We start from the raw sequence: 54,914 nt of genomic DNA on the forward strand, positions 1-54,914 counted from the left end.
CTTGCCGAGATCGCTGCCCTTGCCGCCGCACTTGCCGGATCGCGCGAGCGCCATCAGGAAACCATCCTGCTCGGCGAGGCCTTCCTGGCGGCGGCACGCGCCTGGCCGGATGGCGTGTTCGAGAGGCTGCCCGACAAGGTGGCCTATCCCGTCGCGGTCGGGGCGGTGACCGGCGCGCATGGCATAGGGCCTGAGAAGGCGCTCGCCGCCTTTCTGCATGCCTATGCCTCGCAGGCGGTTTCCTCAGGCATCCGCCTCGGCGTCACCGGTCAGCGAGACGGTGTTGCCGTGCTTGCCGGTCTCGAAGAGCAGATCACCGAGATCGCCCTGCGGGCGGCGGCCTCGACGCTCGACGATCTCGGCTCGGCGGCGGTGCAGGCCGATATTGCCGGCCTGCGCCATGAGACACAGGCGACGCGGCTGTTCCGTTCGTAACGGCATAAATTATCCGAGCATCTGCGTCATTTGACGGTGGCGCCCATCCGCGGCGCCGCTATCATCGGGTTCGATTGGAGTAAGACATATGAAATCAAGAAACGGACCCCTGCGCGTCGGCATCGGCGGACCGGTCGGCTCGGGCAAGACGGCGCTGACCGAAAAGCTCTGCAAGGCGATGCGCGACGACTATTCCGTCGCCGTCGTCACCAACGACATCTACACGACCGAGGATGCCGAGGCGCTGGTGCGCATGCAGGCACTGCCTTCGGACCGGATCGTCGGCGTCGAGACCGGCGGCTGCCCGCATACCGCCATTCGCGAGGATGCGACGATCAATCTTCAGGCGATTGCCGGCCTCAACCAGCGGATCCCCGATCTCGACGTCGTCTTCATCGAATCCGGCGGTGACAATCTGGCGGCGACCTTCTCGCCCGATCTTGCCGATATCACCATCTATGTCATCTCCGTCTGCCAGGGCGAGGAAATCCCGCGCAAGGGCGGGCCCGGCATCACCCGGTCGGACCTTCTCGTCATCAATAAGAAGGATCTGGCGCCCTATGTCGGCGCCGATCTCGAGGTGATGGACCGGGATGCGACGCGCATGCGCGCAAGCCGCCCCTTCGTCTTCTCCGACATGAAGCGCGGCGACGGCGTCAGCTCGATCGTCAGCTTCCTCAGGGAGCAGGGTGGGCTCTGACGATCCGACCTGCCGCCGCGGACCGACGCCGCGCATGGCGGCGAGAACGGCAAAATGAAACGGGCCGGGAGATCGCTCCCGGCCCGTTTCATTTTCGGGGCTTTGCTTATTCCGCCGCAAACGGCGGCAGGCGCAGCACGTTGGTGTCGTTGCCTTTGGTGTTCTTGCGCTTGCTTTCCGGCGTTTCGATTGCGGTCAGACGCTCCTCCAGCGAGTCGATGTCTTCGCGGTTTTCGCGGGTGACACGGGTGAGATCCTCGCGCGACAGCGGCAGCTCCTCCTCGTCTTTCCGGCCGACCAGGCGACCGAACATCCAGCCGAGCAGGCGGGACAGATCGTCCATGATCAGGAAGAAGGACGGCACGACGACGAGCGAGAGCACCGTCGAGACGATGATGCCGCCGATCACCGCGATCGCCATCGGCGCGCGGAACGAGCCGCCTTCGCCGACGCCGAGCGCGGACGGCAGCATGCCTGCCGACATGGCGATCGAAGTCATGATGATCGGCCGGGCACGCTTTCGGCCGGCTTCGACCATGGCCTCGACGCGGGCCATGCCCTGATGGCGCATCTCGATCGCGAAATCGACGAGCAGGATGGCGTTCTTGGTGACGACACCCATCAGCATCAGGATGCCGATCATCACAGGCATCGACAGCGGATTGCTGGTGATGATCAGCGCCGCCGCGACGCCGCCGATGGCGAGCGGCAGCGAGAGCAGGATGGTGAAGGGCTGAATCACGTCCTTGAAGAGCAGGATCAGCACCGTCAGCACCAGCAGCAGGCCCATCAGCATGGCGTTGACGAAGCTCTGCTGCATCTCGGACTGCACCTTGGTGTCGCCGCTTTCGGCAAGATGCACCGTGGCCGGGATATTGGCCGCCTTGACGATCTCGCGGAAGCGGGCCGAAGCCGTGTCGAGGGCTACGCCCTGCGGCAGATCGGAGCCGATCGCCACGACGCGGTAGCGGTTGTTGCGCTTGATCGAGCTTACGCCTTCCGAGTAGTCGATATTGGCGACGCTTGCGAGCGGAACGGTGCCGCCGCTGGCGGTCTGGATCTTCAATGCGCGGATGGCAGAGAGATCGCGGCGCATGTCGACTGCCGCCTGGACCCGGATCGGGATCTGGCGATCGTCGAGCGAGATCTTGGCAAGGGCCGCATCGACATCGCCGATGGTGGCGACACGGATCGTCTCGGAGATCTGCTGCGGCGTGATGCCGAGGCGTGCGGCCTCATCCTTGCGTGGATAGACCTGCAGTTCCGGACGGGGCAGGGCGCCGTCGGCGCTGACATTGGCAAGCAGCGGATCGGCGCGGAGCTTGGATTCCAGGATGCCGACGGCGTCGTTCAGGTCCTTCTCGTTCTTGGAGAGGAAGTTGAAGGAGAGGTCGCGTTCGCCGCGGTCGTTGAGCTTCAGGATATGGACGTCGGGAATGTCGCGTAGCTTGGCGAAGACTTCCTTTTCGATATCCCATTGCGGACGTTCACGGCCGTGGACTTCCACCTTTGGCAGCATCGGGCCGATGAGGGGGATGCGGCCGAGCCCGTCATTGACCATCTTCTTGATCAGCGATTGGTCGAGCTTGTGGAGGGCGAGCGTAATGGTTGCGCGGCGCAGTTCGAGATCGCCCTTCGGCGATGCGCCGCCGAGGACGAAGACGCTTTCGACGCCGTTGATATCCTTGACCCTTTCATAGATCGCATCGGTCGTCTTCTCAGTATCGTCAAGGCGTGCATTGGGCGGCAGCTCAACGGAGAGCACGATGCGCGAGGCATCTTCCGGCGGCAGGAAGCTGCCGGGCACGAACATGAACAGCGAGATGACCGAACCTACCGTGAAGACGAAGGCGACGATCAGGGTCGTATAACGCCAATACCACTTGCGGGTCGTGCCTGTGACGAGGCGCGTATAGCCCTTCATCAGCAGGCCGTCATTGTCGTGATGATCGTCGACGCCGTCTTCCGCACGCATCAGATAGGCGGCCATCATCGGGGTGATGAGGCGTGCGACCATCAGCGAGAAGAAGACGGAGAAGGCGACGGTCAGGCCGAACTGGATGAAATACTGGCCCGGAATGCCCGGCATGAAGGAAACCGGCACGAAGACGGCGATGATGGTGAAGGTGGTGGCGATGACGGCAAGGCCGATTTCATCCGCCGCCTCGATCGCTGCCCGATAGGGCGTCTTGCCCATCTTGATATGGCGGGCGATGTTCTCGATTTCGACGATCGCGTCGTCGACCAGGATGCCGGTCGCGAGCGTCAAGGCGAGGAAGCTGACGAGGTTCAGCGAGAAGCCCATCATGTCCATGACCCAGAAGGTCGGGATCGCCGACAGCGGCAGGGCGATGGCCGAGATCAGCGTCGCGCGCCAGTTCCGCAGGAACAGAAGGACGACGATGACGGCGAGCAGCGCGCCTTCGAGCAGTGTATGGATAGCGGCTTCGTAGTTGCCATAGGTGAAATAGACCGAATCGTCGATCAGTTCGATCTTTACGTTCGGGTTTTCGCTGCGAACCTTGTCGAGGCTCTGCGCCACGGTTTCGGCGACGCTGACTTCGCTGGCACCCTTCGAGCGGAAGACGCCGAAGGTGACGACAGGCGTATCGTTGAAGCGCGAGAAGGATTTCGGCTCTTCATAAGTGTCCTTGATGACACCGAGATCGGACAGCTTGACGAAGCGGCCGTTCGGCAGCGCAATCGTGGTGTCTGCGAGCTCGGCGACATTGCGTGCATCGCCCAGAACACGGATCGCCTGTTCGCTGCCGGCCACCTGGCCGCGGCCGGAGCCGAGGTCGATGTTGGTGCCGCGCAGCTGCTGGTTGACGCTGGCCGCGGTGATGCCATAGGCATCGAGCTTGCCGGGGGTGAGTTCGATGCGCACCTCGCGCTCGGCGCCGCCGTACCGGTCGACGCGGCCGATGCCGGCCTGTCCCTGCAGCGATCGCTTGACGGTATCGTCGACGAACCAGGAAAGTTCTTCCAGCGACATGTCGGGCGAGGACACGGCGAAGGTCTGGATCGCCTGGCCCTCGACATCGACCTTGGTGACAATAGGCGTTTCAGCCGTCGCCGGCAGATCGCTGCGGATGCGGTCGATCGCATCCTTGACGTCCTGCACGGCCTGTTCCGTCGGCACTTCCATGCGGAACATGACGTTGGTCTGCGAGCTGCCGTCGGTCACCGTCGACTGGATTTCGTCGATGCCGGTAATCGAGGCGATCGCGTCCTCGATCTCTTTCGTCACCTGCATTTCGAGTTCGGCGGGCGAAGCGCCGCTCTGCGTCACGCTGATCGAAACGAGGGGAACGTCGATGTTCGGGAAGCGCGTGATCGGCAGCTTGTTGAAGGACTGCATGCCGATGAATATCAACAGGCAGAAGGCCAGCAGCGGCGCGATCGGGTTTCGAATGGACCAGGCTGAAAAATTCATCGGATGGTCTCTTTAGTTGGAAGCCGGGGGCTGTTCACGCACCGGCGTGATGTGGTCGCCGTCACGGACATAAGCGCCCGCCTTGGCCACGACCTCGTCGCCGCTCTTCAATCCATCGACGATTTCGACATAGGCGCCGTCCTGGATGCCGGTCTCGACCTTGGCGAATTTCACTACGCCATCCTCCACCTTGCGGGCCGACGAGCCTTCGTTGCCTGTCAGTACGGCGGTCAGGGGAAGCGATACGCCCTCCGTCTCGCGAACGATGATCTCGGCGCTGCCATACATGCCGGAACGCGCCTTGCTGTCGTCGTCGATGGAGATATGGACGAGGCCGAGGCGGGTGGTGGGATCGACGGTCGGCGACACCAGGCGCACGGCGCCGGACAGCTTCTCGCGGCTGCCGGACAGCGAAATCGTCGCCTTCTGGCCGGCCACGACCCTGACGATGTCGCTTTCGGCGACCTCGGCGACAAGCTCGACATCGCCGTCGCGGATGAGGGTGAACAGCGGATCGCCGTTGCCGGCGGCAATGGCGCCGACCTTGGCGTTCTTCGCCGAGACCGTGCCGGCCACCGGCGTCTTTACATCGGTGCGCGCCAGCTTCAGATCCGCATCGGCGATCTGGCTGTCGAAGACCTTGAGATCGGCTTCGGCGACCTCGATCGCCTGTTCGGCGGAGACGACGCGGGCATTGGCGGCGGCGGCCGTTGCATCGGCCTGCTCGACCTGGGCGGTGGAAACCGTGCCCTTCTTGACCATTTCCTGGGCGCGGGCCTGCTGCTGCCTTGCCTGTTCGGCATTGGCCTGCGCCTCGATGAGCTGGGCGCGCAACTGGGCGAGGCTTGCCTCGCCCTTGGCTTTCGTCGCCATCATCTGGCTCTTCTCCAGCACCAGCGCGTCATCGTTGAGCGTCGCCAAGGTGCTTTCCGCCTCAACCTTGTCGCCGATATCGGCCTTCAGCGTGCGGATCGACAGACCTTCCACCTGCGGCTGAATATAAACTTCCTCGACAGGCTTGATCGTTCCCGTGCCGATGACCCGGTCGACGAGTGTCCGATTCACAGCCTTTGTGACGACGATCGCCGGCAGGTTCTGCTGCGGTTTTTCGACCGGCTTTTCCTGCGAAAATGCGGTGGATGCAGCGAGAGCCGCTGCAAAAAGGGTAACGGCGCCTAGAATTCCAATCGGCTTGCGTGCCATGCGTCTTCGTCCAATCTTGTAACAAGCTTAGCCGAACTCGCGCGTCTGCCACTCAGCTCGCGATTAGGCCACTGCCTTCCTGCATTCTCAGGGGTATCCGCACATCATTGCCGTCTTCGTCCCTCGCCGGCAAATCGGCTCTTAGTTGGTATCGATTTGCTCGATATGCAAGCCCGGCGGAAAACAATTCCCCATGAACCGATAATAATTACCATCGAAACCTGAATCAATCACCGGAGGGTTATGCGAACATGACGATGATTGATCCTGCTTCTTCCCCATGACGTTTGACACCCAATAAGTGCGACAGCTGCAAGGCGTTTTTTTCATCGGCGCGGAAAAAAGAAACGCGCGGGGAGATCTCCCGCGCGTTTCGCTTCGCATTGTTTGCCGCGATTATTTGGACGCGGCGTCGGTGATGTCGTGCGTCCAGGCGCCGGAGGGCTCCTTGCTGATGATCTTCTGGTCGAGAAGCGCCTTTGCCGTGCGGGCATAGAGCGCTTCGTCCAGCTTGCCGGAGCCGTCGCCGACGAGCTTGGCGACTTCGCCCATCATGCGCTTCTGGTGGTTCTCGTCCTGGCCGCCATTGTCCATGACGATCTCGGCGGCTTCGTCGGGGTTTTCGGTCGCGTACTTCCAGCCCTTCATCGAGGCGCGGACGAATTTGACCATCTTCTCCTTGAAGGCCGGGTCCTTCAGCTTGTCTTCCATCGCGTAAAGGCCGTCTTCCAAGAGGTCGTTGCCCATCTCGGTATAGTTGAAGACCGTCAGCTCCTCCGGCTTGAAGCCGGCATCGATCGCCTGCCAGTATTCATTATAGGTCATGACGGAGATGCAGTCGGCCTGCTTCTGGACGAGCGGCTGCACGTCGAAGCTCTGCTTCAGCACGGTGACGCCGTTCGCGCCGCCTTCGGTGGAGAGGCCGAGCTTGTTCATCCAGGCGAAGAAGGGATATTCGTTGCCGAAGAACCAGACGCCGAGCGTATGGCCCTTGAAGTCGGCTTCGGTCTTGACCGGGCCATCCTTGCGGCAAATCATTTCCAGGCCCGATTTCTGGTAGGGCTGGGCGATGTTGACGAGCGGAACGCCCTTTTCGCGGGCAACCAGGGCGCCGCCCATCCAATCGACGATGACATCGGCGCCGCCGCCGGCGATCACCTGCTCGGGGGCGATATCGGGGCCGCCCGGCTTGATATCGACGTCGAGACCTTCTTCCTTATAGAAGCCCTTGTCCTTGGCGACGTAATAACCGCCGAACTGGCTCTGCGTGACCCATTTCAGCTGCAGCACCACCTTGTCGGCGGCCATCGCCTGGGCAGCAGCCAGCGTCATCGCGCTTGCCATCATTGCAACCATCAACTTTTTCATTTTCTTGTCCTTACCCTCTGAAGTTATGCCCGAACCCCATTTGCGAGGCCCGCGCGCGTCTAGCCACCACGGATAGACGGATGCCAGAATGTCACCGCCCGTTCGGTCAGGGCGATGATGCCATAAAAGATCGATCCGGCCAGCGCCGCGATGGCGATTTCCGCCCAAACCATGTCGACATTCATGCGGCCGATCTCGGTGGAGATGCGGAAGCCCATGCCGACGATCGGCGTCCCGAAGAATTCGGCAACGATGGCACCAATCAGCGCCAGCGTCGAGTTGATCTTCAGTGCGTTGAAAATGAAGGGCATGGCGGCCGGTAGCTTGAGCTTGAGCAGCGTCTGCCAGTCGCTCGAGGCATAGGTGCGCATCAGATCGCGCTCCATGCTGCCGGAGGCGGCAAGGCCGGCGACGGTATTCACCAGCATCGGGAAGAAGGTCATGATGATGACGACGGCGGCTTTCGACGGCCAGTCGAAGCCGAACCACATAACCATCACGGGTGCCACGCCGATGATCGGCAGGGCCGACACCATGTTGCCGATCGGCAGCAGGCCGCGGCGCAGGAAGGTGATGCGGTCGGCCAGTACGGCGACGACAAAGCCGCTGAGGCAGCCGACGATGTAACCGATCAGCACCGCCTTGAAGATCGTCTGCCTGACGTCGGCACCGAGGATCGGCAGGGAGGCCACGATACGGGCGCCGATGGCGCTCGGCGGCGGCAGGATGATGAAGGGAATGCCGGCGCCGCGCGTCGCGGCTTCCCAGAGGATGAGGATCCAGGCGCCGAAGATCGCCGGGATCAGCAGCTGGAGCGCCGATTTGCCGAAAGCAGTGACTGGCTGCAGTTTCGACAGTTCGGTGACGCATCGCCAGGCAAGCAGCCAGCAGGAAAACAGCAGCAGGAAATAAGCCCGCGTTGCCATGCCCTCATTGCCGGAGAGAGCGGAAAGCAGCATCCAGGCGGCGCCATGCGCGCCGATGAACAGTACGGTGGCGCGATAGGCCGGAGGCTGCGGTGCAAAGGACAGCAGGGCCGCCGCAACGACGATGGTGAAGACAAGGCTTGCCGTGCCGTCGGTGAAGGGCTGCGCCGCGCCTTCGGCCAAAAGCGGCAGGGTGACAAGCGCTGCCATGCAGAAGAGGAGGGCGGTCACGCCCTGCCAGGAGAAGGTCAGGTGTCTCATGCTGGCCTCCCGCCCATGGCGCGATCGACGATCTTCGCCGCAAGGCCGACGATCGCAACCAGGATGCCCGCCAGCAGCGAGCCGGCGACGAGAGCCGCCCAGATATCGATGGTCTGGCTGTAATAGGAGCCGGCAAGCAGCTTCGAGCCGATCCCGGCAACCGCACCGGTCGGCAGCTCGCCGACGATGGCGCCGACGAGGCTGGCGGCGATCGCCACTTTCATCGAGGTGAAGAGGAAGGGGATCGAGGCCGGAACCCGCAACTTCCAGAAGGTCTGCGTCGGGCTGGCATAATAGGTGCGCATCAGGTCGAGATGCATGAGTTCGGGTGACCGCAAGCCCTTCACCATGCCGACGGCGACGGGGAAGAAGGAGAGGTAGGTGGAGATCAGCGCCTTAGAGACGAGGCGGGAAGCGTCGGAATCGAGGTTCAGGAGATGCGCAAGCGCATTGTCGCCGGTCAGTACATTGTAGGAGATGATGACGATCATCGGCGCGATGGCCAGGATCGGTATGGTCTGGCTCGCCACCAGCCAAGGCATCAGCGAGCGGTCCATGGCGCGGTTATGCACGATCAGCACCGCAAGAAGAATGCCGAGCAGCATGCCGAAGCCGAAGCCGAGCAGGGTGGAGGAGAGGGTTACCCAGCTGTGATAGACGAGGCTGCGATTGCTCGAAAGGCTGCGCAGCACGGTGTTCTCATAGACGTTCTGCGCCACCTGATGCGGCGCCGGCAGGATCGGTTTCGGCTGCGCCAGCGTCTTGCCGATGAATTCGAGCGTCGTCGGTGTGGCGCCGGCGCGGCTGTCCATGTCACGCTGGAACGGTGCGTTCATCAGCACGGCGGCGACATACCAGATGGCGATAAGGGCGAGCAGGATGGTGGTGACGGGGATGATCTTGTTTTTGAGGGTGTCGGATTTCACAGCGACTGCCCCCATTTGAGGTCGAATGCGCAGCCACCCCCCTCTGCCCTGCCGGGCATCTCCCCCACAGGGGGGGAGATCGACATGCGGAAACGGCCTCCCCAAACAACGAAAGGCCCCTGATCCAGCGTGGAATCAGTGAGGACCGACATGCTATCCTCTTGCCGATCTCCCCCCTTGTGGGGGAGATGCCCGGCAGGGCAGAGGGGGGTAAGCCTCGAACTCAACCGCCTAAACCTCATGGCTATGCCCCGTCCTCAGCCCTTCGCGAACGCGATGGGCGATCTCCAGAAACTCGGGGGTGTCGCGGATATCGAGCGGGCGTTCGGCTGGCAGCGTCGAGTCGATCACATCGGTGACGCGGCCCGGGCGCGGCGACATCACCACGATCTTGGTCGAGAGATAGACTGCTTCGGGGATGGAATGGGTGACGAAGCAGATCGTCTTGTTGGTGCGGGCCCAGAGTTTCAGCAGTTCTTCGTTCAAATGATCGCGGACGATTTCATCGAGTGCGCCGAAGGGTTCGTCCATCAGCAGCAGGTCGGCGTCGAAGGCGAGCGCGCGGGCGATCGAGGCGCGCTGCTGCATGCCGCCGGAGAGCTGCCAGGGGAATTTCTTCTCGAAGCCGGACAGGCTGACGAGATCGAGCGCTTCGGCGATGCGCCGCGCCCGGTCGGCGCTGGAATAGCCCATGATCTCCAGCGGCAGGGCGATGTTGTTTTCGATGGTGCGCCAGGGATAGAGCGCCGGCGCCTGAAAGACATAGCCATAGGCGCGGGCCTTGCGGGCTTCCTCCGGCGTCATGCCGTTGATCGAGATTTCGCCGGAGGTGCTCTTTTCAAGATCGGCGATGACGCGCAGGAAAGTCGTCTTGCCGCAGCCCGATGGGCCGATGAAGGAGACGAAATCGCCCTTGCGGACATCGAGATTGACATCGCTCAGCGCATTCACCGGGCCGTCATTCGCCTGGTAGGTGAGACAGAGATCCTTGGCGGATACGACGGAGGGTGCTTGCATCAATGCGACCGTTCTTGTTTTCGCCGCGGGGAGGCGGTTTGCGTGTTACCATCGCCGCAGGCCCTGCCGGCGGCACATTTCATGGAGGAAGAGAATGGACGCGACATCACAACCCACCTGCCACATCGTTCGGCCCAACCATGCCTATGACGGCAAGCAGGGGCTCAGCTATTTCGAAGGGATAGCGGCCGAGACGGTCGGCGCCAAGGGCATCTGCATGCATCTCCTGACGATCCCGCCCGGCGTGCGCGCCAAGGCGCATCTGCATGAGGCGCATGAAACGGCGATCTACATGCTCTCCGGCGAGGCCCATACCTGGTACGGCGACCGGCTCGAACACCACATCGTCGTCCATGCCGGCGAACTTTTCTATATCCCGGCCGGCGTGCCGCACCTGCCGGCAAACCTCAGCAGCACGCCGTGCACGGCGGTTATCGCCCGCACCGACCCGAACGAGCAGGAAAGCGTCGTGCTGCTGCCGGAGCTGGATGCGCTGGTGCCGGCCTGAGGTCATAGGCATGGAGAGGCCGTTCCCCGGTTGATGGCGGTATCGTCGCGCACCATCATCACACGCCGGTCGCCGGAATGCCGCTGCGCGTCACCTTACGCGGGGCGGTGATCTCCTTCCACTGGGACAGCGCCTTGCTGACGGCCGTCACCGGTTCGCGCCGGACGAACTCGCCGTGGCCCTCCTGGGTCTTGATGGTGCTCTCCTCGATCGCGACGACGCCGCGCGTCAGCGTGTAGCGCGGCAGGCCGGTCACTTCCTTGCCTTCGAAGACGTTGTAGTCGATCGCCGACTGCTGAGCCTTGGAAGAGATGATCTTGGACCGCTTCGGATCCCAGACGACGATATCGGCATCGGCGCCGACGAGGATAGCGCCCTTCTTCGGATAGATGTTGAGGATCTTGGCGATATTGGTCGAGGTGACGGCGACGAATTCGTTCATCGTCAGCCGGCCGGTGTTGACGCCGTGGGTCCAGAGCATCGGCATGCGGTCTTCAAGGCCGCCGGTGCCGTTCGGGATCTTGGTGAAGTCGCCGACGCCGAAGCGCTTCTGTGCCGTCGTGAAGGCGCAATGGTCGGTGGCGACGACCTGCAGCGAGCCGGAGGCAAGCCCCGCCCAGAGTGAGTCCTGATGCTGCTTGTTGCGGAAGGGCGGCGACATGACGCGGCGGGCGGCGTGATCCCAGTCGGGATTGGAGTATTCGCTCTCGTCGAGCGTCAGGTGCTGGATCAGCGGTTCGCCGTAGACACGCATGCCCTTGGCGCGGGCGCGGCGGATCGCTTCATGCGCCTGCTCGCAGGAGGTATGAACGATATAAACAGGGCAACCGGCCATGTCGGCGATCATGATGGCGCGGTTTGTGGCTTCGCCCTCCACCTCGGCGGGGCGGGAATAGGCATGTGCCTCGGGGCCGTTATTGCCTTCGGCCAGCAGCTTTGCCGACATCGAGGCGACGACATCGCCGTTTTCGGCGTGCACCAGCGGCAGGGCGCCGAGTTCGGCGCAGCGCTGGAACGAGGCGAACATCTCGTCATCGTCGACCATCAGTGCGCCCTTATAGGCCATGAAGTGCTTGAAGGTGTTGATGCCCTTGTCGCGAACGATGGTCTCCATCTCCTTGAAGACCTGCTCGCTCCACCAGGTGACCGCCATGTGGAAGGAATAATCGCAATTGGCCCGCGTCGATTTGTTGTCCCACATGGTCAGCGCCTCGAGCAGCGACTGGCCCGGGGCGGGAAGGGCGAAATCGACCACCATGGTCGTGCCGCCGGAAAGGGCCGCGCGCGTGCCGCTCTCGAAGTCGTCGGAGGAATAGGTGCCCATGAAGGGCATTTCGAGATGGGTGTGCGGATCGATGCCGCCGGGCATGATGTAACAGCCGGTGGCGTCGAGCGTCTCGTCGCCCGAGAGGTTCGGGCCGATCTCGACGATCTTGCCGCCGTCGATCTTGACGTCAGCCTTATAGGTGAGGTCGGCCGTGACGATGGTGCCGTTCTTGATGACTGTGGTCATGATCGTTCCCTATTCTTTATCGTTGTTCGGCAGGCGAATAAAAGCTCGGCAATTCGGAGCTGAATTCGAGGCGGCCCTGCAATGCTGCCAGGATCGTTTCCAGCACCGAGCGCCGCTCGCGCGAGATTAGACATCACACCACGATCTCCGCCGTCTCGACGACCGCATGAAACAGCACGTCGGCGCCCGCCGTCGCCCATTCCTTGGAAATCTCTTCCGCCTCGTTATGCGAGAGCCCGCCGACGCAGGGGCACATGACCATGGTGGCGGGCGCGACCTTGGCGGCCCAGCAGGCGTCGTGGCCGGCGCCGGAGATGAGGTTCATGTGGGTGTAGCCGAGCCGTTCGGCGGCGGAGCGGACCGCGGTGACCAGCTTCTCGTCGAAGGTAACAGGCGCGAAATGGCCGATCGCCTCGATGGAACAGCCGACGCCCAGCGCGTCGCAGATGCCAGGGGCTTCCGCCTCGATCTTTGCCCGCATGCGGTCGAGCTTGGCCTTGTCGGGCGAACGGATGTCGACGGTGAAAACCACCTTGCCGGGCAGCACGTTGCGGGAGTTTGGGGAAAAGAAGACCTGGCCGACGCCGCCGACGGCGCCCGGCTGTTCGCCCATCGCCACGCCCTGAACCATTTCCAGGATGCGCGACATGGCAAGACCGGCATTGACGCGCATGTTCATCGGCGTCGAGCCGGTATGGGCTTCCTTGCCGGTCAGCGTGAATTCCAGCCACCACAGGCCCTGACAGTGGGTGACGACGCCGATCTGCTTGTCCTCGGCTTCGAGGATCGGGCCCTGTTCGATGTGATATTCGAAATAGGCATGCATCTTGCGGGCGCCGACCTCTTCATCGCCGACCCACCCGATGCGCTTCAGCTCGTCGCCGAACAGATTGCCCTCGGGATCGCGGCGATTATAGGCAAAGTCGAGGCTGTGCACGCCGGCGAAGACGCCTGAGGCCAGCATGGCCGGAGCAAACCGTGCGCCTTCCTCGTTCGTCCAGTTGGTGACGACAACAGGATGTTTGGTCTTGATGCCGAGATCGTTCATGGTGCGCACGACTTCGAGCGCCGCAAGCACACCGAGAACACCATCATATTTGCCGCCGGTCGGCTGGGTGTCGAGGTGTGAGCCGACATAGACCGGCAGGGCATCGGGATCGGTGCCGGGGCGGGTGGCGAACATCGTGCCCATTTGATCGATGCCCATCGTCAAGCCCGCTTCGTCGCACCATGTCTTGAAAAGGCTTCGGCCCTCGGCATCGGTATCCGTCAGCGTTTGGCGATTGTTGCCGCCCGCAATGCCAGGGCCGATCTTCGCCATATCCATGAGACTGTCCCAGAGACGGTCGCCATTGACGCGCATGTTCTCGCCTGGTGCTGCCACCATTTTTCAAGCCCTCACCTGTTTGCGGCAGTCATGCAAAGGGCATGCCCGCCTGTTCCCGTGGTCTATTCCTGCGCCTCTTATTGGTTTTGTCGAGCGCTGGAAAATCGCCAGTTGCCTTTGTTTTTCATCTGGCGGATAATTTGACCGATTGGTAAACATTACAACTTCCACCGCCGGGCTCAAGACGAAAATCACGAAAATTGCCAATAAAAATACGGGCAGTTGCTCAAGAAAGCGGCAGGGACATCTTCCTGCCAAAACTTGAGCGAAGAAGTTGAATTTCAAGGGGAAACGACAGCCTGTGACCATACCGAGAGCAGCGAAAACTCTGAGGCGGACGCGAATCCAGGAGGAGAAGGAAGAGCAGATTCTAGAGGCGGCGCTCGACGTGTTTTCGGCAAGCGGCTTCCGCGGCTCGACCATCGACCAGATCGCCGAAGTGGCCGGCATGTCGAAACCCAACCTGCTTTATTATTTCCGCACGAAGGAAGCCATGCACCGGGCGCTGATCGACCGGGTGCTCTACACCTGGCTGGAGCCGCTGCGCGCCTTCGACGCCGAGGGTAATCCGGAAGAGGAAATCCGCAGCTACATCAGACGCAAGCTGGAAATGGCGCGCGATTTTCCGCGCGAGAGCCGGCTTTTCGCCAATGAGGTGCTGCAGGGCGCGCCGCATATCGAGGACGAGCTCAAGGGGCCGCTGAAGGAACTGGTCGACGAGAAGGCGGAGGTCATCCGCGCCTGGGCGAAATCAGGCAAGATCGCCAAATGCGATCCCTATCACCTGATTTTCTCCATCTGGTCGACGACGCAGCATTACGCGGATTTCGACGTGCAGGTGCGTGCGGTTCTCGGACAGGAGCATTCCGGCGACGGGCGCTTCGAGGATGCGGCGCGGTTTCTGGAACAGCTCTTTATCGGCGGGCTACGGCCGGATCGCTCGGAGAGCTGACGGTTATCGCTTTCTGGCAAGTGGCAGACGGGCGAGGGTGTCGGTCACACCTTCCATCGTATAGGGTTTCTGCAGCACGGGCGCGTCCGAGTGGCTGTTCGCCTGGGCGATGCCCTCGCCATAGCCCGTGGCAAAAACGAAAGGCACGCCTTCGGCCGCCAGCCGGTCGGCAATCCCGAAACTCGTCTCATCGCCGAGATTGACATCGAGAAGGGCCAGATCGAAGGACTGGCCGGCCAGGATCTGCATCGCCTCGGCGACACTTGGCGCCGTTGCCACGTCGGCGCCCATCCGGCGCAGGATGTCCTCCCCATCCATGGCGATGATCAGGTTGTTTTCCACCAGCAGCACCTTCAGCCCGGAGAGCGGCTGATGATCGCCGGCAATCGTCCGGCGTTCGGCCGTTCCGACCGGCGCTGAATTTGAGCGCTCGCCCGTTGGACCAACGACAAACCGCGCCGGAATACAAAAATCCGCTTCGAGACCGTCCTTGACGTAGCGGACATCCGCCTGGCCGCCGAGGTCATAGGGGATCGAGCGCCGGATGATCGTCGAACCGAAGCCCTGGCGTGTGGGTTCGATGACGGGCGGACCATTCTTTTCGCGCCAGCCAATCTGCAGATTGGCTTCGTCGTCGCGATGCCAGCCGAGTTCGACCGTGCCGCCGGTGCCGGAAAGGCTGCCATATTTGGCGCTGTTGGTCATCAGCTCATGGAAAACAAGGGCGGCGGTGGAGAAGGCTTGCGGCTCCAGCAGCACGTCCTCGCCGTTCATCCGAATACGCTCCGCGTTTTTGCCGAGATAGGCGGCGGTCTCGGCCATCAGCAATTGCCGCAGCGAGGCCGGCGCCCAGTGGTCGCGGGTGATCTGGTCATGAGCGCGGGCGAGCGACTGGACACGGCCCTCGATCTGGCGGATGTAGTCGCCGACGCTGACTGACGTCGTCTGCGATTGCCGAATGATGCCGGTGATGAGGCTCAGAATATTGCGGACGCGATGGTTCAGCTCGGCGATCAGCAGTTCCTGGCGCTCGTTTGCCGTCTGCCGCGCCATGCTGGCCTCGTCGGTGAGACGCAACACCACTTCGATCAGCGTGACGCGGATGGTCTCGGCGACACGGCGCTCGGCCTCGGTGAAGGGCAGGGAGCGGCCGCGCACCAGTTCGGACCAGGCCTCGAAACTCTTGCGCGGCGTCAGCCGCGGACCGTTGGGGCCGTATTCAACCGGCTTGTGCGGATCGCCGCCCCAGCGGACCGTGCGCACCAGCTCCTGACGGAAAAGCACGACATAATCGCGCGGCGAGCGCGAGATCGGGATGGCGAGCATGCCGGCCACCGCATCGTCGAGCTCGAGATCGGGATAGGTCTCCGCCAACCTGTCGACGGCATAGATGCGGCCGGCGGCATTGCGGTTGAGATGGCGGACGAGGGCTGCGAAGCCTCTCTCATCCGGCCCGATGCCGGCAAGCGCCAGCCGGCCGTTGATCCAGACGCCGATGCCGTCGGCAGGAATGGCGTCGGCGAGCGCCTCGATCAGCCAGGCCGGATCGTCGAGCAGGCTGGCATTGTCGGCGACGGAGGTAAGAAGCCGGTCGGCGATGCGGCGCGCCTTGGTCTCGTAGTCGAGCGCCAGCCGCCGTTCGCGGCTTTCAAGGCGCGAGGCAAACATCTGGCCGAACAGTTCGGCGGTGGAGCGGCTTTCGGCCGAGGGCAGGCGCGCGCCGTAATGGTGGCAGGCAAACAGACCCCAGAGCTTGCCGTCGACGACGATCGATATGGAGAGCGACGCGCCGACGCCCATGTTTTTCAAATATTCGATATGGATCGGCGAGACCGAACGCAAAACCGACATGGAGAGATCGAGCGGCTGTCCGTGCTCATCGCGTTGAGGCAGGATCGGGACCGGGACGGCGTCGACATCGGCAATGATGCGGAACAAGTTGCGCAGATAGAGCGCCCGCGCCTGCACCGGAATGTCGGACGCCGGATAGTGCAGCCCGAGGAACGAGCCGATGCCGGCCCGGGCGGCCTCCGCCACGACTTCGCCGGAGCCGCCGTCGTCGAAGCGATAGACCATGACCCGATCGAAGCCGGTCAGGGCGCGTGCCTGCCTTGCCCCATCGCGAAAGAAAGCCTCCATCGTTTCCGTGTGGTCGAGGCGGGACATCATGCTGCGCATGGAGAGGGAGGGGGCGTTGCGCCTGTCTTCCTGGCAGCGCTCGCCTTCGACGATGACTCCACCGTCATTCATGTGCACGGCAAGATCGAACTTGTTCTGATCCGAGGTCAGAGCAATGCCGAAAATGCGCTCGACGACGTCGGAACCGCGCAGCGTGGTCAGCTTGTTGCGGATTGTGTGGAGCGACTCTGGCGTGATCAGCGAGGTGACAGGGCGGCCGAGCGCGTCTGCCTGCGCAATGCCGAGGAACTCCGCCAGATTTGCCGAGGCGCGCGTGACAATCCAGTCCGAGGATATCGCCAGCAGAAAACCGAAGGGCTGAACCGCGCCGAGCTGATGGATCGGCTCGCGGTCGCAGTTGGTGAGGTCGACGGGTTCAATCGTGCCGCTCATGAGACGGCTTCCAGTTCGAGTTGCCCAGCTTTGAGGAAGAGGCCGAAAACATCGCGGGCTGCGAAAATGGCGGCCGCGGGATCGTCTATACCGCTGGCATCGAGACGATCCATGAAGATCCTCGTGGCGCCCTTCGGACCTTGCGGTGTGAGGTAGCTGCCGGGCAGGTGGTCGGGCACGGATTTGGCAAGCAAGGCGCCCCCGAGCTTGGAGCCTTCGAGCACGTAGAGGGCGCCCCAGAGCGCTGCCTCGCTGTGCAATGCCGGCGGCGGAAGGAGCGGGGGCAATGGATCGCCGAGTTTCCGGATATCGGCCAACAGCAGCTGCGTGCGCCGTCGTTCCGGCCAGTCGGGCAGCAGGCCGATGATTCCCGCATCCTCAAGGGCATCTTCGGTGGCCGGCACGATCCGGGCATGGGCGCGAAGGAATGTCCTGTATTGCTGTCTATGGGAGAGATCGAACGTACCGAAAAGCTTGTCGACCTCGGCGTGGCAATCTGCTGTTTGTGCGCGGAGTACGCTGCGAAGTGACATGCGGACCGTGTTCTAAGGAATATGGCATAGGATGCCGTTCATGCCGGATGGCAAATTGGCGATATATTGCAGCATCGCTGTATTTCCAGACAAACCTATAGAAAAACATGGGCTTCCCCTCTTCTCCGCAGCTCGTTGTTCGCCTCCTTCGAATTTTCAAAAGGCGCGGCCGGACATCAGCCCATCAGGCGCGGTAGATCGGCCGCCAGCATATCGATGGCTAGGCGCACCTTCGGCAGCATGACGGGCGATCTCGGCCAGACGGCATAGGCGTCGAAGATGCTTGGCGGCCTATCGGTCAGAACCCGCACAAGTTCACCCGACAAGACCCTGTCGCGCACCAGCCAGCAGGTCAGCCAGGCAAGCCCTCGGCCTGCGACAGCGGCGTCGGCTATCGAGGCGAGATCGTCGAGCCGCAGTCGCGATTTCGGCAGAATTTCGCGTGCGGGCCCCGCGACAGCTGGAAAGGTCCAAGCTTTGTCGTTGTCACCCCGGCGATAGACGATGCCCTGGTGACGGGCGATATCGTCCAATGTTTGCGGCACCCCATATTTTTCCAGATAAGCGGGCGAAGCGCAGACGGTCATGGGCTGTCGGGCGATCGCCCGCGCCATCAGGTCGGGATTGTCTTTCAGCGGGCCGTTGCGAACGGCAAGGTCGAAACCGTCCTCCAGAAGATCGACGACGCGATCGCTGAAGGAGAGGTCGAGTTCGAGATCCGGATGGTCGTCGAGCAGGCGGGCCAGGATCGGGGCGGCGCAATGGCGGCCAAACAGCGTCGGCATCGATACGCGCAGCCGGCCGCGGACTTCGCGCTTGCCGGATTCAAGCTGGGCCTCGCCGATGCGGATTTCCTCGACGGCTCGCAGGCAGCGCTCGTAGAAGAATCGGCCTTCGTCGGTCAGGTTCTGGGCACGGGTCGTGCGGTTGAAGAGCCGGACGCCGAGCCGTTCTTCGAGCCTCGCAATCGTCTTGCTGATCGCCGAGCGGGTGAGATGGAGCCGCTCGGCGGCGGCCGAGAAACCGCCAGCCTCGACGGTCTCGACAAAGATTGAAATTCCCTTCAACTGCTCCATATTTGTTTCCTAAACGGCACCATTCTGACGATTTAATATCGCAACTAGAGAGGAATATTCAACGATATATCTGCTGCTCCGCCCATCGAGAAGGAGCATAAAAATGCAGACGACAAGACAATGGCAGACCGATGCCATCGGCCCGCGGGCCAATCTGAAGATCGGCGAGGGTAGAATTCCCGAGGTGTCAGGCGCGATGATCCGGGTGCGCACGCAGGCCGTCTCCCTCAATTTCCGCGACAGGCTGGTGCTTGAGAGCGGCATGGGCCTGCCGTTGCAATTCCCCTTCGTGCCGGCCTCGGACATGGCAGGCGAGGTCGATGCCGTCGGGCCTGAGGTCACCCGCTTCAAACCCGGCGATCGGGTGATCTCCACCTTTTCCCCGGATTGGATCGATGGACGCGGGCCTGGTACTGCCCGCAACCCGCCTTACCAGACGCGCGGGGGCTTTTATCCCGGTGTACTTTCCGAGCACACAGTGCTTTCCGAGGAATGGTTTTCGCTTGCACCGAAAACGCTCGATGAGGCCGAAGCAAGCACATTACCGTGCGCTGGACTGACGGCTTGGTTTGCGCTCGTCGAATGCGGCAAGCTCAAGGCTGGCGACAAGGTGGTGGTCCAAGGAACCGGCGGTGTAGCGCTCTTCGGTCTGCAGATTGCCAAGGCGCATGGCGCCGAAGTCTTCATCACATCAGGCAGCAGCGAAAAGCTCGAACGTGCATCGGCCCTCGGCGCCGATCATCTGATCAACCGGCACGAGGGCGACTGGGTGGAGCAGCTCCATCAACTGACCGGCGATTATGGCGCCGACCATGTGCTCGAAATCGTAGGCGGGCCGCATCTCGGCCAGGCGCTGAAGGCTGTGGCGGTCAACGGCCGCATTTCGGTGATCGGCGTGTTCGAAGGTTTCGAAGTGTCGGCTCCCGTGGCGCCATTGCTTCTCAAAGCGCCTGTCGTGCAGGGAATTACCGTCGGCCATCGCCGGGCGCTGGAGGATCTGGTACGAGCTGTCGATCGGACCGGGCTGAAGCCCGTGATCGACAGGCGCTATTCTTTTGAGGAACTGCCGCAGGCGCTCGATCATCTCTATCGCGGCCCGTTCGGCAAGGTCGTCATCGAGTTCTGAGAGTTGCGCTCCCCTCCTTCAGAGGGGAGCGTTGTTCTATTCGGCGGCAATGGCTTCGCTTTCAAAGGCGAAACCCTCGTCGGCCCAGCCAGTCATGCCGCCGATCATCAGCTTGGCCTTGAGGCCGAGCTTGGCCAGGCGGAAGGCGGCCTTGTCGGCGCCGTTGCAGTGCGGACCGGCGCAATAGACGACGAAGAGGGTGTCCTTTGCCCATTCCGACATGCGGTGCGCGGTCATCTTCCCGTGCGGCAGGTTGATCGCGCCCGGCAGGTGGGATTGCGCAAACAGCGCCGGCGAGCGCACGTCGAGGAGGATGAAATCGACCTTGGCGCCGGCAAAGGCGGCGTGGACATCCGAGCAATCGGTTTCGAAGGTGAGCTTGGCGGCATAGTGGGCGGCGGCGAGATCAGGCTCGGCGGCTGGGATTTCGGCGACGGGGCTTGGCATCGGTCTTTCCTTTCAATGTTGGAGTTGCCGCCTGGTATCGCCGATGCTAGAGCTTTGCGAAATTGGCCATCATGACCGACGGCGTAAAGATCATGCCAAATTCATCGCCGCAGCAGACGAAAGGACCGTTGGTCGCAGTGCTTGCCTATGACGGGCTCTGCACCTTCGAGTTCGGCATCGCCTACGAAGTCTTCGGCCTGCCGCGCCCGGAGATGGGTGAGAGTTGGTATCGCTTCTCGGTCTGCGGCATCGAACCGGGTCCGCTGCGCGCCGCGGGCGGGCTGACGGTCGCGGTCGACAATGGGCTGGAGGTGCTCGACGAGGCGGATCTGATCGTCGTGCCCGGCTGGCGGGCGATCGATGCGCCGGTGCCGGAGCCGCTTGCCGCAGCGCTCAAGGCAGCGCATCAGCGCGGCGCGCGCATCATGTCGCTCTGTTCGGGCGTTGCGGTTCTGGCCGGATCGGGACTGCTTGCCAACCGCAGGGCGACGACGCATTGGCGTTATGTCGCTTCGATCGCCGCACGCTATCCCGACATTGCGCTCGATGCCGGCGTTCTCTACATCGACGAGGGCAGCCTGCTGACGGCGGCCGGCAGTGCCGCCGGCATCGATCTCTGCCTGCATGTGGTGCGCGGCGATTTCGGCGCGGAGGCGGCAAACAGCGTCGCCCGCCGCCTCGTCGTGCCGCCGCACCGTGAAGGCGGACAGGCGCAGTTCATCCACGCGCCGGTCCCCGAGGCGCGCGAGGGCATCCGCCTGGGGCCGCTGATCGAATGGATGCGGGCAAGCCTTTCCGAGCAGCAGCCGATCAGCCTGCTTGCCGGAAGAGCGGGCATGAGTATGCGCACCTTCCAGCGCCGCTTCGAAGCGACGACGGGTCTCAGCGTCGGCGAATGGCTGCTGAAGGAGCGGCTGCGCCATGCCCGCGATCTGCTGGAGAAAGAACTTGCCGTTTCGCTCGACGACATCGCCGTCGCCAGCGGCTTCGGCACGCTGGCGACGATGCGACATCATTTTCGCAGGCGGCTCGGGACGAGCCCGAGCGCCTATAGGCGATCGTTCGGCGATTGAGCCACCTCACGCTTGCATTTATGTCTCACTTCGCCTAAACGGGCGCTCTATTGTTCTGGAAAGGGAGCGCCACGATGACGAATATCTCCGCACGCCCCGAGAGGGTTTCGGCTTAAGTCGGCCAACGGGCTGATGATGCCGGTTGAACATCGCCGTTTCCGGTGATGAAAGACCACTCATATCCAGAGTTCATTATCATGGGCAATTCTATCGGGAGCGGAAGCTCCCCGATGATGTCGGCGCCAGGTTCGGCGGTCATCAATCGTTTCTTTTCCGGCTCTGCCTGGATCGAAGGCGCTGCCTTGGACCAGCTCGACGAGATGTCGCGCCTGCCGGGTGTTTCGGAAATCGCCGCCTTTCCGGATCTGCATCCCGGCAAATATGGTGCGACCGGCGTCGCGCTGCTGTCATCTCGGCTGCACCCGCTGCTGATCGGCAACGATATCGGCTGCGGGATGTCGCTGTTCGGCCTCGATCTGCCGTTGCGCAAGCTGAAGATCGACAAGGCGGCGGAGCGGCTTCGCCGGCTCGACACACAGTCCATCGGAGAGGGGCGCGAGTGGCTCACCGAGATAGGTCTTGCCGCCGATCTGGCGCCCGATGCCTTGGGCACGATCGGCGGGGGCAACCATTTTTGCGAGCTGCAGGCGGTGGAATATGTTGCCGAGGGCGGGCGCGCTGCCGGTCTCGACGATCAGGGCCTTTATCTGCTTGTTCATTCCGGCTCGCGCGCCCTTGGCGCCGCGGTTTTCTCGGAGGCATTGGCCGCTCATTCGGGACTTGCCGCCGGTCTCGATCCCGGTTCGGAGGCGGGCGCTGCCTGGCTTGCGAACCATGACCGCTGCGTTGCCTGGGCATCGCTGAACCGGCGACTGATCGCAACACGGGCGGCTCAAGCACTTCGCGCCGACCTGCGTCTCATCGCCGACATACCGCACAATCTCGTTCGCCGCTCAGATCGCGGGTTTGTGCATTATAAGGGCGCTGCGGCCGTCGCACCCGGCGAACTCGCGCCGATTGCGGGATCTCGGGCCAGCCTCAGCCATGTCGTTGTCGCGAGTGCCGAGATCGGCCGTTCGCTCGGCGGCATTTCTCATGGGGCCGGCCGCAAATATGATCGCGCCACCATGCATGGACGGGTCGGCCGCAACCGGTCCGAACGCGAACAGTTGCTGCGCAATTCCTGGGGCGGTATCGCGATCTGCGACGATCGTGCCCTCGTCGTCGAAGAAGCGGCGTCGGCCTACAAGGATGCCGGACAGGTGGTGAGCGATCTCGAAAAGGCGGGGCTGATCGTCGGGCTTGCCAGCCTGCGGCCGCTTGTCACCTTCAAGAAGGCGGTTGATGAGGCGGAGGTCGAACAGCGCCGACGAAAGCCTGAATATCGCAGGGAAGGAGGGCGCGGTCATGAGCGCTATTGATCTTCTCGTGACGTCGGGCAACGGTCCGGTGGAGTGCCGGATGGCGCTCGCCGCACTTCTCGGCATCATCGAGCGTGAGGCACTCGCGCTTGGCTGTACTTTCGAGGCCAGCCTCGGTCCGATGCCGGATCGACACGGTGCGAAGTCGGCGATCGTCAGCCTCGATGGTCTCGAGGCGGAGCGGATTGCCAACGGTTATTGCGGCACGATCAGGTTCACCTTCAAGAGCTCGGTGCGTCCCGGTCACAAGCGGCAGAACTGGTACGTCGCGGTTCAGCGTATCGAACCGGGGCCGGAGGGTAGTGAGGTGACGATCGATCCGGCCGACCTGCGTTTCGAGACGCTGAGAGCCGGCGGGCCGGGCGGGCAGCACCAGAATACGACCGACAGCGCCGTTCGTATTCTGCATCGACCGACCGGCCTGGTGGTGACGGCGCGTGACGAACGCTCGCAGCACCGGAACAAGGCCCTGGCGCTTCGGCGTCTCGAAGCGATGTTGCATCAAATTAAGGTTGAAAAAGAGGAGGCGGCCAAATCCGGACGCTTCATCGCCAACCGGACCATCGAACGAGGCAATGAGGTCAAGGCTTTCAAGCTGTGGGCCAATAATAGACGGCGCCCTTCGATGGAGGGCGCCGTCCACGTTCAATCGCGGTCTCTAAAAATAGTGATCCCGTTCGATGCCGTCAAAGCGGCCGGATCGCAGGCAGCAATTCTTGAAAACCGCCTCCTGGAGCCGCAGGGACAGGGATCGTTGCGGCCGAGTTTTTCGATCAGTTCGACGTCGCCATGAACGATCTGCGAGCCGGTCTTGACCCGGGCTTCGGACGGGAAGGATTTACGCCGTTTCGACGTAACCTCAAAAGCTGAAGTCGGTGAGGTGTTTGCGAGCCATGGCTGCCTCCTCTCGGTTACACGCTGCGATGGTGCAGCATGATCCCCCTAGAGCCATTGCGGGCTCAGTGCAACGCCGCGGATTAAACTTCTCCGCGGCGTTGCAGGCCGATCACTCCGCGGCCTGGCGGGCCATCGGGTTGTTCGGATGCGTCGTCCAGTTGGCGTAGTTCGGGTCGACGGTGCGGCCGGTGCGTTTATCGAGGGTGCCGGCAGCCAGCGGTTCCATGGTGATGCAGTTCTCGACCGGGCAGACGTTGACGCAGAGATTGCAGCCGACGCATTCCTCTTCGATCACTTCGAAATGACGCAGGCCGTTGACGACGTTGGTGATCGCCTGGTGGGAGGTGTCCTCGCAGGCGATGTGGCAGCGGCCGCATTTGATGCAGGCATCCTGGTCGATCTTCGCCTTGGCGATGTAGTTGAGGTTCAGATACTGCCAGTCGGTGACGTTGGGGACGGCGCGGCCGGTAATGTCGTCGAGATTGCGGTGGCCCTTCTCGTCCATCCAGTCGGAGAGGCCCGAAATCATCTCCTGCACGATCTTGAAGCCGTAGGTCATGGCGGCGGTGCAGACCTGGACGTTGCCGGCGCCGAGAACGAGGAATTCGGCAGCGTCGCGCCAGGTGGTGATGCCGCCGATGCCTGATATCGGCAGGCCGTAGGTTTCGGGATCACGGGCGATCTCGGCCACCATGTTCAGGGCGATCGGCTTGACGGCCGGGCCGCAATAACCGCCATGGCTGCCCTTGCCGCCGACCGTCGGGTTGGGGGCGAAGTTGTCGAGATCGACGGAGACGATCGAGTTGATCGTGTTGATCAGCGAGACGGCATCGGTGCCGCCGGCCTTGGCGGCGCGGGCCGGACGGCGGACATCGGTGATGTTCGGCGTCAGCTTGGTGATGATGGGCATGCGGGTGTACTGCTTGCACCAGCGCACGACCATTTCGATATATTCCGGCACCTGGCCGACGGCGGAGCCCATGCCGCGCTCCGACATGCCGTGCGGACAGCCGAAATTGAGTTCGACGCCGTCGGCGCCGGTCTCTTCGACGAGCGGCAGGATCGATTTCCACGCCTGTTCCTCGCAAGGCACCATGATCGAGGCGATCAGCGCCCGATCCGGCCAGTTCATCTTGACCTGCTTCATTTCCCGGAGGTTTGTGTAGAGGTCGCGGTCGGTGATGAGCTCGATATTGTTCAGGCCGAGCAGGCGGCGGTCTGCGCCGAAGATCGCGCCGTAACGCGGGCCGTTGACGTTGACGACCGGCGGGCCTTCCTCGCCGAGCGTCTTCCAGACCACGCCGCCCCAGCCCGCTTTGAAGGCGCGCTCGACGTTGTAGGCCTTGTCGGTCGGCGGCGCGGAGGCTAGCCAGAACGGGTTGGGCGACTTGATGCCGACGAAATTATTGCTGAGATCAGCCATTGTTCATTCTCCCCTTCAAGCGACCGCGACAGCCGGAGCGGCGGCTGCGGACAGGGTGCGATGGATGGATTCAGCCGCGTCGCGGCCATGGGCGACGGCGGAAACCGTGAGATCGTCGCCGCCGAAGACGCAGTCGCCGCCGGCCCAGACGCCGTCGAGCGAGGTGTGGCCTTCGACATCGACGGCGATACGGCCGGATTCCATGCGCAGCGAACCGAGGCCGGAGGCATCAAAGCTCTGGCCGATCGCCTTGAAGATCTGGTCGGCGGCGATGACGCCGGTCTCGCCGGTGCCGATAAGGCGGCCTTCGACAAGCTTGGTGTACTCAACTTCGATCGCGGCGACCTTGCCGTCCTGCGACAGGATCGATTTGGGCGCCAGCCAGTGGCGGATGATGACGCCCTTGGAGCTTGCCAGATCCTGCTCGTATTCCGAGGCGTTCATCTGCTCCTTGCCGCGGCGATAACAGATCGTCACTTCCTCGGCCCCGAGCAGCTTTGCCTGCACGGCGGCGTCGATCGCCGTCATGCCGCCGCCAAGAACGACGACACGGCGGCCGACGGCGATTTGGCTCTTGTCATCGGCCTGGCGGAGTGCGGCGATGAAATCGACGGCGTCCTCGACGCCGGCGAGGTTTTCGCCGTCGATGCGCAGAGCATTGACGCCGGCAAGGCCGATGCCGAGGAAGACGGCGTCATATTGCGCCTGCAGATCGGCGAGCGAAAAATCGCGGCCGAGAAGCGCGCCGTGGCGGACATCGATGCCGCCGATCGAGAGGACGTAATCGACTTCCTTCTGGGCGAAATCGTCGACCGCCTTATAGGTGGCGATGCCATATTCGTTGAGGCCGCCGGATTTTTCCCTGCCGTCATAGATGACGACCGAATGGCCCTTCACGGCCAGACGATGGGCCGCAGCAAGGCCGGCCGGTCCCGCGCCGACGACGGCGATCGTCTTGCCGGATGCTTCGGCCCTGGCATAGAACTGCCTGCCGGCCTGCATGGCGGCATCGGTCGCGTAGCGCTGCAGGCGGCCGATCTCGACGGGGCGCTCTTCGGCGGTGTTGCGCACACAGGCCTGTTCGCAGAGTTCTTCGGTGGGACAGACGCGGGCGCACATGCCGCCGAGGATGTTCTGATCGAAGATCGTCTTGGCCGAGCCCAGCGGATTGCCGGTCGAAATCTGGCGGATGAACAGCGGAATGTCGATTGAGGTGGGACAGGCCGTCATGCACGGCGCGTCATAACAGAAATAACAGCGATCGGCGGCGACCAGCGCCTCATGATTGTCGAGGCGCGGATGAAGATCGGAAAAATTAGCCTCATACTCGGCGGGCGAAAGCCGGCCGGCATGAATCCCGGTTTCCAGTCGTTCCATTGAAGTTCCCTCATTATTGGTAAACGGCCTGTGAGAGAAAGCGTAACTCAGGTTTAAAAATTTATCAAACGGTAAAATTTTGACGAGCCCGTCTTGAGTCTCGACTGGTAAGTGGCTGTTTTATCGACTTAATTTTCAGGGGTGTCTGTCGTTGAAATGATCAGGCGAGCCGCCGGAGACGGGCATCCGAAAAAAGATTCAAAAAAGTCGAATTTTTTTGCCGGCGGAGGGAACCAATGTCCGAGGTTGGCGTTATTGCGATATCCGGATGGTGATCGCATCGACCCAACATGCGCGCCCCCAACCCACTATCCGGACGTACTCACGGTCCCCTCCCGGTGAGTGAAGACAGCCGGTGCGCCGCCCTCGCACCGGCTGTTTTTCCGTTCGCCGGTTCCTGTTTCCCAGGCTTTTCCCAGACTCTCACACGCGCTTGAAAATCTCGAATTCGGTTTCCGGAATGGTCAGACGATATTCGATGCGGCCGGGAACGAGGTTCAGCTCCGCCTTGCCGTTGACCGACGAGGGCACGACACGCTCGAGCACAGTGCGGCCGAAGCTGTTGTCGCTGAATTCGTGGACTTCCGCCTGGTTCTGCAGCACCTCGGCCCAGGTGACTTCGATCGCCTTCCTGTCGCCGATCATGGCGTCGCGGCAATTCAAGGTGATCGAGGCGGCGCCACCTGAGATCGCGCCATAGGAGGCGGAGTTAACGATGAGTTCGTGGAGGGCGAGCCCGAGATGCACGGCGGCATTCGGAGTCAGATGGGCATTGATGCCGTAGATCGGCATGGAGCCGGCCGTTTCCGGCCAGTAGGGAGCGAATTGCTTTTCGGCCAGTTCGAAGAGATAGGCACCGCGCCAGCTTGAATCGGTGATCAGATCCTGCGAGTTGGACAGCGATTGCAGCCGTCCGCGGAATTTGAGCAGGAAGCTGTCGAGGGAGAGCGTGTTGCGCGCCGTCTGCGTGGCGATGCCCTGGATGATGGCGAGAAGATTCTTGGAGCGGTGCGAAAGTTCGCGCAACAGCGATTTCAGGACTTTTTCACGATGCCGGCTTTCGGTGACTTCCGCCATCACCGACAGAAGTCCATGGGTGCCGCGTTTGCCGGTGCGCTGGATCTTCAACTCATAGGTGCGCATTTCGCCGTCGACGTCGATCTCGACCTCGGCATTGTTGGGCATACCGGTTTCCAGCACCTTGTTTTTCAGCGCCGTCAGATACCGGCCGTGCGCGTCGCCGAACAGGGCAGCATCACCGTCGCCGGGCGTGAAAAGTGCAGCGAAATGCGGCGGCAGATTTTCGGCATAGAAGATTGCCAGCCGGGCATCCTGGCAGAGGATTGAAATCCCGGCGCTGCCGAGCGCGCGCTCCATCATTGCGGCTTTGCCCTCGAAGGTAAAAGGCATGCCGGACAATGGTTCAGTCGTACTCACTCGGCCGCCTTTCCTTGTGACATCTTGAACGTTGCTGAAGGAAGCGCCCATAGAGACGCCGCCCGTCAACTTTAGAACAAAGCGCTGCAAAAACCGTTAAAGCAGCGGAGCGTCCCGGTAGCACCGGAACGTCTGCTTTGGCGATTTGGTTCCGAAGGCCGGAAAATTGCGTCTCAGGCGGCCACTCTGGTCGATTCGTTGAAGAAAAGAGCTTGGCTGATCAACGCCTTGACCATGTCTGGGTTGAACGGCTTGGTAACAAGGAAAGTCGGTTCCGGGCGCTCGCCGGTCAGAAGCCTTTCCGGGAAGGCGGTAATGAAGATCACCGGCACGCTCGAGGTCTTGAGAATGTCGTTGACGGCGTCGATGCCGGAGCTGCCGTCGGCCAGTTGGATGTCGGCCAGCACCATGCTCGGTTTGGTCTTGTTGTAGAGCGCCACTGCCTCGGCATGGGTGCGGGCAATGCCGGTGACGCGATGGCCGAGGCTTTCGACCATTTGCTCGATATCCATGGCGATCAGCGGTTCGTCCTCGATGATCATGATGTCGGTCGCGACCTGACGGGAAATCTCCTGCGAGGCCATGTCGAGCAGACGCATGACGTCCTGTTCGTCGAGTTCCAGGATTTCGCCGATCTCGGCAACGCGAAAATTCTCCACGGAGGCAAGCAGGAAGGCCTGACGGGCGCCCGGCGAAACCTTCGAAAGGTTCAAGGTGGCGCGCTGTTCCCAGGCATAGGGAGAGGTCGGCTCCGGAATCTGGACGGCGGTGGAACCAAACAATTGTGTAAACAGTTTGTAGAGTGCCACCCGGTCATTCGCCGTATCCGGGAAAATGGTGAGATCGGCGATGATAGCTTCGAGAACGGCGGCGACATAAGCGTCGCCCGAAGTCTGAGTGCCGGTAAGGGCGCGGGAATAGCGGCGCAGATAAGGCAGGTGCGGCGCAATTCGAGTGGAAAGTGTCATTAAGGGCTCCCGTATGCAGGCCGGTCATTGGCTCCAATGACCGATTAACGCCGCCTTGATAAAAAAGTTCCGGAACGGCAGGAACTTTTTTTGTCGCGCCGCATTATCAAGCCGACGAAGAAAGGGCGTAGCGTTTTGACCCATCCAGCAAAATATGCCAGCGACATCGACAAGCGAAGGCTCGGTGTCGATGGTTGAAATCGCGATCAGCCCCGTGCGCGCCCCAACAGACAACCGGCGAGAAGACGAATTGATGACGACACGCAAGAAAGATGCAGCCGATCAGCGCAAGCTGGAGCTGCGGGCAAGCGATATCCTGGACCCGAACAATCAGATCGGCGTCAGGCTGCGGTCGCTCTATGCCTCCGCGCAGGAGGAGGCGATTCCCGATCGTTTCCTCGACCTTCTCGAAAAGCTTGACCATGCCGAAATGATGGCTTCTGCCAAGATGGCCGAATAGGATCATGCGCATGGAAGATAAAGCGCAACCCAGCTTCAAGCGGGAACTGCTGGCGGCCCTCCCAAGTCTCCGCGCCTTCGCCATTTCGCTGATCGGGCGGCATGATCGTGCCGATGATCTCGTCCAGGACACCATCATGAAGGCCTGGGCCAAGCAGGATCATTTCGAGATGGGCACCAATATGAAGGCTTGGCTCTTCACGATCCTGCGTAACGAACTCTATAGCCAGATGCGCAAGAGCGGCCGCGAGATCCAGGACAGCGACGGGCTGTTCACGGAATCGATGGCGATGCACCCCTCGCAATACGGCGCCCTCGATCTGCAGGACTTCAAGAAGGCGCTCGACCAGCTGCCGCCGGATCAGCGCGAGGCGATCATCCTCGTCGGTGCCTCGGGTTTTTCCTACGAGGAAGCGGCCGAAATCTGCGGCTGCGCCGTCGGCACCATCAAGAGCCGCGTCAACCGCGCCCGCCAGCGGCTGCAGGAACTGCTGCAGATTTCAGGCGAAGCCGATTTCGGCCCCGACGCCACCTCGGCGCCGCTGACGTCAAAGGCGTTTGCGTTTTAAGGAGTGATTGAGAAGCCGGTTGCCCTGTTGCTGTGCGACCCGGGCGTTGCGTAGGAATGGCCGCCTTCAATGGGCGATCGCCATTCGGGCACCACCTCTCCTCCCTCATTCCTGTGCTCGTCACAGGAATCCAGTGAGCCCAAGTCCTTGGGCGCGAAAGACTTTTTTCGGTGATCAATTCATTCACGGCGCGGACGCTCCTTTGCTGGATCCCTGTTGCGAGCACAGGAATGAGGGAGGATGGGCTGACCGTCCTTGCCTATTTTTTCACTGGCGCACGAGGAGGAGTACCGGCGTTCATGAGCAGTTCTCCACGAACTGTTAAACCGCATACAACGTGGCATAGCCAATACCCACTCGAGATAAAACTCTCCCGAGGGGCTGGCAATCGGACTGTAGAGCAGCTATCCGGCTCTGGCCTGCCCCAGACTCCTCCGGCTTGATGCTCAACGGCCGAAGCATGAGTGGACTTCGCGCGCCGCTCCGGACACCAGGAAACTGAAGGCTGGAGAGATGGGATGAACCGTTAAAGCATCCATCCCATACCAATTGAGTGGTCTTCTCCCTGGTTTTGGCAAAGGGGTCAGGGTGGACGCCTTGTCCCAGCCATCAATCCTCCCGCTTCGTCCCCACCAGATTGGCGGCGACGATCGCCGCCAGCACACCGGCGGTCAGCAGCGGCTGGGCGCGGACGAGGCCGAGGCCCACTGTCGCCAGAGATTCCAGTGCCGCGCGGCGTTCGCGGGCGCGGCGCTTCTCCTGGGCATTCATCACCGCCATCACCACCAGTGCAATGATGGCGATCAGCAGCGCGCAGGCGGCGAGGAAGAGAGCAGCGCCGACCGGGCCGTAGATGCCGGCGAGCCAGATGGCGCCGGCGGTGACGGCCAGCGCGTAGGCGGTGAGGAGAAAAAGTGCGGCAAGCGCGATGAAGATGCTATTGCGCTTGGCGCGCGCAACGGTCCGGTGCACGCTTGCGCCCGTCAGCAGGCTGAGGATCGACAGCATCGCGCTTCCTCAGCGGCGGGCGAGGAAGGCGATGGCCAGGCCGAAAACGGCTGCGGCGCCGATGGTTGCCAGCGGATGTTTGCGCACGGTTTCGCGCATTTCCGTCGTGCCGCGTTCATAGCCGTGCTGCAATTCGCGCAGCAGATCCTCGCTGCGGCCGAGCAATTCCTCATAACCGGCGCCGGCCTGGCTGCGGATTTTCTCGCTTTGGTGACGCGAGCTCTTGCCGACGAGGCGCGTCAGTTCCGCGAGGTCGTCGCGCAACGCCTCGATCTGCTCCTCGATGCCGGATTCCAGATTGTGGAAGGTGCCGTTGCGGCGGCTGCGGCCGGACTGGAAGATTGAATAGCTCATGGCTGTCTCCATTGGCTGGGGCGCGCGCAAGCCCGCCTATTTCGCACTGGGGTCACCACCGTCCGTTGCATAAGAGATATCGCCCGGCATTGACCCAGATCACTGCCGAAAACGTGCCGGGCGGTCAAAAGTTCCGCCGCATACGGCGGTTAGCGCTCGGAAATGGCGCTGTGGGCGAGCACGAAGGGCGTGCCGTCGGCCGGCACCTGGTTGATCCGCAGCGCGCAGCCGAAAACCGACAGCATCGTTTCATCCGTCAACACGTCACCGATGCTGCCGGCGGCGGCGAGGCGGCCGGATTTCATCAGCACGATGCGGTCGGCAAAGAGCGCCGTCAGGTTGAGATCATGCATGACGGCGATGACGCCGCCGCCGCGTTCGCAGAAATTGCGGGCAAGCGTCATGATCGTCAGCTGGTGGCTGATGTCGAGGCTCGAGACCGGCTCGTCGAGCAGCAGCCAGCAGGGTTTGCCGTCGACGACGGGCTCGGCGATCTGGCAGAGCACGCGGGCAAGCTGAACGCGCTGCTGCTCGCCGCCGGAGAGTTCCTGATAGAAACGGCCTTCGAAGCCGGTCAGGTCGACCGATGCAAGTGCTGCCGCCGCCGTCTGCTCGGCCTTGTCGGGATCGAGGTTGACGCCCGATGTCAGGCCCATGCGGACGATCTCGCGCACGGTGAAGGGAAAGGAGATGGTGCTTGCCTGCGGCAGCACGCCGCGAAGGGCGGCAAGGCGCCAGGGCTTCAGCTCTTTCACCTCGTCGCCGCCGATGCGCACCGAGCCACCATAAGCAAGCTCGCCTGAGATGGCTTTCATCGTCGTCGTCTTGCCGGAGCCGTTCGGCCCGGCAATCGCCGTCAGCTCGCCGGCCTTTGCCGTGAAGGCGACCTCGTTGATGATCGATTTGCCGGAAAGGCGCACGGAAAGGCCGGAAACTTCGATCATCTCGTCACTCACGACAGCACTCACAGGGCAAGGCGCGAACGCTGCCTCAGCAGAATCCACAGGAAGAACGGCCCGCCGACCGCCGCGGTGATAATGCCGATCGGCAGCTCGGCCGGGGCGACCAGGGTGCGGGCCAGGACATCGGCGGAGATCAGCAGAGAGCCGCCGAGAAGGGCTGCGGCCGGCAGCAGGAAACGATGGTCCGGGCCGATCGCCATGCGCAGGATATGCGGCACGACGATGCCGACGAAACCAATGCCGCCGCTGGCGGCGACGGATGCGCCGGTCGCCGCGGCGACGCCGACGACAGCGACATTCTTCAGCCGCTGCACCGGTACGCCCATATGAAAGGCGGCGGCCTCGCCAAGCGTGATGGCATTGAGGCCGCGCGCCATGAAGGGCAGGGCGGTGAAGGACAGGAGAATGATCGGGCTGGCGGCGGCGATCTTCGTCCATGTGGCGCCGGCCAGCGAGCCCATGCTCCAGAATGTCAGGTCGCGCAGCTGCTGGTCGTTGGCCATGTAGATCAGCAGACCCGTCATCGCCAGGGCAAGCGCGCTGAGAGCGATGCCGGCCAGCAGCATCGTTGCCACCGAGGTCTGACCCTGGCGGGTGGCGATCCTGTAAAGCAGCAGCGTTGTGACGAGACCGCCGCCAAAGGCGGCCGCCGGCAGGGCATAGATGCCGAGGAGCGCCTGAAGCGGCGCCGCAAGGCTGCCGCCGAGCACGATCATGGTGACGGCGCCGAGGCTTGCACCGGAGGAGACGCCGACAAGGCCGGGATCGGCCAGCGGATTGCGGAACAGGCCCTGCATCACCGTGCCGGAAACCGCCAGGGAGGCGCCGATCAGGAAGCCGAGGATCGCTCTCGGCAGGCGGATGTCGAAGATGATGATCCGGTCGCGCGTGCTGAGCGCCGTCTCGGAGCCGGCCATGTTGCCGATAACGTCGAGGATCGAGGCATCCGAGGCGCCCGTCGTCACCGAAAACAGCATCGAGAAGACCGAGCCGATGGCGAGCAGCGCGATGACCAGCAAGGCGAGCCGCGTTCTGTCGCCCGCCTGCCGGTTTACGCGGATCTCCGCCATCGGGAATGGTCGCCTTCGTTCCATCATGGCTTGCGGCAGGGCCATGATCAGCCCCCGTAGATCGCCGCGTTGAGCTCACGCGCGGCGGCTGCGGTGCGCGGGCCGAAGCCGAGCAGGTAGATGCCGTCCATGCGGATGATCGCCTTCTTCTCGCCAGCCGGTGTCAGCGCGATCGCCGGCTGGGCCAGCAGGTCCTCGTTCTTGGTGCCGGCGCCGTCGCCGCGGTTCATCATCAGGATGATGTCGGGCTTGGCTTCGATGATCGCCTCGTCCGTCAGCGGCTTGTAACCCGGGAATGCGCCGACGGCGTTGATGGCGCCGGCGAGCTTGACGATGCCGTCGGCCGCCGTGCCGGTGCCCGATGCCATGATCCGGCCGTTCTGGGCGCTGAGGATGAAGAGAACGCGCTTGCGCTCGGCCTGCGGACGCTTTTCGGCCTCAGTGATCGCCGCGTCGAGATCGGACGCCACTTTTTGTTCAAGCGCCTTCGCCTTGTCGGGCACGCCGAGCAGCGTGCCCACACGGTCGATCTTGGCGATGATGCCGTCGCGGGTAAAGGGGCTCGGCACAGTCTCGAAGGGCACGCTGGCATTCTTCAGGACGGCCAGCGCCTCCTTCGGGCCCGAACCCTCGACGGCGATGATCGCCGTCGGGTTCATGGCAAGGATACCTTCCGGCGAGAGCGCCCGCATGTAGCCGACGTTGGGCAGCTTCAGCGCCGCCTCGGGGTAGATGCTCGTCGTGTCGCGGGCGATCAGCCGGCTTTCCTCGCCGAGCGCATAGACGATCTCGGTGATATCGCCGCCGACCGAAACCAGGCGCGACGTGTCGAGCTTCTTGTCCTCGGCATGGGCGGCGCGGACGAAGGCGAAGCCTTTGACCGCCGGTGCCGACGGGATCAGCGGCAGCGCCATGACGGCCGCCGTCAGGGCCAGCTGCCAAGGGCGAATCCCTCGCAGATTGTTACGCATGGTCATCGTTGCGATCCTTATGCGGCGACACTTGCTGCCCTCGGCAGATTTTCCATGATCTCGCGCCACTCGGCGCGTTCGTCGGAACCTTCCTTCCGCTTGCCGAAGAACTGGATGATCATCTCGCCTTGCGTATTGTAAGCCTCCAGCGAAGTAACGTGGCCGTCCTTGGTCGGCTTGCGCACGGCCCAGGTCTCGGCGATGTGATCCTGGCGCAGATGCAGATGGAAGGTCGGGTCCATGATATTGATCCAGGGACCCATGGCCTGGACGTTGAAGATCGGGCCGGAATGGATCTGGACGATGCCGTCATTGGCGACGAAGCACATGATCGGCAGGCCGGATTTCACCGAGGCATGCATCATCTCCGCCGTGGCGCTGTTGTCGAGCTTCCAGGCATAGTCGTCGCCGACGCTGCGCACGGCCGCCTGGCGGCCGATCTTCAGGCGCTTGAGCATGCCGAAGAACTCGTGGGTGTCGGTGAGCCTGCTCCAGTTGTCGCGCAGCTCGTCGCGGCTGACGTCGGCGGGTTCGTCGACGATATTTGCGGTCTCGGTCTCGACGAAGTCCTGCGACTGGTCTTCCAGCTTCAACGCGGCGACCATCGCATGATAGGCCTCGACATTCGAATTCGGGCGCAGGTGCACCTTGTGCACGGCGGTACCCGCCTTGTCGAAATATTGCAGGCTGAGGCGCACCTGGTCGCCATCCGTCTTGGATACGGCGAAGCCGTGTTCCCAACGGCTCGGGAAGATGCGCAGGTCGATATTCTCACCGAGAACGATGGCGGCCTGCGCGCCGCTTTTGATGTTTTCGAAGATGCCGATCTTTTCGTGCACGGCACTTTCATTGCGCGACAGCGCCATCACTTCGCCGAGGCTCGCCACGCGTTCGAGAAACTTCAGCGCGCTGCCATCGATGCGGGTGACGCTGATGCCGGTTTCGGCGGCGACGAGGGCTGCCTCGGAAATCTTCAGCTGGGCGGCGATATCGCGCTCGCGCAGCTTCGGGTTTTCGGCGCGAAACGCACGGATTTCGGCTGGCGCCGGTCTTGTCTGTTCGGTCATGTGTTACCTACTATTGGCCTACTTATTGAGAATGAGCTTGCCCTGGCGGGTGATCTTCAGGCGATAGATCACGCCGTCGTGTCTGATCATGATCTCGTTCGTGCCGCGGAAAAGATCCGCGCTTTCGACGATCCGGTGCTGCGCCGCGGGTTCGCTCGGCAGCGGCACGTGCTTAAAATTATCTGGCTTTTCAACCATCATTTCGGTTGGCAATTCCGTGAGGCCGGGGATCGGCGCCCCGGTTGTGATGACATTTATCTTGACTTTCTTACTCATAGTTTTTTAAAGACGCAATAGGAGACTAATACGGTCAAGTTTTCGAAATTGCTGATACGAGCTGCCTGCCGGCGGCGCGCGACGATGACGGAGAAGGTTTTATGACAGGTAGGTTTGCGGCTGTTGCGGCCGGCATGGCGATGACGTTTTCAAGCGTATGTCAGGCGCAGGAGGCGGCACCGGCAACCTCCCTCGATGTCGAACTCAATGCGCTGGCGCCCTCGCAGAAGGGCTGCATGATGACCTTCGTGGCGCTGAACCAGCTGCCCGCCGCCATCAACAAGGTCTCCTTCGAGCTTGCCTTCTTCAACGACAAGAATGCCGTCGACCGCATCACCGTGCTCGATTTCCGCGATCTGCCGCAGGGCAAGAAGCGGGTGCGCCAGTTCGATATGCCGAATGTCAAATGCGAGAGCGTGACGCGCATCCTCATCAACGACACGCCTGTTTGTGACGGGCCGGCGGCGGGCGAATGCATGAAGGGTCTCGTCACCCGCTCGCAGATTTCTGTTCCCTTCGAGGGCTAAGATAACGCCGGGGATGAACCCCGGCGGACATGTTTCAGGCTGTCCGAGGCGTAACTAATGGCGATTTCAGCGAAGTCCAGATCGAGACAGGTGCTCATCGGGGAGACGGACGCCGATAGCAGCCTGAACGACAATGTTCCGGGCGTCCATCCCGGCCACGAGCTTTCCGAATTGCGCAACGCGCAGCGGCAGCCGGCCGGCGAAACGGTGATCCATTACACGCGCTTTGCGCAGATATCCTCCTTTCCCGACCATCCGGAAACAGCGCCGGCCGCTCCGCTCTCTGCGCCGCCGATGGATGCGGCGGTGGAAAAGCAGGATGACGAGAAGAAGCCGATGCGGCGACGGTTGACGCTGAGTTGTGTCGGCTCGTTCTTTTTTCATACCGCGTTGGTCGTCACCTTGCTTGCGGTTATGCCCAAACCCTCGGATGAGACGCTGATGGAGGCAGGCGAAGCGATCAGCGTCGTCATGCTCGGGAGTTCCGACGCCGATCAGAGCGCAGCCGGCGAGACCGAGGTGACTATACAGGAAGAAGTCGTTCCCGAAGCGGTTGAACCCGACACGGTCAGGCCAGTCGAGACCGCAGAATTACAGCCGGAGGCTGTCCAGCCGACTGACGCGGAGCCTGTCGAAGCTGTTCAGCCCACGCAGGAGGTTACACGTCAGTCGGCTGAGACGGTGACAACCGCAGAACCGGAAGTCCTCGTATCGGAAAGCCCCGCGGAAACTTCAGTCGCACAGCCGATGTCAGCAATAGTGCCGGAGCAATCCCCGGAGATGCCGATAACATCCGCGGAGCCACCCATCGCAGCCGCGATGCAAGCCGAGCCGGAAGAGATCAAACCTGTTGAGACGGCCGCAATTTCTCCGGAGCCTGAGCCGCCGGCAGAGATCGTCATGCCTATGCCAAAACCAAAGTCGGAAAAACTGGTTGAAAAGAAGCCGGTGGAGAAAAAGCAACCTCCGAAGAAGGCGCAGGGTTCCGAGGGGGATGCCAAACAGGAGGCGCGCAGGGGCGCCGCCGATGGGCAGGCGGACGCAAACTCCGACAATAATTCACGCACCTCGGGCGGAAGGATTGGAACTGGGGGTGCCTCCGAAGCCAATTACAAAGGCAAGCTCGTCTCGCGACTGTTTCGTTGCGTTGACCGGATTGAATCGCGGTATCGTCGCGAGTCGGCGTCCCTGAATGTTCGCATCACGATCAACCGCAATGGAAATATCACCGCGTCGGGCCTGGTCCGAGGTTCGGGGTTGGCCGAGGTGGATAGCGCCGTTATTTCCCGGATCGCTTCTTGCAACCTTCCCGCTATGCCGGATGACTGGGCTGGATCCTCGCGCTCGTACACTTTTCCAGTCCAGGTCACTGCCCGATAAATATGATAAAAATAATCAACTTTATACTTTACTCTAAAAATCAAGTTTAATAAGGTCCACCCGCACACGCAGGAATCGTGTGACGATCAACGAGTGAACGGGTGGTATATGGCTCGCAAGGGCAAGAAGGGATCGAACCGGGAGGTCCGCGATGTCGCGGGCGAGGGTGTTGCTCAGGCATCCGCCGGGCGATCCAAACTGGATGGCCGCAGTTTCCTGTATGTCGGCGGCCGCGACTGCCAGGTGGCGCATCTTCGCCAGATCGCCAGCAATTTCGGTGCCGAACTCATTCATCACGACGGCGGCCTGCGCGAGGCGGTGTCCCGCATCGACACTGTGCTGCCTTCGGTCGACTGCGTCTTCTGCCCGATCGACTGTATCAGCCACGATGCCTGCCTGCGCGTGAAGACCGGCTGCAAAAAGTTCGGCAAGGCCTTCATCCCGCTTCGCAACGGCAGCAAGTCCAGCCTGGAGCGCGCGCTGAATACGATGAACGAGCGAGACAATACCCGATGAACGATCAGCGTCCCGACGGTTTCACCATGATCGGCCTGCACAAGCTTGCCGCGCAGACGGGCGAGGGCCTCGTGCCCGAGCTCTACGAAGTTTTCCGGCAGCATGCCGAGCGCCAGGAGGTCTACCAGAACGTGGCGCTGTTTCCGACCTGGGAGGCGCGCATGCCCGGAGAAGCGACGGCGAAACCGCTTGGCCCGGCGGCGGCAAACGGCAATAATGTTCTCGCCTTTCCCTCGTATGCGGCAAGGGCCGGTAAGAGGAAGGCGTAAGGAGATCGCATGTATATCGCAATGAACCGCTTCAAGGTCGCAGTCGGGAACGAAGGTGATTTCGAGACAGTCTGGCGCAATCGCGATTCCAGCCTGGCCGAAGTGCCCGGTTTCGTCGAATTCCGCCTGCTGCGCGGCAAGGCCAGCGAAGAGGAGGGCTACACGCTCTATTCCTCGCACACAGTCTGGACGAGCGAAGCGGATTTCCAGAACTGGACGAAGTCCGAGAATTTTCGCGCGGCGCACCGCAATGCCGGCGACCGCAAGGCCATGTACAAGGGCCCGCCTGTTTTCGAAGGCTTCAACGTCATCGAGGGCATATAACTGGGTTCGTGCGATTTTGCAGGGGGAAGGCGAGGCATTCCTCTCCTCCCTCATTCCTGTGCTTGTCACAGGAATGAGGGAGGAGAGGTAGGGCTTCCCGACAGCCGCCCAATTTGCGGATGGCTACTCTGATGTGGCCCATCCTCAGAACCGGGAAGTCAAGCTTCCCAACTTCCTCAACGCCGTTCGCGCAAGACGGCGCCGGCGGCAACGGCCAACCACCCCAGCATCATCGCCCAGCCACCGGTGGGGGCGGCATAGGAGAAGAGGCCGGCGCCGGTGAAACGCAGGGTCATGAGGTCGCCGGCAAAGAGCAGCGTTCCGACAATCATGAGCAAACCGGCCAGCCAGGCGGTTTTGAGCTTGGCAGTGCCAAGAGCCAATGCCAGCAGCGCAGGAGCGTGCGCGAGGCACATGGCGGATGCGGATGCCGCCAGGTTGGCTTCGCCGCCGCCATGAGCGGCAAGTGCAGCAAGAGCCACGCCGGCGACGCCGAACAGGCCGGCAAAAAGATAGAGCACTGGCTCCAGACGCGCATTCGGGCTCATGGTCATTCCTTGTTCTGCATGTGATAGGCGAGCCGCTCAACCGGCGCCCAGATGAGATCGCGCAGCGCCTGGCTTGATATCGTCTCGTCGAGGGCGCGGCGGAAGCAGAACAGCCACTCGTCGCGCTCGATGGGGCCGATCTCGGCGACGAAATGGCGGCTGCGCAGGCGCGGATGGCCGCGTTTGTCGGTATAGAGCGGCGGGCCGCCGAGATAGCCGCTCATATATTCGTAGAATTTCTCTTCGCTGCCGTGAAGGCTCGGCGGGTGCACGGCGCGCACGTGGCGTGCCTCCGGCAGCCTGTCCATCAGCTCGTAAAAGCGGTGCGTCAGCGCCCGCACGACAGGATCGCCGCCGATCGCTTCATATAGAGTGGTGACCTTCTCGCTCACGAAACCATCCCAGATGTCATCCCCGTCTGCCGACCTTCATGCACCGGGGGTGAAATGATCGCAACTGTCATCAAGCTGCCGCGGCATTTCGCGCATAATGCCGGCACCGCAAGGGTTTCAACCGATTCTTCTTGACAAAACCGTCCGGACGGTATCTTTTAATTGCATGTCGAACGCTCATCATCGCAAGAAACAGCCTGTCCTCGTGCGCCAGCAGTTGCTGGATGTCGCGGCGCGCCTTGCTGCCAGCGAAGGCATGGCCGCGGTCACGCTCGATGCGGTGTCCGCCGCCTCCAGCGTCAGCAAGGGCGGGCTGCTGCATCACTTTCCGACGAAGAATGCGCTGCTTGACGCCCTGTTCGAGAGCCTGCTCGAAAAGTTCGACGCCGATATAGAGGAACTGATGCGTGGCGATCCGCTGCCGCAGGGCCGTTTTACCCGCGCCTATGTGATGGCCGTATCCGGTCTCAAGGATCGTCCCGACGATTCCAGGAGCTGGACGCAGGTGACGATCGCGCTTCTTGCCGAACCCCGGCTGCGCCTTCGCTGGCGCCAATGGGTGCAGGCGCGGGCGGAAGAATATGTCGGCACCGATTCGTCCCTCGACGCGCAGCTCGTGCGTTTCGCCGCCGATGGGCTGTGGTTTGCAGATACGCTGGAAAGCCACGATATCGACGGCGTTCTGAGGCGGGACCTCATCGACCGCCTTGTCGAACTGACCGGGAAATAATCCGAAGGAATTTCGCCATGAGCCAGGCTGCCGTCTACGGGCTGTTGTTTGCCGCCATCGTGCTCGAGGTCATCGGCACGACCGCGCTGCAGCTGTCGCAGCAGTTCACCCGTATCGGGCCGACGGTGCTCGTCGTCGCCTGTTATGCGGCCGCCTTCTATTGCCTGTCGCTGACGCTGAAAAGCATTCCTGTCGGCATCGCCTATGCAATTTGGAGCGCTTTGGGAATCGTGCTGATTTCCTCGGTCGGTCTGGTCTTCTTCAAGCAGCGTCTCGATCTGCCGGCGATTGTCGGGCTCGGGCTGATCATTTCAGGCGTTGTCGTCGTCAATCTCTTCTCGAAATCAATTTCCCATTGATATTGCTGTGATATTTCTAGACGGATTTTCGATCTTCGGCGGGTAAATTTTCCCCTTTGTCAAATTCCTGACAAAGGTCTATGTGTTGCTGAGATGTGGAGGAGACAAGGCGCAGCCAGCGCGGTTTTCCAAAGCGCTTTGAATCTCCCGCCTATCGATACTTCCAGTTTCTACAGGAGCACATCATGGCCATTCGCACCGTCGTCTGGGGAGAGAATATCCACGAGACCACCAATGCGATCGTCCGCGGCATCTATCCCGAAGGCATGCACACGACGATCGCCGATGCGCTGAATGCCGATCCTGCCATCTCGGCGACGACGGCGACGCTGCAGGAGCCGGAACATGGTCTGAGCGAAGCCCGCCTCGCCGAGACCGACGTCTTGACCTGGTGGGGCCACAAGGATCATGGCGCGGTCTCCGACGTCGTCGTCGAGCGGGTCGCCAGGCGCGTCTGGGAAGGCATGGGCCTGCTGGTGCTGCATTCCGGCCATTTCTCCAAGATCTTCAAGCGGCTGATGGGCACGCCCTGCGCGCTGAAATGGCGCGAGGCGGGCGAGCGCGAGCGGCTGTGGACGATCAACCAGCGCCACCCGATCGCCGCCGGCATCGGCGAGCATTTCGAGCTCGAGAACGAGGAAATGTACGGCGAGCAGTTCTCGGTGCCGGAGCCGCTTGAAACGGTGTTCATCTCCTGGTTCCAGGGCGGCGAGGTGTTCCGCTCGGGCCTGACCTGGCGGCGCGGCGCCGGCAACATCTTCTATTTCCGCCCCGGCCACGAGACCTATCCGACCTATCATGACGCCACCATCCAGAAGGTGCTGATCAACGGCGTCAAGTGGGCCTATAACCCTGAAGCAGCGTTGACTGGTATTACCGACGCTCCAAATGTGCCGGTAGAAAAGGCACTGGAGCCGATCGTCGAACGCGGCCCGAAACTGCACCAGGCCGGCGAAGCCGGTTACCGCTGAGGAGCATCCATGCGACTACTCGTTCTTGGCACGGGCGTGATGGCGAAGAACCAGCTCGCCCGCTTCTCCCTCATCGACGGCGTGACGGTCGTCGGCGCCGTCGACACCGATCCCGAGCGGCTTTCGGCCTTCGCCGACAAGTTCAACATCGAAAAGCGGTTTCTTTCGCTGGAAGAGGCGATCGCCTGGGGTGAATTCGATGCGGCGACGAACGTCACGCCCGACCGCATTCATCACCCGACGACCATGGCGCTGATTGCGGCTGGCAAACATGTGTTCTGCGAAAAGCCGCTGGCGGAGAACTATGCGAAGGCGCTTGAAATGACGGAGGCGGCTGAGAAGGCCGGCGTCATCAACATGGTGAACCTGACCTATCGCAATGTCGCGCCGTTGCAGCGCGCCCGCGAGATGGTGCTATCAGGCGAGCTCGGCACGATCCGGCATGTGGAAGCCTCCTATCTCCAGAGCTGGCTGGTATCGCGGGCCTGGGGCGATTGGCGCACGGAATCGACCTGGCTGTGGCGGCTTTCCACCGGCCACGGCTCGAACGGCGTACTTGGCGATGTCGGCATCCATATCCTCGATTTCGCCGCCTACGGCGCAGCGACCGACATCGACCACGTCTTTGCACGATTGAAGACCTTCAATAAGGCGCCGGGCGGACAGATCGGCGAATATATGCTGGATGCCAATGACAGCTTCACCATGTCCGTCGATTTCGCCAATGGCGCGCTCGGCGTCATCCATGCCAGCCGCTGGGCGACAGGTCATCTGAACGAGCTGAAGCTGCGCATCTACGGCGAAAAAGGTAGCCTTGAGGTCATCCATCGTCCCAACGGTTCCGAGCTGCATGGCTGCCTCGGCGAGGGTGTCGAAACCGCCACCTGGACGCAGATCGAGGTCGAACCGGTGGCGACCAATTACGAGCGTTTTGCCGAGGCCGTGGCCAGCGGCGTCCAGCCCGACCCTAACTTCCGCCACGCCGCCAACCTGCAGAAGGTGCTGGACCTCGCCATGGTAACCGAGCGCGAGCGGCGCGAGCTGAAGGTCTGATCTGCCTTAGCATAGAGGTGCAACGCCGCATGAAAAGCCTTCTGATAAGCTGGCCGCTTTGGGCGCTTCTTTCCGCCGGCTTTGCAGCGCTCACGGCGATTTTCGCCAAGGTCGGCGTCGAGAACGTCAATTCCGACTTCGCGACCTTCATTCGCACCGTGGTCATCCTGCTGGCGGCGGCGATGATGGTCTCCATATCGGGCAACTGGCAGGCGCCGTCTTCGGTGTCGAGCAGGAGTTGGCTCTTCCTGGTGCTCTCGGGTCTTGCCACCGGCGCGTCGTGGATTTGCTATTTCCGCGCTCTGAAGCTCGGAGATGCTGCCCGCGTCGCCCCGATCGACAAGCTATCCGTCATGTTCGTGGCCGCCTTTGCCGTGCTGTTCCTGGGCGAACGCCTGACGCTGCCAAACTGGCTCGGCGTCGTGATGATTGCGGGAGGAGCCGTGCTCGTCGCTTACCGGGCATGAAGCCGCGGATCGAGCCTTACGATCATAAATTCGTCGGTGCGTTGAGCCGCTTTCAGTTTGCGATATTTTCGCGTTATGCTTCCACATGGGCAGTTCATCGCTCTCCTTTGGTCCGTTCCTTTGCGATCTCGTGACAGGCAGCCTGTGGCGGGAGGGTAAGTCCGTCACGATAGGGCCACGGCCAGTCGCGCTGCTCGGTCTGCTGCTGGAGGCCGAAGGCCGTGTCGTTACCAAGGCTGAACTGATGGAGCGGGCCTGGCCGGGGCTTGCCGTCGAGGAAGGCAATCTCACGGTTCAGATTGCCACGCTCCGGAAGCTCCTCGGTGCGAGGCCCGACGGCACGGACTGGATCGTCACCGTTCCGAGGGTCGGTTATCGCCTGCCGCGCCAGGACGGTGCCGGGATGGCGCCAATGGCGCCACAGCCGCCATCCCTCGTGGTTCTTCCCTTCGCCAATCTCGGCGGTGATGCCGACCAGGACTATTTTGCCGATGGCGTGGTGACGGAGATCATCACGGCCCTTGCGCGCTTCCGCTCCTTTTCGGTCGTCTCGCGCTATTCCGCCTTCGTCTACAAGGGGCGCAGCGTCGATGTGCGCGAGGTGGCGAGGGAACTGGGGGTCCGCTACGTGCTCGAAGGCAGCGTCCGGCGGGAAGGCGCGCAGGTGCGTATCAACGTACAATTGGTTGATGGCGTGACAGCGGCCAATCTCTGGGCCGATCAATTCGAAGATGGCATCAGCGGCATCTTCACCTTCCAGGACCATATTACCGAACACGTCGCTTCGATTGTCGAACCGGCAATCGAAATCGCCGAAATCCGGAGATCGCGGCGCGATCGGCCGAACAGTCCGGCGGTCTATGATCTCTATCTGCGGGCGCTTGCGGCGATCACCGACGAGTCGATCGAAAGCAATGCCGTCGCCTACGCGCTGTTGCGTGAGGCCCTTGCCATGGAGCCGGAAAATGCGTTGATCCTGTCCCTTGCCGCCTGGACGCTCGAACATCGCACCACCATGGGCTGGCCGCCGCTCGGAGAGGACGACAAGGCGGAATGCCTCAGGCTTGCACGCCGCGGCCTCCAGCATTCGGCCGGCGATCCCCGAGTGATGGTCCATTGCGGCATGGCGCTGCTGCAGACGGGCAAGGATTATGACGGCGGCATGGCCGTGCTGGAGGCCGCCGCCGCTGCCAATCCCAATGATCTTCGCGTGGCTGCCTGTTCGGGCATCGCGGCTCTGCACTGCGGTGATGTCGATGACGCACTCGAGCGTCTGCACCGCGCCATCAGGCTGGGGCCGCGCGATCCGGATGCGCGTTTTTCGCTGACCGGCATCGCGATGGCCGAAATCTTCCGCGGCAACTACGAGACGGCGGTCTCCTTTGCGGCGCGCTCGCTGGCGCTCAATGCGCATTTCGACCCGACCTACTGGATGCTGATCGCCGCACATGCGCATCTCGGCAATATGGTCGACGCCCAGCAATATCTGCAAGCGCTGGAGGCGATCGCACCCGGTGTGACGCTCGAGAAAATTCAGGCCGGTCAGCCGGCCAAGAATCCTCAGCGCTTTTCGCCGGTGTTGGAAGGGCTGGCACGCGCCGGAATGCGGGCGCGCTGACACGCATTTGGAAGTTTTAGCAGCTTTTAATCCGGTCTTTAAAGACCCAAACCCGCCGTTTCGGCCAGGCTGGTCCATCAACCGATGGAGGATCGGCCCATGCTTTCCAGCATGCATATTCTGTCCCTTAAACAGGGCAGGCTTTACGGCGACCGCATCCCGATAGAGGCACTGCCGCAAGGCTTTACTTTGCCGCGACGGCTCGTTGCGCTGATCGGCAGATGGCGCAAACACACGAAAAAAGACCCCGCCGAAGCGGGGCCGGAGGTTGCCGAGCCGCAGCAGGCGGCACCGGCGATCTGAATGTTCTTGGACTTACTCGATGACCTGCACCACGCGGTGAGTACGGGGTTCGACGATCACATGTTGATTGTTGATGACCGTATAGGCGTATTTCGGATTGTCAGGCACCGGTGTGACGACAACATCGGCCGGAAGCGGCTTGCCGACGACGATCGGCTCCTGGACGACCACCGAGGCGGTCGGGGCCGGCTGCTGCTGGACGTAGGTGACGACCTCGCGCGGCGGCGGATCGACAACGGCGCCGGCGACACCGCCGGCCACGCCGCCAATGGCGGCACCCACCGGGCCACCGACGATCGCGCCGGTGATCGCGCCGCCGGCTGCGCCGGTCACGGCGCCATCAGCGAGGGCATTGGTTGCAAGTGACGACAGCGCAAGGGCGCTGGAGACAAGTAGAATCTTGTACATTTTGCTTCTCCTTTGCTGGGGTTGCGTTTGGGTAACGACCACGCCAATCCGAGGTTCCGGCAGGAGAGAGTCACGCTTTGGAAGGCCGGTTCACATTCTGTGAGGCGGCCGAAGCCGTCCACCGCGGTTGGATTATTCCAGTCGCCGGCGGAAGAGCCAGGCGGCGGCGCTGAGTGTGACGGCGGCGATCAATGCCAGCGGGATCGTCTGGTGGACCACCTCGCTCAGGGGGATATCCTTGAGGAAAACGCCTTTGACGATCACCAGGAAATAACGCAGCGGGTTGATGAAGGTTATCGGCTGGAGCCAGCCCGGCATGTTCTCGATCGGCGTCGCGAAGCCCGAAAGCAGCATGGCCGGGACCATGAACAGGAAGGCGCCGAGGATCGCCTGCTGCTGCGTCATCGACAGCGCCGAAATGAAGAGGCCGAGCCCGGCGACCGAGCCGAGATAGAAGATCGCGCTGCCGTAAAGCAGGAAGAGCGAGCCGCGCAGCGGCACCTCGAACAGGAAGACGGCGGCGAGGATATAGACTGTGATGTGGAAGAGGCCGATCATCATCGGCGGGATCAGCTTGCCGATCAGGATTTCGTGCAGGCGCAGCGGCGAGACCATCAGCTGGTCGAAGGTGCCGAGCTCGCGCTCGCGGGCGATCGACAGAGCCGTGACGATCAGGCCGATCAGGAGCGCAATGCTGGCGATCAGGTTCGGCACCATGAACCATTGGTAGGTGAGGTTCGGGTTGAACCAGTTGCGCGACACCGATGAGACGGTGCCGGCGCCGGCGCGTTTGCCTGCCGGTGTTTCGGCGGCAAGGGCTCCGCCGATCTGGGAGAGGTAGCCGGCGACGATCTGCGAGGCGTTGGAGCGGCGGCCGTCGAGCACCACCTGGAGATCAACAGGTGTTCCCGCCTCGATGTTGCGCGAAAAATCCGGACCGATCTCGATCGCCGCGATCACGGTCTGGTTGTCGATCGCGACCCGGACTTCGCCCTGATCTGTGGCGAATTCGATGTTGCGAAAGGTCGGCGAACCGTCGATGCGCTCGATCAGTTCCTGGCCCCAGTGGCCGCTGTCGCGGTTAAGGATCATGACGTCGACATTGCGGACTTCCAATGTCGCGGCATAGGAGAAGACGAGAAGCTGGACAATCGGCGGGCCGATCAGGATGGCGCGGCCCTTGGGGTCGCGCAGCACGGCGAGCAGTTCCTTGACGATGAGGGCGTAAAGCCTTGTCCATCCCATCTCAGCCGATCCTCTTTCGGGTGCTGCGCGCCGCAAGCACGAACATGACGGCGCCGATCGTCAGCATCACGGAGATTGCCTTTCCGAACATCGGCCAGATGTCGCCGGCGAGGAAGACCGTTTGCAGGCTGGGGATCAGGTAACGCGCCGGCACGATGAAGGTGATCCACTGGATCACCTGAGGCATGGAGTTGATCTCGAACAGGAAGCCCGACAGCAGGAAGGCCGGCAGGAAGGCGGAGATCAGCGCCAGCTGCGAGGCGAGGAACTGGTTCTTCGTTGCCGTCGAGATCAGCAGGCCCTGGCCGAGCGCCGGGATCAGGAAGGCGGCCGAAAGCGCGTAAAGGGCGGCGACCGATCCGCGGAACGGCACGCCGAAGAGAAAGACGGCCAGCAGCACGCAGAGCGTCATCGAGGTGAGGCCGAGCAGGAAATAGGGCAGGATCTTGCCGGCGAGCAGTTCGACCGCGGTCACCGGCGTTGCCATCATCGCCTCCATGGTGCCGCGCTCCCATTCGCGGGCGACGACGAGCGAGGTCAGCAGCGTGCCGACCAGCGTCATGACGATGGCGATCGAACCGGGCACGAGAAAATTGCGGCTGGTCAGCTCCGGATTAAACCAGAAGCGCTGCTCGACCGCGATGGCGGGAGTGTGGGAGGCCACGTCGGCCTGGCGCTGCTGCTCCCAGTTGGCGACGGCGCCCTGGGCATAATTCTGGACGAAATTGGCGGTGTTCGGGTCGGAACCGTCGACGATCACCTGAATGGCGGGATGGTTGTTTGCGGTGTAGCGCGTGGTGAAATCGGCCGGGATGATGACGATGCCGCGCACATTGCCGAGTACGAGATCTTCCTCGAACAGGCGCCGGTCGCGGCCGATCGCGACATCGAAATAGCGCGAGGCCTGGAAGCTGGCCGACAGATCCTGCGTCAGCGGTGTCAGTTCCTCGGTCACTAGGCCGATGCGGGTGCGGGTGGTATCGAGCGAGACGCCGTAACCGAAGAGAAAGAGCAGGATCAGCGGCAGCACGAAAGCAATCAGGATGCTGCTCGGATCGCGGATCGCCTGAAAGCTTTCCTTGCGCACGAGGGCAAAAAGCCGCCGCAGCCGGCCGGAAGAGGCGCTCATGCGGCGTCCTCCGCTTCCGATTGCTGCACCAGCGCGATGAAGGCGTCCTCCATCGTCGGGTCCGGCTGCTCGTTGGTCGCGACGCGGGCCTTCAACTCATCGGGCGAGCCAAGCGCGATCGAGCGGCCGCGATAGATCAGCGAGATGCGGTCGCAATATTCCGCCTCGTCCATGAAATGGGTGGTGACGAGCACGGTGACGCCTTTTTCGACCAGCCCGTTGATATGCGTCCAGAATTCGCGCCTTGTGATCGGATCGACACCCGAGGTCGGTTCGTCCAGGAAGAGGCCGCGCGGCTCGTGCATGACGGCGCAGGCGAGCGCCAGACGCTGCTTCAGGCCTAGCGGCAGGTCCTTGGCGGGTTCGCGGGCGTGGCGGCCGAAATCGAAAATGCCGGCCATCAGCGCGATGCGCTCGCGCTTGCGCTGCCCGCGAAGGCCGTAGACGCCGGCGAAGAATTCGAGGTTCTGCATGACGGTGAGATCGCCATAAAGCGAGAATTTCTGCGCCATATAGCCGAGCTGGTTGCGGGCTTCGGCGGCATCGCGGCGAAGATCGAAACCGGCAACACGGCCCTCGCCGCCGGTCGGCTTCAGCAGGCCGCAGAGCATCTTGAAGGTGGTGGATTTACCGGCGCCGTTCGGGCCGAGCAGGCCGAAGATCTCGCCGCGGCGGATATCGAAGCTGATATCCTCCGCGGCGGTGAAATCGCCGAAGCGCTTGGTCAGGCCCCTGGCCTCGATCACCGGCCGGTCGCCTTCGGCCTTCAGCGGCTCTTGCGCTTCGGCCAGCCTGGAGCGGCCGCCGGGGCCGCCGCCCAGCATGTCGACAAAGGCATCCTCGAAGCGGGGCGGGGCAGGGGCGAGCGTCGCCCCGTCGCCGGCCTTGCCGATATCGAGTTTTTTGTCCTTGGCCGCCACCAGGCGGATCGCCTCGCCCTGGATCACGCCGTCGATGACGCCGTCTGCCTGCAGGAGCTCGGCAAGCACCTGCCGGCGGCGGCCGCTGGCGCCGGATAGTCTGAAGACACGGTCGTTGACGCGCTCGGTCATCTCGGCGGGTTTTCCCGAGAAGAGCAGCTTTCCCTGGTTCAAGAGCAGCACGTGGTCGCAGGCTTCCGCCTCGTCGAGATAGGCGGTCGACCAGAGCACGCCGATGCCTTCCCTCGTCAGGTTCTCGACCATTTTCCAGAGGTCGCGGCGCGAGATCGGATCGACGCCGACGCCGGGCTCGTCGAGCAGCAGCAGGCGTGGTTTTTTGAGAAGTGCGCAGGCAAGACCGAGCTTCTGTTTCATGCCGCCGGAGAGTTTGCCGCCGAGCCGGCCGGTGAAACGTTTGAGGTCGGTGAAGGTCAGCAGTTCGTCGAAGGCGCTGGCGCGCTCGCCTTTCGGCAGGCCGCGCAGATCGGCGTAGAGATCGAGGTTTTCCTGCACCGAGAGGTCCTCGTAGAGGCCGAAGCGCTGCGGCATGTAGCCGATCGCCGCCTGGATGCCGGCGGCGTTCTTCCTGGTGTCGAAGCCGAGAACCTCTACCGTTCCCGCATCCGGCAGCATCAGGCCGGTCATCAGCCGGATCAGCGTCGTCTTGCCGGCGCCATCGGGGCCGACGAGCCCGGTGATCGCGCCGCCGCCGATGACGCCGGAGACGGCGTCGAGGGCCGGCGGCGCCTCGCCGAAGCGTTTGGTGACGCCGTCGATCCGGACGAGCGGCTTGTCGTCCCAATCTTTCTGAGGGGCGGCGGTCATCGTCCGTCTGCCGCGGGCGTCGGAAGACGCACGGTGACCGGCATGCCCTGGCGCAGATCCGGGCCTGGTTTGTCGATGACGATCCTCAGGCGATAGACGAGATCGGTCCTCAGCTCCGGCGTCTCCACCGATTTCGGGGTGAATTCGGCGACCGGCGAGATGAAGCCGATCGTGCCGTCATAGGGTTTGTCGGGTGCCGTATCGGAGGTGACGGACACCTTCATGCCGGGATGGATGCGGCCGAGATCGGGTTCGGCAACATAGCTGCGCACCCAGACGGGTTCGGTCAGGGAGAGCACGAAGACGGTATCGGCCGGCGAGACGATCGCGCCGTTCTCCCGCACCCGCGAGAGGATGATACCGTCGTTCGGGGCGCGCAGCTCCGTGTCGGCGAGCGAGGTGCGGGCCGAGGCGAGCGTCGCCTCGGCCGCCTTCAGCTGCGCATCGGCGGCGGCGATATCCTCGACGCGGGAACCTTCCTGCAGCAGCTTCAGCGCCTCGTTGGCGGATTGCGAGCGGGCGGCGGCCATCGCCTTTGCGGCGGTCGCCTGGTCGAGCGTCGCTTCGGAAATCGTGCCTTGCGGGCGCAGCTGGCGGGCGCGGTCATAGGCGAGGTTGGCATTTTCGAGATCGGCGAGGCTTTCGTCATAAGCGGCGCGCGCCTGGGCGATTTCGGTCGGACGGGGGCCGGCCTTCAGCTTGTCGAGCGTGGCGCGAAGGGCAGCCGCGTTGGCTTCGCCCGAGCGGACGGCAAATTCATAGGGTGCGGCGTCGAGCCTGGCCAGCACCGTTCCGCTCTTGACCACATCGCCTTCGTCGGCGCCGAGTTCGGAGAGGCGGCCGCTGACGCGGAAGCCGAGCGAGACCTGACGGATATCGACATTGCCGTAAAGGACGAATTCGCGGCGGGCGTCGGGCAGCCAGCCGAGCTTTTCAGGCAGGCCGTACCACCAGACGGCGCCTGCCGCAGCGAGGAGAAGCAGGGCAACGGGGACGAGGCGTTTCATGCCGCGCCTCCCTTCGACGGTCCGAGCACATCCACCAGTTCGGCGGCAAGGCCGCGCAAGATTTCCACCTGTTCCGGGCCGACGGCCTCCCATTCCATCTGGGCAAGGACGGCCGCGTGGGTGACGCGAAAGACGAGGATGCTGCCGATAAGGTTGAAGGTGCGCAGGCGTACATGCTCAGAGGCGGGATCTTCCCGCAGGATGGCGCCGATCAGCCGCCGGCCCATCTCGATCATCGGCCGCATGATGCCCTGATAAACCCTTGTGAAGGCTTCGGTCGGCTCCATCTGCTCGCGGATCAGGAAGCGCGCCCAGGATTCGGATTCCTTGCCGACGAAAAGCGTCACCATGGTCTGGAGAATTTCCGTGAGGAAGAGGCGGGCTTCGCTTTCGCCGAGCGTTTCGCCGGCAGCGTCGAGCGCCATCAGATGCGTGCCGATACGCGCCCTCATGTCGCCGACATGCGTATCGATGCGGGCCATCAGATATTCGGCGGTGGCGATGTAGAGGCCTTCCTTGCTGCCGAAATAATAGGGGATCGCCTGCAGGTTGACGCCGGCGGCTTCGGTCAGCTGGCGTGTCGAGGCGCCGTCAAAGCCGTAGCGGCCGAAGACGTCGAGAGCGGCGGCCAACATCTTCTGTCGCGCGGCCTCGGCGCGGGCGGATGCCGGCGGGGTTTGCGTGTCGTGTTCCTGGTTCATCACAGGTTTATAACGCCGATCACAAAATAAGTCAATCGATTGATATATTTTGCCGAAGGGTAGCCCGATCTGTGGGGCTTTTCACTCAGGCTCGCATCGCGCCGGCCAAAAAATCCGCCGATTTTTTCTATTTTGGCGCTCATTTTTCGACACAAAACGGCCTTGCTCTTTCCGTATTGCCGATGAGATGCGTATCCAAATTTATATTATCGCGCTGCTCTTGAGCGCCATCATGTGGTCGATCTCGTTCGATGCGGCGCGCGAATCCTATCATGCCGCGCAAAGTGCGGGATTGATGCCGAACCTGCATATCAACAAGAAGCTGGATCGCGTTCTTTAGATTGCGGTCATCAGCCGATCTCGCCTTGGCGAGCTCGGAGCCGGGGAGGATTTTTCCCGTGTGTCCCGCGACGATCGGGAGAGAAAGCCGAATTCCCTAAAATTTGACCGATCGGCTTAAAAGCCCTGCAAATACTGATGTGTAGAGTGGTCTCATGAAAGCGACCGAAGCGTGGACAGACGCGTCGATCGTTTGGAGACGGGCGACGCAAAGCCCGCCGATCCGCAAACGGGGACTTCGACATGCACAAAATTCTTGCCGCCACCGCTCTCACTCTGACCATCACCGGCGCTGCCGGGCCGGCGCTCGCCATCGGTCCCGCCAGCCTTGGCCGCGACCTGATGTATACCTCCGCCATCGGCCATTCGCCCGAGATTCCGTTGACGACACGCGCCGGTTTCGTGCGCCCCGGCGTTCCTTTCGTCCTGCGCAGCCCGGCTCAGATCGAGGGCGAGGGTTATCAGCTCAAGGCCTATTCGCAGAAGCTGACCGTTGTCGTCGACTATGTGTTTTCGAAGGCGGTCGACGCGGTTGAAGCGGTGGCGTTTCTGCGCTGATATTCCGCGTCACAGGAAGCAATTTGGGTCGGTAATCGAGGTAAGCTAGGCGCCGAGCTCGCCGCGGACGTCGAGATACCAGTCGACGAAGGCTTTGACGCCGACATCCAGAGTCGTATCCGGCTTGTAACCGGTCAGCGCCACGAGCAGATCGGGAGCCGCGAAGGTGCGCGGCACGTCGCCCTTCTGCATCGCCAGCATCTTGCGGATGGCAGGACGGCCGAGCGCCTTTTCCACCGTTTCGACGAAATCCATCAGGCTGACCGGCTGGCCGCCGCCAATATTGACGACCCGAAAGGGCGCCTGGCGCGAAAGCGTTTCGATGGCCGCGTTGCCCAGACGGTTATCCTCGCCAGGGGCGATAGCCGACAGCCTGACGATCCCCTCAACGAGATCGTCGATATAGGTGAAGTCACGGCTCATATTGCCTTCGCCGTAGATCTCGATCGGCTGGTCTTCGAGCATGTTCTTGGTGAATTTGAACAGGGCCATGTCGGGGCGGCCCCACGGGCCGTAAACGGTGAAGAAGCGAAAGGCCGTGGTCGGTATCTTGTGCAGATGAGCATAACTATGCGCCATCAGCTCCATCGATTTTTTCGTCGCGGCATAGATGGTCAGCGGCTCGTCGGCGCGATCGGTCTCGCGAAAGGGAACGGTCGCATTGGCGCCGTAGATCGATGACGTCGAGGCCAGCATCAGGTGACGGATTTCGACGCGCCGCGCGATTTCCATGATGTTCCACGAGCCTTCGACGTTCGATCGAAGATAGGCCTCGGGATTTTCCAGGCTGTAGCGCACGCCGGCCTGGGCGGCGAGGTGGATCAGAATGTCCGGCTTGGCCGCGACAACCGCTGTCTCCAGCGCTTCGCGATCCTCAAGCATAGCGATGACCGGTTTGAAGGCCGGGAATTGGGAGAGTGCTGCATGGCGCATCTCCTTGAGCTTGACGTTGTAATAGGGAGTGAGGCCGTCGAAGCCGGTGACCTCGTGCCCTTCCTGCAGCAGGCGCCTGGCCAGATGAAAACCGATAAAGCCGGCAGTTCCGGTAATGAAGTAGCGCATTCCCACCTTCTTTCGGCTCGCTGCCGACGGCAAAAGCCGATTCCGTATCGCGTGACCCCCCTTACAAGATAAGAAGAGGCCGAGTCGATAGATCTTTGAAAGAGAAGGCCGCCGTCGCCATCGCTGCGGTCGTCGGCATATTCGCCCCTTGCCCGGCCGGACGACGGCAGTCCGTCGACATCGTCGGAAGGCCAGCTGCGGCCATCGGCCTTTATGCTGCATTGCAACATCTCGGCCTGCATGTTATGGCCGGCGGGTCGTCTGCAAGCAGGTCAGGATCGATGAGAGAGATAATTTATTGGATTCTCTGCGCGTTTCTGACCGTTGCCATCGCGACCGTGTCCTTGCGCTATGTCACGAACTTCTGGCTGCTATCCTTTCTCTACAGCTTTCAGGTTCACTTCGGCGTCCTCTTTGTTGCCGCCAGCCTGATCATTCTGGCTGTCAGGCGACAGATTTACGGCTTCGTTCTTCTGTTTGTCTCGCTTCTTCTCGTCGCTCACGGCGTCGTCATGCTGCGCGAGTTTTCCGGGGACGACAGAGGCCCGGACAGGCCGCCGCTTTTTCGTCTGATGTCGTTCAACATCGCGATCGACAACTGGAAAAACTCGACGGCGATCACCGACATGGTGATCGCGTCGAATGCCGATGTCGTCAATTTGCTCGAAGCCAAGCCGCTGACCTTCCATCTGCAGCAATTGTTCAAGGCCTATCCCTATCATATCGGCTGCGACACCGGGAAGGATACCTGCGATACGCTGGTGCTGTCCAAACGCCCGTTCGTCAGCCGGCAGGTCGCAAGCATGGGCAGTCTGCGAAAAAACAGGCTGGTTATATCGAGCGTCGACTTCGGCGGCGAAACCATCAATCTGGTTTCGGCGCATCTGACCAAGCCGTACTTCGACGATTTTCAGATGGCTGAATTGGAAGATCTCGCCAAGGCGCTTGGTTCGATCGACGGTCCTCTGGTGCTGTCAGGTGATTTCAACTCTTCGTCGATCGCCCCGAGCATCCAGGCTTTCCTGCGTCAGCAGGGACTGAAGACGATCGCGCCCGAACCGGCGACATGGCCGATTGCTGCCGGCTCGTTGGGGATCGCCATCGACCATATATTTGCGCGCGCGCCGCTTCATCTGACATCGCTGAGACGTCTCGACGACAATCTTGGCTCGAACCATTCCGGTCTGATCGCCGAATTCGTTCTCGACAGGAACGCTGAAACTGCACCGGCAAAATAAGCTGCCGGGCAAAGTCAAAATTTCGTCCTGCCGCCTTTCTTGTCGATCATCTGAAATTTCTCGCCGTCGGTCTTCACGCTGACGCAGTCGGTCGACTTGTTGGGAAACCGGACGCAGACCTGGCCATTGGTTATTTTGTAGCCATTCCTGTTGCCCTGGCGATATTCGTAACCGTTGCTGCTTTCTTTCAGCTCCGAGGTGCCCGGCAGATGCTCGCGGATTTCAGCCTCGCTTGCGGTTCGCATCTTTCCGGTTTCGGCAAATGCCATTCCCGGTGCCAGGATTGCAAGAAATCCGGCGAGGGCGGG

At 62.3% G+C, this 54,914-nt stretch carries 59 protein-coding genes and 1 pseudogene (2 of these 60 cut by a window edge); 25 read left to right on the plus strand and 35 right to left on the minus strand.

What is annotated here, in order from left to right; all coding sequences use genetic code 11:
* A protein-coding gene (locus QMO80_RS17905) for an urease accessory protein UreF (RefSeq protein WP_283197721.1) crosses the window boundary here: on the plus strand, nt 1–435 show its 3' portion. The gene continues 237 nt to the left of window position 1, outside the view; only the last 435 of its 672 coding nucleotides appear in the window; its start codon lies beyond the left edge, outside the window; its stop codon occupies nt 433–435.
* Nucleotides 436–523: 88 nt separating this feature from the next.
* Nucleotides 524–1,135, plus strand: coding sequence for an urease accessory protein UreG (ureG, locus tag QMO80_RS17910; protein WP_003590582.1), 612 nt, complete (start codon nt 524–526; stop codon nt 1,133–1,135).
* Nucleotides 1,136–1,241: 106 nt separating this feature from the next.
* On the opposite strand, the gene QMO80_RS17915 is transcribed toward ureG, so the two are convergent.
* From QMO80_RS17915 to QMO80_RS17940, 6 genes are all read right to left on the minus strand, one after another.
* Nucleotides 1,242–4,571, minus strand: coding sequence for an efflux RND transporter permease subunit (locus QMO80_RS17915; protein WP_283197722.1), 3,330 nt, complete (start codon nt 4,569–4,571; stop codon nt 1,242–1,244).
* Between the two features lie 12 nt (nt 4,572–4,583).
* Entirely contained in the window at nt 4,584–5,774 is a 1,191-nt protein-coding gene (locus tag QMO80_RS17920) for an efflux RND transporter periplasmic adaptor subunit (RefSeq protein WP_283197723.1), read from the minus strand.
* A gap of 396 nt (nt 5,775–6,170) precedes the next feature.
* Nucleotides 6,171–7,142 carry an ABC transporter substrate-binding protein gene (locus QMO80_RS17925; RefSeq protein WP_283197724.1) on the minus strand — a complete coding sequence of 324 codons (972 nt, stop codon included), beginning with the start codon at nt 7,140–7,142 and terminating at the stop codon, nt 6,171–6,173.
* A 59-nt stretch (nt 7,143–7,201) separates the two neighbouring features.
* The gene (locus QMO80_RS17930) at nt 7,202–8,329 is read right to left on the minus strand and encodes an ABC transporter permease (RefSeq protein WP_283197725.1); all 1,128 of its coding nucleotides are present in this window, start codon (nt 8,327–8,329) and stop codon (nt 7,202–7,204) included.
* Nucleotides 8,326–9,255 (minus strand): ABC transporter permease, encoded by a 930-nt coding sequence (locus QMO80_RS17935; protein WP_283197726.1) that lies wholly within the window; start codon nt 9,253–9,255, stop codon nt 8,326–8,328. The genes QMO80_RS17930 and QMO80_RS17935 overlap by 4 nt, the downstream gene beginning before the upstream one ends.
* Before the next feature lie 231 nt (nt 9,256–9,486).
* Nucleotides 9,487–10,272, minus strand: coding sequence for an ABC transporter ATP-binding protein (locus tag QMO80_RS17940; protein WP_283197727.1), 786 nt, complete (start codon nt 10,270–10,272; stop codon nt 9,487–9,489).
* A 94-nt stretch (nt 10,273–10,366) separates the two neighbouring features.
* Between QMO80_RS17940 and QMO80_RS17945 the strand changes: the two genes are divergently transcribed.
* A complete protein-coding gene (locus tag QMO80_RS17945; protein WP_283197728.1) occupies nt 10,367–10,780 on the plus strand; it encodes a cupin domain-containing protein in 414 nt (137 codons plus the stop codon).
* A 58-nt stretch (nt 10,781–10,838) separates the two neighbouring features.
* Here QMO80_RS17945 and hydA read toward each other — a convergent pair whose 3' ends face one another.
* On the minus strand, nt 10,839–12,293 hold the full coding sequence (gene hydA, locus QMO80_RS17950) for a dihydropyrimidinase (RefSeq protein ID WP_283197729.1): 1,455 nt from the start codon (nt 12,291–12,293) through the stop codon (nt 10,839–10,841).
* Nucleotides 12,294–12,426: 133 nt separating this feature from the next.
* Nucleotides 12,427–13,680 carry a Zn-dependent hydrolase gene (locus QMO80_RS17955; protein ID WP_283197730.1) on the minus strand — a complete coding sequence of 418 codons (1,254 nt, stop codon included), beginning with the start codon at nt 13,678–13,680 and terminating at the stop codon, nt 12,427–12,429.
* Between the two features lie 274 nt (nt 13,681–13,954).
* On the opposite strand from QMO80_RS17955, the gene QMO80_RS17960 reads away from it, so the two are divergent.
* Complete coding sequence (locus tag QMO80_RS17960; protein ID WP_283197731.1) at nt 13,955–14,632, plus strand: TetR family transcriptional regulator C-terminal domain-containing protein; 678 nt, start codon at nt 13,955–13,957, stop codon at nt 14,630–14,632.
* 3 nt (nt 14,633–14,635) lie between these two features.
* Here QMO80_RS17960 and QMO80_RS17965 read toward each other — a convergent pair whose 3' ends face one another.
* The 3 genes from QMO80_RS17965 to QMO80_RS17975 all read right to left on the minus strand — a co-directional run bounded on the left by QMO80_RS17965 (nt 14,636) and on the right by QMO80_RS17975 (nt 18,812).
* Nucleotides 14,636–17,203 carry an HWE histidine kinase domain-containing protein gene (locus QMO80_RS17965; protein WP_283197732.1) on the minus strand — a complete coding sequence of 856 codons (2,568 nt, stop codon included), beginning with the start codon at nt 17,201–17,203 and terminating at the stop codon, nt 14,636–14,638.
* Nucleotides 17,200–17,736 carry a biliverdin-producing heme oxygenase gene (locus tag QMO80_RS17970; RefSeq protein WP_283197733.1) on the minus strand — a complete coding sequence of 179 codons (537 nt, stop codon included), beginning with the start codon at nt 17,734–17,736 and terminating at the stop codon, nt 17,200–17,202. The genes QMO80_RS17965 and QMO80_RS17970 overlap by 4 nt, the downstream gene beginning before the upstream one ends.
* Nucleotides 17,737–17,912: 176 nt before the next feature.
* Nucleotides 17,913–18,812: a LysR family transcriptional regulator gene (locus QMO80_RS17975; RefSeq protein WP_283197734.1), complete on the minus strand. Its 900-nt coding sequence runs from the start codon at nt 18,810–18,812 to the stop codon at nt 17,913–17,915.
* A 103-nt stretch (nt 18,813–18,915) separates the two neighbouring features.
* On the opposite strand from QMO80_RS17975, the gene QMO80_RS17980 reads away from it, so the two are divergent.
* Nucleotides 18,916–19,938 carry an NAD(P)-dependent alcohol dehydrogenase gene (locus tag QMO80_RS17980; protein ID WP_283197735.1) on the plus strand — a complete coding sequence of 341 codons (1,023 nt, stop codon included), beginning with the start codon at nt 18,916–18,918 and terminating at the stop codon, nt 19,936–19,938.
* A 36-nt stretch (nt 19,939–19,974) separates the two neighbouring features.
* Here the strand turns inward: QMO80_RS17980 and QMO80_RS17985 are convergent, their stop codons facing one another.
* Nucleotides 19,975–20,385 (minus strand): rhodanese-like domain-containing protein, encoded by a 411-nt coding sequence (locus tag QMO80_RS17985; protein WP_283197736.1) that lies wholly within the window; start codon nt 20,383–20,385, stop codon nt 19,975–19,977.
* A 71-nt stretch (nt 20,386–20,456) separates the two neighbouring features.
* Between QMO80_RS17985 and ftrA the strand changes: the two genes are divergently transcribed.
* The 3 genes and pseudogenes from ftrA to prfH all read left to right on the plus strand — a co-directional run.
* Entirely contained in the window at nt 20,457–21,458 is a 1,002-nt protein-coding gene (ftrA, locus tag QMO80_RS17990) for a transcriptional regulator FtrA (protein ID WP_283197737.1), read from the plus strand.
* 197 nt (nt 21,459–21,655) lie between these two features.
* On the plus strand, nt 21,656–22,879 hold the full coding sequence (locus QMO80_RS17995; protein WP_369685925.1) for an RNA ligase RtcB family protein: 1,224 nt from the start codon (nt 21,656–21,658) through the stop codon (nt 22,877–22,879).
* Nucleotides 22,866–23,462: pseudogene (gene prfH, locus QMO80_RS18000) on the plus strand (peptide chain release factor H); the annotation flags it as partial. The gene QMO80_RS17995 and the pseudogene prfH, both read left to right, overlap by 14 nt.
* Nucleotides 23,463–23,524: 62 nt before the next feature.
* Here prfH and QMO80_RS33040 read toward each other — a convergent pair.
* The 6 genes from QMO80_RS33040 to QMO80_RS18025 all read right to left on the minus strand — a co-directional run bounded on the left by QMO80_RS33040 (nt 23,525) and on the right by QMO80_RS18025 (nt 29,248).
* Nucleotides 23,525–23,677 carry an SEC-C metal-binding domain-containing protein gene (locus QMO80_RS33040; protein WP_369685942.1) on the minus strand — a complete coding sequence of 51 codons (153 nt, stop codon included), beginning with the start codon at nt 23,675–23,677 and terminating at the stop codon, nt 23,525–23,527.
* Nucleotides 23,678–23,885: 208 nt separating this feature from the next.
* Nucleotides 23,886–25,199, minus strand: a complete 1,314-nt coding sequence (gene preA / locus QMO80_RS18005) for an NAD-dependent dihydropyrimidine dehydrogenase subunit PreA (RefSeq protein WP_283197740.1) — start codon at nt 25,197–25,199, stop codon at nt 23,886–23,888.
* 15 nt (nt 25,200–25,214) lie between these two features.
* On the minus strand, nt 25,215–26,576 hold the full coding sequence (locus tag QMO80_RS18010; RefSeq protein ID WP_283197741.1) for an NAD(P)-dependent oxidoreductase: 1,362 nt from the start codon (nt 26,574–26,576) through the stop codon (nt 25,215–25,217).
* A 423-nt stretch (nt 26,577–26,999) separates the two neighbouring features.
* On the minus strand, nt 27,000–27,995 hold the full coding sequence (locus tag QMO80_RS18015; RefSeq protein WP_283200218.1) for a sensor histidine kinase: 996 nt from the start codon (nt 27,993–27,995) through the stop codon (nt 27,000–27,002).
* Between the two features lie 191 nt (nt 27,996–28,186).
* Nucleotides 28,187–28,981 (minus strand): response regulator, encoded by a 795-nt coding sequence (locus tag QMO80_RS18020; protein WP_003581798.1) that lies wholly within the window; start codon nt 28,979–28,981, stop codon nt 28,187–28,189.
* Between the two features lie 24 nt (nt 28,982–29,005).
* The gene (locus tag QMO80_RS18025; protein WP_131711332.1) at nt 29,006–29,248 is read right to left on the minus strand and encodes a hypothetical protein; all 243 of its coding nucleotides are present in this window, start codon (nt 29,246–29,248) and stop codon (nt 29,006–29,008) included.
* Between QMO80_RS18025 and QMO80_RS18030 the strand changes: the two genes are divergently transcribed.
* Together QMO80_RS18030 and QMO80_RS18035 are read left to right on the plus strand one after the other, a co-directional pair.
* Nucleotides 29,235–29,441 carry a NepR family anti-sigma factor gene (locus QMO80_RS18030; RefSeq protein WP_097629193.1) on the plus strand — a complete coding sequence of 69 codons (207 nt, stop codon included), beginning with the start codon at nt 29,235–29,237 and terminating at the stop codon, nt 29,439–29,441. The genes QMO80_RS18025 and QMO80_RS18030 overlap by 14 nt on opposite strands.
* A gap of 10 nt (nt 29,442–29,451) precedes the next feature.
* The gene (locus tag QMO80_RS18035) at nt 29,452–30,009 is read left to right on the plus strand and encodes an RNA polymerase sigma factor (RefSeq protein ID WP_003565924.1); all 558 of its coding nucleotides are present in this window, start codon (nt 29,452–29,454) and stop codon (nt 30,007–30,009) included.
* Between the two features lie 609 nt (nt 30,010–30,618).
* Here the strand turns inward: QMO80_RS18035 and QMO80_RS18040 are convergent.
* The 7 genes from QMO80_RS18040 to hemP form a co-directional block, all read right to left on the minus strand.
* Nucleotides 30,619–31,017, minus strand: coding sequence for a hypothetical protein (locus QMO80_RS18040; RefSeq protein ID WP_283197742.1), 399 nt, complete (start codon nt 31,015–31,017; stop codon nt 30,619–30,621).
* Nucleotides 31,018–31,026: 9 nt separating this feature from the next.
* A complete protein-coding gene (locus QMO80_RS18045; RefSeq protein WP_010067268.1) occupies nt 31,027–31,371 on the minus strand; it encodes a YqjD family protein in 345 nt (114 codons plus the stop codon).
* Between the two features lie 149 nt (nt 31,372–31,520).
* Nucleotides 31,521–32,315 (minus strand): heme ABC transporter ATP-binding protein, encoded by a 795-nt coding sequence (locus tag QMO80_RS18050; RefSeq protein ID WP_283200219.1) that lies wholly within the window; start codon nt 32,313–32,315, stop codon nt 31,521–31,523.
* 20 nt (nt 32,316–32,335) lie between these two features.
* A complete protein-coding gene (locus tag QMO80_RS18055; protein WP_283197743.1) occupies nt 32,336–33,448 on the minus strand; it encodes an iron ABC transporter permease in 1,113 nt (370 codons plus the stop codon).
* A gap of 2 nt (nt 33,449–33,450) precedes the next feature.
* Nucleotides 33,451–34,380: a hemin ABC transporter substrate-binding protein gene (locus tag QMO80_RS18060; RefSeq protein WP_283197744.1), complete on the minus strand. Its 930-nt coding sequence runs from the start codon at nt 34,378–34,380 to the stop codon at nt 33,451–33,453.
* 11 nt (nt 34,381–34,391) lie between these two features.
* Nucleotides 34,392–35,441 carry a hemin-degrading factor gene (locus QMO80_RS18065; RefSeq protein WP_283197745.1) on the minus strand — a complete coding sequence of 350 codons (1,050 nt, stop codon included), beginning with the start codon at nt 35,439–35,441 and terminating at the stop codon, nt 34,392–34,394.
* An 18-nt stretch (nt 35,442–35,459) separates the two neighbouring features.
* Entirely contained in the window at nt 35,460–35,642 is a 183-nt protein-coding gene (gene hemP / locus QMO80_RS18070; RefSeq protein ID WP_283197746.1) for a hemin uptake protein HemP, read from the minus strand.
* Between the two features lie 176 nt (nt 35,643–35,818).
* Between hemP and QMO80_RS18075 the strand changes: the two genes are divergently transcribed.
* From QMO80_RS18075 to QMO80_RS18095, 5 genes are all read left to right on the plus strand, one after another.
* Complete coding sequence (locus QMO80_RS18075; protein ID WP_184697204.1) at nt 35,819–36,244, plus strand: hypothetical protein; 426 nt, start codon at nt 35,819–35,821, stop codon at nt 36,242–36,244.
* A 57-nt stretch (nt 36,245–36,301) separates the two neighbouring features.
* Complete coding sequence (locus tag QMO80_RS18080) at nt 36,302–37,624, plus strand: cell envelope integrity protein TolA (protein ID WP_283197747.1); 1,323 nt, start codon at nt 36,302–36,304, stop codon at nt 37,622–37,624.
* A gap of 108 nt (nt 37,625–37,732) precedes the next feature.
* Complete coding sequence (locus tag QMO80_RS18085) at nt 37,733–38,140, plus strand: DUF2325 domain-containing protein (RefSeq protein WP_049731622.1); 408 nt, start codon at nt 37,733–37,735, stop codon at nt 38,138–38,140.
* On the plus strand, nt 38,137–38,409 hold the full coding sequence (locus QMO80_RS18090; protein ID WP_283197748.1) for a hypothetical protein: 273 nt from the start codon (nt 38,137–38,139) through the stop codon (nt 38,407–38,409). Before QMO80_RS18085 ends, QMO80_RS18090 begins: the two co-directional genes overlap by 4 nt.
* A 9-nt stretch (nt 38,410–38,418) precedes the next feature.
* Entirely contained in the window at nt 38,419–38,733 is a 315-nt protein-coding gene (locus QMO80_RS18095) for an antibiotic biosynthesis monooxygenase (protein WP_283197749.1), read from the plus strand.
* Between the two features lie 176 nt (nt 38,734–38,909).
* Here QMO80_RS18095 and QMO80_RS18100 read toward each other — a convergent pair whose 3' ends face one another.
* On the minus strand, nt 38,910–39,281 hold the full coding sequence (locus QMO80_RS18100) for a DUF423 domain-containing protein (protein ID WP_283197750.1): 372 nt from the start codon (nt 39,279–39,281) through the stop codon (nt 38,910–38,912).
* Between the two features lie 2 nt (nt 39,282–39,283).
* The gene (locus tag QMO80_RS18105) at nt 39,284–39,673 is read right to left on the minus strand and encodes a group II truncated hemoglobin (protein WP_283197751.1); all 390 of its coding nucleotides are present in this window, start codon (nt 39,671–39,673) and stop codon (nt 39,284–39,286) included.
* Between the two features lie 166 nt (nt 39,674–39,839).
* Here QMO80_RS18105 and QMO80_RS18110 point away from each other — a divergent pair, with 166 nt between their 5' ends.
* The 7 genes from QMO80_RS18110 to QMO80_RS18140 all read left to right on the plus strand — a co-directional run bounded on the left by QMO80_RS18110 (nt 39,840) and on the right by QMO80_RS18140 (nt 45,174).
* Nucleotides 39,840–40,403, plus strand: coding sequence for a TetR/AcrR family transcriptional regulator (locus QMO80_RS18110; protein ID WP_283197752.1), 564 nt, complete (start codon nt 39,840–39,842; stop codon nt 40,401–40,403).
* A 17-nt stretch (nt 40,404–40,420) separates the two neighbouring features.
* The gene (locus QMO80_RS18115; protein WP_049731616.1) at nt 40,421–40,762 is read left to right on the plus strand and encodes a multidrug efflux SMR transporter; all 342 of its coding nucleotides are present in this window, start codon (nt 40,421–40,423) and stop codon (nt 40,760–40,762) included.
* 185 nt (nt 40,763–40,947) lie between these two features.
* Nucleotides 40,948–41,733, plus strand: a complete 786-nt coding sequence (locus tag QMO80_RS18120) for a ThuA domain-containing protein (protein WP_283197753.1) — start codon at nt 40,948–40,950, stop codon at nt 41,731–41,733.
* 9 nt (nt 41,734–41,742) lie between these two features.
* Nucleotides 41,743–42,786, plus strand: a complete 1,044-nt coding sequence (locus tag QMO80_RS18125) for a Gfo/Idh/MocA family protein (protein ID WP_283197754.1) — start codon at nt 41,743–41,745, stop codon at nt 42,784–42,786.
* A 29-nt stretch (nt 42,787–42,815) separates the two neighbouring features.
* Complete coding sequence (locus tag QMO80_RS18130) at nt 42,816–43,253, plus strand: EamA family transporter (protein WP_283197755.1); 438 nt, start codon at nt 42,816–42,818, stop codon at nt 43,251–43,253.
* Between the two features lie 85 nt (nt 43,254–43,338).
* Entirely contained in the window at nt 43,339–44,871 is a 1,533-nt protein-coding gene (locus QMO80_RS18135; protein ID WP_283197756.1) for a winged helix-turn-helix domain-containing tetratricopeptide repeat protein, read from the plus strand.
* A 99-nt stretch (nt 44,872–44,970) separates the two neighbouring features.
* A complete protein-coding gene (locus QMO80_RS18140; protein ID WP_283197757.1) occupies nt 44,971–45,174 on the plus strand; it encodes a hypothetical protein in 204 nt (67 codons plus the stop codon).
* Nucleotides 45,175–45,186: 12 nt separating this feature from the next.
* On the opposite strand, the gene QMO80_RS18145 is transcribed toward QMO80_RS18140, so the two are convergent.
* The 6 genes from QMO80_RS18145 to QMO80_RS18170 form a co-directional block, all read right to left on the minus strand.
* Entirely contained in the window at nt 45,187–45,582 is a 396-nt protein-coding gene (locus QMO80_RS18145) for a DUF1236 domain-containing protein (protein ID WP_003542187.1), read from the minus strand.
* A 132-nt stretch (nt 45,583–45,714) separates the two neighbouring features.
* The gene (locus QMO80_RS18150; protein WP_283197758.1) at nt 45,715–46,827 is read right to left on the minus strand and encodes an ABC transporter permease; all 1,113 of its coding nucleotides are present in this window, start codon (nt 46,825–46,827) and stop codon (nt 45,715–45,717) included.
* Nucleotide 46,828: 1 nt separating this feature from the next.
* Complete coding sequence (locus QMO80_RS18155) at nt 46,829–47,956, minus strand: ABC transporter permease (protein ID WP_283197759.1); 1,128 nt, start codon at nt 47,954–47,956, stop codon at nt 46,829–46,831.
* On the minus strand, nt 47,953–49,701 hold the full coding sequence (locus QMO80_RS18160; protein WP_283197760.1) for an ATP-binding cassette domain-containing protein: 1,749 nt from the start codon (nt 49,699–49,701) through the stop codon (nt 47,953–47,955). The genes QMO80_RS18155 and QMO80_RS18160 overlap by 4 nt, the downstream gene beginning before the upstream one ends.
* The gene (gene hlyD / locus QMO80_RS18165; protein WP_283197761.1) at nt 49,698–50,708 is read right to left on the minus strand and encodes a secretion protein HlyD; all 1,011 of its coding nucleotides are present in this window, start codon (nt 50,706–50,708) and stop codon (nt 49,698–49,700) included. Before hlyD ends, QMO80_RS18160 begins: the two co-directional genes overlap by 4 nt.
* Nucleotides 50,705–51,409: a CerR family C-terminal domain-containing protein gene (locus QMO80_RS18170; RefSeq protein ID WP_283197762.1), complete on the minus strand. Its 705-nt coding sequence runs from the start codon at nt 51,407–51,409 to the stop codon at nt 50,705–50,707. Before QMO80_RS18170 ends, hlyD begins: the two co-directional genes overlap by 4 nt.
* 49 nt (nt 51,410–51,458) lie before the next feature.
* Between QMO80_RS18170 and QMO80_RS18175 the strand changes: the two genes are divergently transcribed.
* Together QMO80_RS18175 and QMO80_RS18180 are read left to right on the plus strand one after the other, a co-directional pair.
* Nucleotides 51,459–51,749: a hypothetical protein gene (locus QMO80_RS18175; RefSeq protein WP_283197763.1), complete on the plus strand. Its 291-nt coding sequence runs from the start codon at nt 51,459–51,461 to the stop codon at nt 51,747–51,749.
* A gap of 242 nt (nt 51,750–51,991) precedes the next feature.
* Nucleotides 51,992–52,306, plus strand: coding sequence for a hypothetical protein (locus QMO80_RS18180; protein ID WP_283197764.1), 315 nt, complete (start codon nt 51,992–51,994; stop codon nt 52,304–52,306).
* A 45-nt stretch (nt 52,307–52,351) separates the two neighbouring features.
* Here QMO80_RS18180 and QMO80_RS18185 read toward each other — a convergent pair whose 3' ends face one another.
* The gene (locus QMO80_RS18185) at nt 52,352–53,368 is read right to left on the minus strand and encodes an NAD-dependent epimerase (protein WP_283197765.1); all 1,017 of its coding nucleotides are present in this window, start codon (nt 53,366–53,368) and stop codon (nt 52,352–52,354) included.
* 281 nt (nt 53,369–53,649) lie between these two features.
* On the opposite strand from QMO80_RS18185, the gene QMO80_RS18190 reads away from it, so the two are divergent.
* Complete coding sequence (locus QMO80_RS18190) at nt 53,650–54,606, plus strand: endonuclease/exonuclease/phosphatase family protein (RefSeq protein WP_283197766.1); 957 nt, start codon at nt 53,650–53,652, stop codon at nt 54,604–54,606.
* A gap of 14 nt (nt 54,607–54,620) precedes the next feature.
* On the opposite strand, the gene QMO80_RS18195 is transcribed toward QMO80_RS18190, so the two are convergent.
* Nucleotides 54,621–54,914, minus strand: the 3' portion of a protein-coding gene (locus QMO80_RS18195; protein WP_283197767.1) for a hypothetical protein. The gene runs 12 nt beyond the window's last position; the window shows 294 of its 306 coding nt (coding positions 13–306); its start codon lies beyond the right edge, outside the window — the gene reads right to left on this strand; its stop codon occupies nt 54,621–54,623.

This window comes from Rhizobium sp. BT03 (assembly GCF_030053155.1).
In the GTDB taxonomy this organism is placed as follows: domain Bacteria; phylum Pseudomonadota; class Alphaproteobacteria; order Rhizobiales; family Rhizobiaceae; genus Rhizobium.

Coding starts and splice junctions, on each gene's coding strand:
- ureG (WP_003590582.1), top strand. CDS start 524: ATGAAATCAAGAAACGGACCCCTGCGCGTCGGCATCGGCGGACCGGTC.
- QMO80_RS17915 (WP_283197722.1), bottom strand. CDS start 4,571: ATGAATTTTTCAGCCTGGTCCATTCGAAACCCGATCGCGCCGCTGCTG.
- QMO80_RS17920 (WP_283197723.1), bottom strand. CDS start 5,774: ATGGCACGCAAGCCGATTGGAATTCTAGGCGCCGTTACCCTTTTTGCA.
- QMO80_RS17925 (WP_283197724.1), bottom strand. CDS start 7,142: ATGAAAAAGTTGATGGTTGCAATGATGGCAAGCGCGATGACGCTGGCT.
- QMO80_RS17930 (WP_283197725.1), bottom strand. CDS start 8,329: ATGAGACACCTGACCTTCTCCTGGCAGGGCGTGACCGCCCTCCTCTTC.
- QMO80_RS17940 (WP_283197727.1), bottom strand. CDS start 10,272: ATGCAAGCACCCTCCGTCGTATCCGCCAAGGATCTCTGTCTCACCTAC.
- QMO80_RS17945 (WP_283197728.1), top strand. CDS start 10,367: ATGGACGCGACATCACAACCCACCTGCCACATCGTTCGGCCCAACCAT.
- hydA (WP_283197729.1), bottom strand. CDS start 12,293: ATGACCACAGTCATCAAGAACGGCACCATCGTCACGGCCGACCTCACC.
- QMO80_RS17955 (WP_283197730.1), bottom strand. CDS start 13,680: ATGGTGGCAGCACCAGGCGAGAACATGCGCGTCAATGGCGACCGTCTC.
- QMO80_RS17965 (WP_283197732.1), bottom strand. CDS start 17,203: ATGAGCGGCACGATTGAACCCGTCGACCTCACCAACTGCGACCGCGAG.
- QMO80_RS17970 (WP_283197733.1), bottom strand. CDS start 17,736: ATGTCACTTCGCAGCGTACTCCGCGCACAAACAGCAGATTGCCACGCC.
- QMO80_RS17975 (WP_283197734.1), bottom strand. CDS start 18,812: ATGGAGCAGTTGAAGGGAATTTCAATCTTTGTCGAGACCGTCGAGGCT.
- QMO80_RS17980 (WP_283197735.1), top strand. CDS start 18,916: ATGCAGACGACAAGACAATGGCAGACCGATGCCATCGGCCCGCGGGCC.
- QMO80_RS17985 (WP_283197736.1), bottom strand. CDS start 20,385: ATGCCAAGCCCCGTCGCCGAAATCCCAGCCGCCGAGCCTGATCTCGCC.
- ftrA (WP_283197737.1), top strand. CDS start 20,457: ATGACCGACGGCGTAAAGATCATGCCAAATTCATCGCCGCAGCAGACG.
- QMO80_RS17995 (WP_369685925.1), top strand. CDS start 21,656: ATGGGCAATTCTATCGGGAGCGGAAGCTCCCCGATGATGTCGGCGCCA.
- preA (WP_283197740.1), bottom strand. CDS start 25,199: ATGGCTGATCTCAGCAATAATTTCGTCGGCATCAAGTCGCCCAACCCG.
- QMO80_RS18010 (WP_283197741.1), bottom strand. CDS start 26,576: ATGGAACGACTGGAAACCGGGATTCATGCCGGCCGGCTTTCGCCCGCC.
- QMO80_RS18020 (WP_003581798.1), bottom strand. CDS start 28,981: ATGACACTTTCCACTCGAATTGCGCCGCACCTGCCTTATCTGCGCCGC.
- QMO80_RS18030 (WP_097629193.1), top strand. CDS start 29,235: ATGACGACACGCAAGAAAGATGCAGCCGATCAGCGCAAGCTGGAGCTG.
- QMO80_RS18035 (WP_003565924.1), top strand. CDS start 29,452: ATGGAAGATAAAGCGCAACCCAGCTTCAAGCGGGAACTGCTGGCGGCC.
- QMO80_RS18040 (WP_283197742.1), bottom strand. CDS start 31,017: ATGCTGTCGATCCTCAGCCTGCTGACGGGCGCAAGCGTGCACCGGACC.
- QMO80_RS18045 (WP_010067268.1), bottom strand. CDS start 31,371: ATGAGCTATTCAATCTTCCAGTCCGGCCGCAGCCGCCGCAACGGCACC.
- QMO80_RS18050 (WP_283200219.1), bottom strand. CDS start 32,315: ATGATCGAAGTTTCCGGCCTTTCCGTGCGCCTTTCCGGCAAATCGATC.
- QMO80_RS18055 (WP_283197743.1), bottom strand. CDS start 33,448: ATGGCCCTGCCGCAAGCCATGATGGAACGAAGGCGACCATTCCCGATG.
- QMO80_RS18060 (WP_283197744.1), bottom strand. CDS start 34,380: ATGACCATGCGTAACAATCTGCGAGGGATTCGCCCTTGGCAGCTGGCC.
- QMO80_RS18065 (WP_283197745.1), bottom strand. CDS start 35,441: ATGACCGAACAGACAAGACCGGCGCCAGCCGAAATCCGTGCGTTTCGC.
- hemP (WP_283197746.1), bottom strand. CDS start 35,642: ATGATGGTTGAAAAGCCAGATAATTTTAAGCACGTGCCGCTGCCGAGC.
- QMO80_RS18075 (WP_184697204.1), top strand. CDS start 35,819: ATGACAGGTAGGTTTGCGGCTGTTGCGGCCGGCATGGCGATGACGTTT.
- QMO80_RS18080 (WP_283197747.1), top strand. CDS start 36,302: ATGGCGATTTCAGCGAAGTCCAGATCGAGACAGGTGCTCATCGGGGAG.
- QMO80_RS18085 (WP_049731622.1), top strand. CDS start 37,733: ATGGCTCGCAAGGGCAAGAAGGGATCGAACCGGGAGGTCCGCGATGTC.
- QMO80_RS18090 (WP_283197748.1), top strand. CDS start 38,137: ATGAACGATCAGCGTCCCGACGGTTTCACCATGATCGGCCTGCACAAG.
- QMO80_RS18095 (WP_283197749.1), top strand. CDS start 38,419: ATGTATATCGCAATGAACCGCTTCAAGGTCGCAGTCGGGAACGAAGGT.
- QMO80_RS18100 (WP_283197750.1), bottom strand. CDS start 39,281: ATGAGCCCGAATGCGCGTCTGGAGCCAGTGCTCTATCTTTTTGCCGGC.
- QMO80_RS18110 (WP_283197752.1), top strand. CDS start 39,840: ATGTCGAACGCTCATCATCGCAAGAAACAGCCTGTCCTCGTGCGCCAG.
- QMO80_RS18115 (WP_049731616.1), top strand. CDS start 40,421: ATGAGCCAGGCTGCCGTCTACGGGCTGTTGTTTGCCGCCATCGTGCTC.
- QMO80_RS18120 (WP_283197753.1), top strand. CDS start 40,948: ATGGCCATTCGCACCGTCGTCTGGGGAGAGAATATCCACGAGACCACC.
- QMO80_RS18125 (WP_283197754.1), top strand. CDS start 41,743: ATGCGACTACTCGTTCTTGGCACGGGCGTGATGGCGAAGAACCAGCTC.
- QMO80_RS18130 (WP_283197755.1), top strand. CDS start 42,816: ATGAAAAGCCTTCTGATAAGCTGGCCGCTTTGGGCGCTTCTTTCCGCC.
- QMO80_RS18135 (WP_283197756.1), top strand. CDS start 43,339: ATGGGCAGTTCATCGCTCTCCTTTGGTCCGTTCCTTTGCGATCTCGTG.
- QMO80_RS18140 (WP_283197757.1), top strand. CDS start 44,971: ATGCTTTCCAGCATGCATATTCTGTCCCTTAAACAGGGCAGGCTTTAC.
- QMO80_RS18145 (WP_003542187.1), bottom strand. CDS start 45,582: ATGTACAAGATTCTACTTGTCTCCAGCGCCCTTGCGCTGTCGTCACTT.
- QMO80_RS18150 (WP_283197758.1), bottom strand. CDS start 46,827: ATGGGATGGACAAGGCTTTACGCCCTCATCGTCAAGGAACTGCTCGCC.
- QMO80_RS18155 (WP_283197759.1), bottom strand. CDS start 47,956: ATGAGCGCCTCTTCCGGCCGGCTGCGGCGGCTTTTTGCCCTCGTGCGC.
- QMO80_RS18160 (WP_283197760.1), bottom strand. CDS start 49,701: ATGACCGCCGCCCCTCAGAAAGATTGGGACGACAAGCCGCTCGTCCGG.
- hlyD (WP_283197761.1), bottom strand. CDS start 50,708: ATGAAACGCCTCGTCCCCGTTGCCCTGCTTCTCCTCGCTGCGGCAGGC.
- QMO80_RS18170 (WP_283197762.1), bottom strand. CDS start 51,409: ATGAACCAGGAACACGACACGCAAACCCCGCCGGCATCCGCCCGCGCC.
- QMO80_RS18180 (WP_283197764.1), top strand. CDS start 51,992: ATGCACAAAATTCTTGCCGCCACCGCTCTCACTCTGACCATCACCGGC.
- QMO80_RS18185 (WP_283197765.1), bottom strand. CDS start 53,368: ATGCGCTACTTCATTACCGGAACTGCCGGCTTTATCGGTTTTCATCTG.
- QMO80_RS18190 (WP_283197766.1), top strand. CDS start 53,650: ATGAGAGAGATAATTTATTGGATTCTCTGCGCGTTTCTGACCGTTGCC.